General features: G+C 38.7%; 58 protein-coding genes (1 of these 58 running past the window's edge). 39 read left to right on the top strand and 19 right to left on the bottom strand.

Annotation, left to right across the window (positions count from 1 at the left end; all coding sequences use genetic code 11):
* The 5 genes in view from rnc to CH361_RS14805 are tightly spaced (at most 1 nt apart) and all read left to right on the top strand, a layout consistent with a single transcriptional unit that may run on beyond the window.
* Positions 1-478, top strand: the 3' portion of a protein-coding gene (gene rnc / locus CH361_RS14825) for a ribonuclease III (protein WP_100791597.1). Its footprint begins 251 nt before the window's first position; only the last 478 of its 729 coding nucleotides appear in the window; its start codon lies off the left edge, out of view; it ends in the stop codon at positions 476-478.
* Positions 475-939 carry an NUDIX domain-containing protein gene (locus tag CH361_RS14820; protein WP_100791596.1) on the top strand — a complete coding sequence of 155 codons (465 nt, stop codon included), beginning with the start codon at positions 475-477 and terminating at the stop codon, positions 937-939. Before rnc ends, CH361_RS14820 begins: the two co-directional genes overlap by 4 nt.
* Positions 936-2,027, top strand: coding sequence for a 3-dehydroquinate synthase (gene aroB / locus CH361_RS14815; RefSeq protein WP_100791595.1), 1,092 nt, complete (start codon positions 936-938; stop codon positions 2,025-2,027). The genes CH361_RS14820 and aroB overlap by 4 nt, the downstream gene beginning before the upstream one ends.
* 1 nt (position 2,028) lies before the next feature.
* Positions 2,029-2,925 (top strand): mechanosensitive ion channel family protein, encoded by an 897-nt coding sequence (locus CH361_RS14810; protein WP_100791594.1) that lies wholly within the window; start codon positions 2,029-2,031, stop codon positions 2,923-2,925.
* Positions 2,900-3,640, top strand: a complete 741-nt coding sequence (locus CH361_RS14805; RefSeq protein ID WP_208861453.1) for a toxin-antitoxin system YwqK family antitoxin — start codon at positions 2,900-2,902, stop codon at positions 3,638-3,640. Before CH361_RS14810 ends, CH361_RS14805 begins: the two co-directional genes overlap by 26 nt.
* 42 nt (positions 3,641-3,682) lie before the next feature.
* Here CH361_RS14805 and CH361_RS14800 read toward each other — a convergent pair whose 3' ends face one another.
* Both CH361_RS14800 and CH361_RS14795 read right to left on the bottom strand, forming a co-directional pair.
* The gene (locus CH361_RS14800; RefSeq protein ID WP_100791592.1) at positions 3,683-4,702 is read right to left on the bottom strand and encodes an LIC_10230 family protein; all 1,020 of its coding nucleotides are present in this window, start codon (positions 4,700-4,702) and stop codon (positions 3,683-3,685) included.
* 5 nt (positions 4,703-4,707) lie between these two features.
* On the bottom strand, positions 4,708-5,694 hold the full coding sequence (locus CH361_RS14795; protein WP_100791591.1) for a hypothetical protein: 987 nt from the start codon (positions 5,692-5,694) through the stop codon (positions 4,708-4,710).
* Between the two features lie 60 nt (positions 5,695-5,754).
* Between CH361_RS14795 and CH361_RS14790 the strand changes: the two genes are divergently transcribed.
* From CH361_RS14790 to CH361_RS14740, 11 genes are all read left to right on the top strand, one after another.
* Positions 5,755-7,107 carry an ABC transporter permease gene (locus CH361_RS14790; RefSeq protein ID WP_208861449.1) on the top strand — a complete coding sequence of 451 codons (1,353 nt, stop codon included), beginning with the start codon at positions 5,755-5,757 and terminating at the stop codon, positions 7,105-7,107.
* Between the two features lie 10 nt (positions 7,108-7,117).
* Complete coding sequence (locus CH361_RS14785) at positions 7,118-7,795, top strand: ABC transporter ATP-binding protein (RefSeq protein WP_208861452.1); 678 nt, start codon at positions 7,118-7,120, stop codon at positions 7,793-7,795.
* Positions 7,796-8,578, top strand: a complete 783-nt coding sequence (locus CH361_RS14780) for an ATP--guanido phosphotransferase (protein WP_100791589.1) — start codon at positions 7,796-7,798, stop codon at positions 8,576-8,578.
* Positions 8,579-8,639: 61 nt separating this feature from the next.
* Entirely contained in the window at positions 8,640-11,192 is a 2,553-nt protein-coding gene (locus CH361_RS14775; RefSeq protein ID WP_100791588.1) for an ATP-dependent Clp protease ATP-binding subunit, read from the top strand.
* Positions 11,193-11,218: 26 nt separating this feature from the next.
* On the top strand, positions 11,219-11,653 hold the full coding sequence (locus CH361_RS14770) for a hypothetical protein (RefSeq protein WP_100791587.1): 435 nt from the start codon (positions 11,219-11,221) through the stop codon (positions 11,651-11,653).
* Entirely contained in the window at positions 11,650-12,429 is a 780-nt protein-coding gene (locus CH361_RS14765) for a tetratricopeptide repeat protein (protein ID WP_100791586.1), read from the top strand. The genes CH361_RS14770 and CH361_RS14765 overlap by 4 nt, the downstream gene beginning before the upstream one ends.
* Positions 12,426-13,715, top strand: coding sequence for a tRNA (N(6)-L-threonylcarbamoyladenosine(37)-C(2))-methylthiotransferase MtaB (gene mtaB, locus CH361_RS14760; RefSeq protein WP_100791585.1), 1,290 nt, complete (start codon positions 12,426-12,428; stop codon positions 13,713-13,715). The genes CH361_RS14765 and mtaB overlap by 4 nt, the downstream gene beginning before the upstream one ends.
* Before the next feature lie 55 nt (positions 13,716-13,770).
* A complete protein-coding gene (locus CH361_RS14755) occupies positions 13,771-14,541 on the top strand; it encodes an efflux RND transporter periplasmic adaptor subunit (RefSeq protein WP_100791584.1) in 771 nt (256 codons plus the stop codon).
* Between the two features lies 1 nt (position 14,542).
* Complete coding sequence (locus CH361_RS14750) at positions 14,543-15,796, top strand: ABC transporter permease (RefSeq protein ID WP_100791583.1); 1,254 nt, start codon at positions 14,543-14,545, stop codon at positions 15,794-15,796.
* On the top strand, positions 15,797-16,465 hold the full coding sequence (locus CH361_RS14745) for an ABC transporter ATP-binding protein (protein WP_100791582.1): 669 nt from the start codon (positions 15,797-15,799) through the stop codon (positions 16,463-16,465).
* A gap of 96 nt (positions 16,466-16,561) precedes the next feature.
* The gene (locus CH361_RS14740; protein ID WP_100791581.1) at positions 16,562-17,734 is read left to right on the top strand and encodes a trans-sulfuration enzyme family protein; all 1,173 of its coding nucleotides are present in this window, start codon (positions 16,562-16,564) and stop codon (positions 17,732-17,734) included.
* Here the strand turns inward: CH361_RS14740 and CH361_RS14735 are convergent.
* The 8 genes from CH361_RS14735 to CH361_RS14700 form a co-directional block, all read right to left on the bottom strand.
* Positions 17,694-18,908: a multiheme c-type cytochrome gene (locus CH361_RS14735; protein ID WP_244279902.1), complete on the bottom strand. Its 1,215-nt coding sequence runs from the start codon at positions 18,906-18,908 to the stop codon at positions 17,694-17,696. The genes CH361_RS14740 and CH361_RS14735 overlap by 41 nt on opposite strands.
* Positions 18,909-18,932: 24 nt before the next feature.
* Complete coding sequence (locus CH361_RS14730; protein ID WP_100791579.1) at positions 18,933-20,381, bottom strand: rhodanese-like domain-containing protein; 1,449 nt, start codon at positions 20,379-20,381, stop codon at positions 18,933-18,935.
* A 10-nt stretch (positions 20,382-20,391) separates the two neighbouring features.
* Positions 20,392-21,348, bottom strand: a complete 957-nt coding sequence (locus CH361_RS14725) for a hypothetical protein (RefSeq protein ID WP_100791578.1) — start codon at positions 21,346-21,348, stop codon at positions 20,392-20,394.
* Positions 21,349-21,351: 3 nt separating this feature from the next.
* Positions 21,352-21,711, bottom strand: a complete 360-nt coding sequence (locus CH361_RS14720) for a hypothetical protein (protein WP_100791577.1) — start codon at positions 21,709-21,711, stop codon at positions 21,352-21,354.
* A 73-nt stretch (positions 21,712-21,784) separates the two neighbouring features.
* Positions 21,785-23,137 carry a rhodanese gene (locus tag CH361_RS14715; RefSeq protein WP_100791576.1) on the bottom strand — a complete coding sequence of 451 codons (1,353 nt, stop codon included), beginning with the start codon at positions 23,135-23,137 and terminating at the stop codon, positions 21,785-21,787.
* A 225-nt stretch (positions 23,138-23,362) separates the two neighbouring features.
* Entirely contained in the window at positions 23,363-23,974 is a 612-nt protein-coding gene (locus CH361_RS14710; protein WP_100791575.1) for an XRE family transcriptional regulator, read from the bottom strand.
* Complete coding sequence (locus CH361_RS14705) at positions 23,958-25,274, bottom strand: hypothetical protein (RefSeq protein ID WP_100791574.1); 1,317 nt, start codon at positions 25,272-25,274, stop codon at positions 23,958-23,960. The genes CH361_RS14710 and CH361_RS14705 overlap by 17 nt, the downstream gene beginning before the upstream one ends.
* Positions 25,275-25,288: 14 nt before the next feature.
* Complete coding sequence (locus CH361_RS14700; RefSeq protein ID WP_100791573.1) at positions 25,289-25,765, bottom strand: DUF4395 domain-containing protein; 477 nt, start codon at positions 25,763-25,765, stop codon at positions 25,289-25,291.
* 139 nt (positions 25,766-25,904) lie between these two features.
* Here CH361_RS14700 and CH361_RS14695 point away from each other — a divergent pair, with 139 nt between their 5' ends.
* Genes CH361_RS14695 through CH361_RS14675 form a run of 5 tightly spaced genes read left to right on the top strand, consistent with a single transcriptional unit; the run spans position 25,905 to position 30,676 of the window.
* Complete coding sequence (locus CH361_RS14695; protein WP_100791572.1) at positions 25,905-26,825, top strand: sulfurtransferase; 921 nt, start codon at positions 25,905-25,907, stop codon at positions 26,823-26,825.
* A complete protein-coding gene (locus CH361_RS14690; protein WP_100791571.1) occupies positions 26,822-28,138 on the top strand; it encodes a multiheme c-type cytochrome in 1,317 nt (438 codons plus the stop codon). The genes CH361_RS14695 and CH361_RS14690 overlap by 4 nt, the downstream gene beginning before the upstream one ends.
* Positions 28,131-28,850 carry a glycosyltransferase family 2 protein gene (locus tag CH361_RS14685; protein WP_100791570.1) on the top strand — a complete coding sequence of 240 codons (720 nt, stop codon included), beginning with the start codon at positions 28,131-28,133 and terminating at the stop codon, positions 28,848-28,850. The genes CH361_RS14690 and CH361_RS14685 overlap by 8 nt, the downstream gene beginning before the upstream one ends.
* The gene (locus tag CH361_RS14680; protein WP_100791569.1) at positions 28,840-30,117 is read left to right on the top strand and encodes an MptA/MptB family glycosyltransferase; all 1,278 of its coding nucleotides are present in this window, start codon (positions 28,840-28,842) and stop codon (positions 30,115-30,117) included. Before CH361_RS14685 ends, CH361_RS14680 begins: the two co-directional genes overlap by 11 nt.
* The gene (locus tag CH361_RS14675) at positions 30,077-30,676 is read left to right on the top strand and encodes a TIGR04282 family arsenosugar biosynthesis glycosyltransferase (RefSeq protein ID WP_100791568.1); all 600 of its coding nucleotides are present in this window, start codon (positions 30,077-30,079) and stop codon (positions 30,674-30,676) included. Before CH361_RS14680 ends, CH361_RS14675 begins: the two co-directional genes overlap by 41 nt.
* On the opposite strand, the gene CH361_RS14670 is transcribed toward CH361_RS14675, so the two are convergent.
* Positions 30,670-31,146, bottom strand: coding sequence for an OmpA family protein (locus CH361_RS14670; RefSeq protein ID WP_100791567.1), 477 nt, complete (start codon positions 31,144-31,146; stop codon positions 30,670-30,672). The genes CH361_RS14675 and CH361_RS14670 overlap by 7 nt on opposite strands.
* Before the next feature lie 102 nt (positions 31,147-31,248).
* On the opposite strand from CH361_RS14670, the gene lpxD reads away from it, so the two are divergent.
* A complete protein-coding gene (gene lpxD / locus CH361_RS14665) occupies positions 31,249-32,268 on the top strand; it encodes a UDP-3-O-(3-hydroxymyristoyl)glucosamine N-acyltransferase (RefSeq protein WP_100791566.1) in 1,020 nt (339 codons plus the stop codon).
* A gap of 76 nt (positions 32,269-32,344) precedes the next feature.
* On the opposite strand, the gene CH361_RS14660 is transcribed toward lpxD, so the two are convergent.
* Genes CH361_RS14660 through CH361_RS14650 form a run of 3 tightly spaced genes read right to left on the bottom strand, consistent with a single transcriptional unit; the run spans position 32,345 to position 33,792 of the window.
* Complete coding sequence (locus CH361_RS14660) at positions 32,345-32,692, bottom strand: arsenate reductase family protein (protein ID WP_100791565.1); 348 nt, start codon at positions 32,690-32,692, stop codon at positions 32,345-32,347.
* A complete protein-coding gene (locus CH361_RS14655; protein ID WP_100791794.1) occupies positions 32,689-32,928 on the bottom strand; it encodes a hypothetical protein in 240 nt (79 codons plus the stop codon). The genes CH361_RS14660 and CH361_RS14655 overlap by 4 nt, the downstream gene beginning before the upstream one ends.
* A 39-nt stretch (positions 32,929-32,967) precedes the next feature.
* Positions 32,968-33,792 carry an LIC_11366 family protein gene (locus CH361_RS14650; protein ID WP_100791793.1) on the bottom strand — a complete coding sequence of 275 codons (825 nt, stop codon included), beginning with the start codon at positions 33,790-33,792 and terminating at the stop codon, positions 32,968-32,970.
* A 35-nt stretch (positions 33,793-33,827) separates the two neighbouring features.
* On the opposite strand from CH361_RS14650, the gene asd reads away from it, so the two are divergent.
* The 15 genes from asd to CH361_RS14575 all read left to right on the top strand — a co-directional run bounded on the left by asd (position 33,828) and on the right by CH361_RS14575 (position 50,785).
* Entirely contained in the window at positions 33,828-36,074 is a 2,247-nt protein-coding gene (gene asd / locus CH361_RS14645) for an archaetidylserine decarboxylase (RefSeq protein ID WP_100791564.1), read from the top strand.
* Positions 36,075-36,076: 2 nt separating this feature from the next.
* Positions 36,077-36,400 (top strand): DUF971 domain-containing protein, encoded by a 324-nt coding sequence (locus tag CH361_RS14640; protein WP_100791563.1) that lies wholly within the window; start codon positions 36,077-36,079, stop codon positions 36,398-36,400.
* Positions 36,401-36,494: 94 nt separating this feature from the next.
* Positions 36,495-37,565 (top strand): flagellar motor switch protein FliN, encoded by a 1,071-nt coding sequence (fliN, locus tag CH361_RS14635; protein WP_100791562.1) that lies wholly within the window; start codon positions 36,495-36,497, stop codon positions 37,563-37,565.
* A gap of 41 nt (positions 37,566-37,606) precedes the next feature.
* On the top strand, positions 37,607-38,350 hold the full coding sequence (locus CH361_RS14630) for a FliO/MopB family protein (protein ID WP_100791561.1): 744 nt from the start codon (positions 37,607-37,609) through the stop codon (positions 38,348-38,350).
* On the top strand, positions 38,347-39,156 hold the full coding sequence (gene fliP, locus CH361_RS14625) for a flagellar type III secretion system pore protein FliP (protein ID WP_100791560.1): 810 nt from the start codon (positions 38,347-38,349) through the stop codon (positions 39,154-39,156). The genes CH361_RS14630 and fliP overlap by 4 nt, the downstream gene beginning before the upstream one ends.
* Positions 39,153-39,416 (top strand): flagellar biosynthesis protein FliQ, encoded by a 264-nt coding sequence (fliQ, locus tag CH361_RS14620; protein ID WP_004786411.1) that lies wholly within the window; start codon positions 39,153-39,155, stop codon positions 39,414-39,416. Before fliP ends, fliQ begins: the two co-directional genes overlap by 4 nt.
* 1 nt (position 39,417) lies before the next feature.
* The gene (gene fliR / locus CH361_RS14615; protein WP_100791559.1) at positions 39,418-40,200 is read left to right on the top strand and encodes a flagellar biosynthetic protein FliR; all 783 of its coding nucleotides are present in this window, start codon (positions 39,418-39,420) and stop codon (positions 40,198-40,200) included.
* Entirely contained in the window at positions 40,197-41,477 is a 1,281-nt protein-coding gene (locus tag CH361_RS14610; RefSeq protein ID WP_100791558.1) for an EscU/YscU/HrcU family type III secretion system export apparatus switch protein, read from the top strand. The genes fliR and CH361_RS14610 overlap by 4 nt, the downstream gene beginning before the upstream one ends.
* 4 nt (positions 41,478-41,481) lie before the next feature.
* Positions 41,482-43,596, top strand: coding sequence for a flagellar biosynthesis protein FlhA (locus tag CH361_RS14605; protein WP_100791557.1), 2,115 nt, complete (start codon positions 41,482-41,484; stop codon positions 43,594-43,596).
* 10 nt (positions 43,597-43,606) lie between these two features.
* Complete coding sequence (dusA, locus tag CH361_RS14600) at positions 43,607-44,578, top strand: tRNA dihydrouridine(20/20a) synthase DusA (RefSeq protein ID WP_100791556.1); 972 nt, start codon at positions 43,607-43,609, stop codon at positions 44,576-44,578.
* Positions 44,579-44,911: 333 nt separating this feature from the next.
* A complete protein-coding gene (locus CH361_RS14595) occupies positions 44,912-46,609 on the top strand; it encodes a DNA repair helicase XPB (RefSeq protein WP_004787372.1) in 1,698 nt (565 codons plus the stop codon).
* 8 nt (positions 46,610-46,617) lie between these two features.
* Entirely contained in the window at positions 46,618-47,835 is a 1,218-nt protein-coding gene (locus tag CH361_RS14590) for a pyridoxal phosphate-dependent aminotransferase (protein ID WP_100791555.1), read from the top strand.
* Between the two features lies 1 nt (position 47,836).
* On the top strand, positions 47,837-48,946 hold the full coding sequence (locus tag CH361_RS14585) for an SH3 domain-containing protein (RefSeq protein WP_244279900.1): 1,110 nt from the start codon (positions 47,837-47,839) through the stop codon (positions 48,944-48,946).
* A gap of 10 nt (positions 48,947-48,956) precedes the next feature.
* Entirely contained in the window at positions 48,957-49,751 is a 795-nt protein-coding gene (locus CH361_RS14580; RefSeq protein ID WP_100791554.1) for an alpha/beta fold hydrolase, read from the top strand.
* A gap of 32 nt (positions 49,752-49,783) precedes the next feature.
* Positions 49,784-50,785, top strand: a complete 1,002-nt coding sequence (locus CH361_RS14575; protein WP_100791553.1) for a S1C family serine protease — start codon at positions 49,784-49,786, stop codon at positions 50,783-50,785.
* Positions 50,786-50,799: 14 nt separating this feature from the next.
* On the opposite strand, the gene CH361_RS14570 is transcribed toward CH361_RS14575, so the two are convergent.
* From CH361_RS14570 to CH361_RS14560, 3 genes are all read right to left on the bottom strand, one after another.
* Positions 50,800-51,849 carry a hypothetical protein gene (locus CH361_RS14570; protein ID WP_100791552.1) on the bottom strand — a complete coding sequence of 350 codons (1,050 nt, stop codon included), beginning with the start codon at positions 51,847-51,849 and terminating at the stop codon, positions 50,800-50,802.
* A gap of 191 nt (positions 51,850-52,040) precedes the next feature.
* Positions 52,041-52,511 carry a Dps family protein gene (locus CH361_RS14565; protein ID WP_100791551.1) on the bottom strand — a complete coding sequence of 157 codons (471 nt, stop codon included), beginning with the start codon at positions 52,509-52,511 and terminating at the stop codon, positions 52,041-52,043.
* Positions 52,512-52,536: 25 nt separating this feature from the next.
* The gene (locus tag CH361_RS14560) at positions 52,537-53,154 is read right to left on the bottom strand and encodes a CsgG/HfaB family protein (protein WP_244279899.1); all 618 of its coding nucleotides are present in this window, start codon (positions 53,152-53,154) and stop codon (positions 52,537-52,539) included.
* A 129-nt stretch (positions 53,155-53,283) separates the two neighbouring features.
* On the opposite strand from CH361_RS14560, the gene CH361_RS14555 reads away from it, so the two are divergent.
* Positions 53,284-54,198 carry an alpha/beta hydrolase gene (locus tag CH361_RS14555; RefSeq protein ID WP_100791549.1) on the top strand — a complete coding sequence of 305 codons (915 nt, stop codon included), beginning with the start codon at positions 53,284-53,286 and terminating at the stop codon, positions 54,196-54,198.
* A 65-nt stretch (positions 54,199-54,263) separates the two neighbouring features.
* Here CH361_RS14555 and CH361_RS14550 read toward each other — a convergent pair whose 3' ends face one another.
* Both CH361_RS14550 and CH361_RS14545 read right to left on the bottom strand, forming a co-directional pair.
* Positions 54,264-55,979, bottom strand: coding sequence for a hypothetical protein (locus CH361_RS14550; RefSeq protein WP_100791791.1), 1,716 nt, complete (start codon positions 55,977-55,979; stop codon positions 54,264-54,266).
* Positions 55,980-55,989: 10 nt separating this feature from the next.
* Positions 55,990-57,018: an LA_0442/LA_0875 N-terminal domain-containing protein gene (locus CH361_RS14545; RefSeq protein ID WP_100791548.1), complete on the bottom strand. Its 1,029-nt coding sequence runs from the start codon at positions 57,016-57,018 to the stop codon at positions 55,990-55,992.
* A gap of 452 nt (positions 57,019-57,470) precedes the next feature.
* Between CH361_RS14545 and CH361_RS19795 the strand changes: the two genes are divergently transcribed.
* Positions 57,471-57,671 (top strand): hypothetical protein (locus CH361_RS19795; protein WP_208861448.1); only part of this gene is annotated, 201 nt, incomplete at its 3' end.

Genomic DNA, 57,671 nt, shown 5'->3' with positions numbered 1-57,671 from the left:
AAAACTTGCTAAATTAAAAAGTAAGATGGTATCTGCCCCTGCGATTGCTAAACTTGCTAGATCGTATCGATTTCCGGAATTTTTACTTCTTGGTAGAGGGGAGAGAGAAAAGGGTGAATCAAACCTCAATCTCCAAGCAGATTGTTTTGAAGCATTTCTGGGAGCTCTTTATCTCGACCAAGGTTTGCCTAGTTGTCGCCAATTCCTTTTACCACATTTCCAAATGATGGAAAGGGATGTCGATGATGCTGAAGAAACAAAAGATTATAAAACCATTTTGCAGGAATTTTGCCAAAAGAAATGGAAAAAATTACCTGAATATTCTGTTATGAAAGAAGAGGGGCCTGATCACGACAAAGAGTTTCTTGTTTCAGTGGTTTGCGAATCACACTTCCAAACAAGTGGGGAAGGAAAGAACAAACGTCGGGCAGAACAGATGGCAGCCAAAGCTGCCCTCCGCTTTTTAAAAATACTATGATCGAATTTTTATTAAAATCTAAATCAATGCGGGTTCGTGTGGCTGCCCTCATCCAAGATCCTAAAGGCAAAATTTTGCTTGTACAACAGCAAAAAAAACAATCTGGGTATTGGTTACTTCCCGGTGGTGGGATTGAATTTGGGGAGACAGGAGAAGAAGCACTCAAACGGGAACTGAATGAGGAATTGTCTCTGGAAGTAAGTAAAATTGATTTTTTGTTTTTGAATGAATCGATTGATCCAGATAAAAAACGCCACCTCATTCAAATTGTTTTTTTGACTAAGGTAAAAGATCTGTTACCGGTTCTCAATCCCAAAGAAAAAGCAATTTCTGGATTTGGATATTTTACCACAAAAGAAATTTTGTCTATGGACATTCGCCCAGACATAAAACATTACTTCCGAGCCAAAAGCACAAATAAACCTCGATATATTTCTAGCCCATGGGTGAATGAACCATGAAGTTATCGGAAAGGGAAATTATCGGTGAGGGTTTTCGTTACCCCATCGAATTACATGAAGACTTCCAGGGCCTTGCAGAAAAAATAAATTCTCTTTCTAAGGTATCCAAAGTTTATGTTCTCACCAGCCGTGAAATCGCGGGGATCTATGAAAAATATATTTCTAAAGAACTAAAATCCTTAAACGTTCCTTTTTCTTTTATTTATTTAAAATCTGGTGAAAAAAATAAACACATCGACCGGGTAAAAAAAGTTTATAACCAACTCATTGAAACGGATGCAGATCGAAAAGCAGTGGTGGTTGCTTTTGGCGGTGGTGTTGTTGGGGACTTTGCTGGATTCATTGCTGCCACTTACCAAAGAGGAGTGCGGTTTGTCCAAGTGCCTACCACTCTTCTTGCTTGTGTGGATTCCTCTGTGGGAGGTAAAGTCGCTGTCAATGTGGATTCTGGTAAAAATATGGTCGGTGCTTTTTACCAACCAGAATTTGTATTTGCTCCGCTTTTTACTCTTTCTACCTTACCGGACAAAGAATGGAGCTGTGGTCTTGCAGAAATCGCAAAACATGCGTTTCTTGATGGTGGGAGTTTTTTAGATAAGATCGCTAATTCAAAACGTTCCGAATATTCAGAAAAATCACAAATCCTTCGTTATGCGATTGAAGAATCCATACGAGTAAAATCGGGGATTGTTTCTCAGGATGAAAGAGAGTCCGGGCTTCGTGCAGTTTTGAATTTGGGTCATACAACTGGTCATGCCATTGAATCCCTAACTCAATATAAAAAATATTCTCATGGAGAAGCGGTGGCCATTGGTCTTGTCACTGCTTTACTTCTATCTCGAGAATTAGCCGGGTTTTCTGAGTCTAACTTTAAAAAAGCAATCTCTCTAATGAAACAATTGGAACTTCCAACAACACTAGAAGAGAAACCTGATTTAGTACTCAAACATATGGAACACGATAAAAAGAAAGAAGGGAGTTCTTTGAAATTCGTTTTATTGGAAGACTTTGGAAAACCAAAGTTTGGAGTTTCCGTCGAAAGAAAAACCATTTTAGAAATTTTGAAACGCCAAAAAGGAAAGTTATAGAATGGACCGCGGAAGTCTTAAAGAATTCTATTTGGATTTAAATCCACTTACCTTACTCGTTCGCAGCAACCGTGATTTTGCTGAAACTATGATCCTTTTTGGATACATGCTTGTTTTCGCTGTTTTTGTTTATAAAATCACAATGATCCTTGTGGAAAGGATCAAACCTGCTCCCGATGCCGCTCACGAATATAACCGTAGAAAGGTTGCTCGTATCGGTTTTCTTTTAGTTTTTGGGATCGCATACCTTCCCTTTGTTTTTTCTAGTTTATCACTACTACCAACAGTTCTCGGTCTTGCAGGGGCCGGTATTGTCATTTCACTCAAAGAAGTTTGGCTGAATATGGTGGGTTGGTTTATGATTATGGGTTCTAATGGATTTAAGGTGGGGGACCGGATCGAACTGGATAACATCAAAGGGGATGTTGTCAATATTGGTTTTTTTAAGTTTACCTTACTTGAAATTTCTGCTGATCCTAGGTTCGAACAATCTACCAACCGACTCATTCATTTTCCTAATTATAATATTGTTTTGCATCGTTTCTTTATTGTTTCGGAAACCATGGATTTTGTTTGGGATGAGTTTAAAATATATTTAGATATAGATTCCAATTGGGAAAAAGCAGAAAAAATTTGTTCTCAAATTTTACATGAGGAACTTGTATTAGCGCCCGAACTTGTGGAATCTAAAATTAGAGAAATGTCAAAAAACTATTTAGTAAGACTTGGCAAAACCACTCCTATTGTGTATACTTCTTTAGAACCAGAAGGAACCATCCTAATGTGTTTAAGGTATTTGACACCTATCAGGTCTAAACGTCTCAACAGAATTCTTATTTCCAAAGAAATTTTAACTAAGTTCAAAAATGAAAATGACATCCGCATCCACACCCATTAAAGACAGTTCGATTTGGATTTTTGTATCCTTATTACTTTTTGTATTGTTAATTGGTTTAGTTTTGGGCCCGTGTAAGGGTACAGTTGCCAGACCAGGTTCTGTTCCTAAAGAGGCAGAGTATCATAAAAAAACAAACTACTACAAATTAACAGCAAACGGGATCCACCGTGAATGGTATGAAAATGGTAACCTAGTCACAGAAGTGCCTGTGAATGAATTTGGCCAACCAAATGGAATCAGTAAACGTTTCAATTACATCACTGGAATTCCAATTATGGAAGGTCAGTTTTTGAATGGAGATAGGGATGGTCTTTGGAAGTTTACTTTTTCTGATGGAAAACCTTATATTGAACTGGGCTATAAATCAGGATATCGAAAGAAGCAGTTATGGATCCAAACTGCCGAACTGGGAAATGAAACAGGTTCTTACTACAGATATTTTCGGAATGGTCGGTTAAATGAAAAAGGTTTCTTCGATGGTGGATTTCGCACTGGCGATTGGGTGCGTTATTATCCAGATACCAAAGTGGAAGAAAAAGGAAGTTATGAAAACGATAAGAAAGTTGGGGAATGGTTTTACTATTATCCAACCGGAACCAAAGAAGCATCTGAAATTTATTCTTCTGAGGGAGAACTGATCAAACGTTCCACTTATTATCCAAACGGAGAGTTGTGGTGTTTGGTGCAAAAAGGGAAAGAACCAGAGTGCCATTAGGCACTCCTTGTTTTGTGTTAGAACTTACAAAAAAGTTTTTTCTTAGAACTCGGTAGCTTTTCCGAATAAACCCAAATTGTTTTGGATGAGATCGATATTAAATAAAAGAAGGCTGAATAAAAAAGTTACAAAAAGAACAATCAGAATGGTGCTAAACGCAGCCCAAAAACTATTTCTTAAAAATCGAAATTGTAAATAAGCAAAACTGACAGCAAGGTTTTTCCAGTTGCTGCTACTTGGTTCTCCACCTACTTTTTTATAATTGAATATATAAAATAAAGACAATAATCCAATCAAAAAGAAGATAAAGTAACTGAATTCACTTACGTAATGTTTTTGTAAAAGAAATAGTGGAATGTATACAAAGTTTCCAATCAAAATTCCAATAAAGATGATGATGGCTACGTGAAAGACCGGTGAAAGGATAGAACCTGTTTTGGTATTACTTGGAGATCTTCCTTCTTCCTCTAAAGAAGAAGAAAATTTTAAAGATTGGAATCCTTCTGCCAAATCCTTGTTTTTGAGAATGAAACGGTAGGCGATGATACTTGTGATATAAGTAAAAACTAAAAATCCAAAATAAAAATAAGATAGAATTTCATTTTGCATCACAAGATTGAGTTGGAAAAAGATCTTTGGCAAAAGAAGGATGAGAGACACTGGATAAAAAACATTCGCAAGTGACTTATGAAACCAAACTCGGTATACATAAGAGACGGCAGTGGAAAAAGTGAGTAACAAATAAAACAAAGAAAGTCCGAGTAGGAGTTTCTGTCCTACTAATACACGTTTAATGTTGTCTTTTGTTTCTTCTTGTTCTGTATCAACAGGGAGTTCTCTTGATTCCAGTTCTACGAGAAATGCTTCTAAATAAGAAATTCGATTTAGAATACCATTCTCTGCGACAACTTTTGGTTTTAAAGATTCCATCGCCGATTCTGAATTTTCTGCAGAAACGGAATCTGGAAAATGAACCGAATAATCAACAAATAACGAGTGAATGATTACAAGTGCGATGAACACTGCTGAAATGATTGGAAGTTGTTTTTTAATTTTTTCCATAAAGATTAAAGGATCACAAAAATAGTCATCATACCAATGGCAAGGACGACTAACATGATGATGTAAGGCCATAAATGAAAACTTTCGTCTGCAGAAAGTGTTGGATTTTGTTTTGATTTAGAAACTGCTGCTGTGGGTGAGGCAACGGAATTCATAATGTTGGCTGCACCATGTTGGGCATCAGTGGTTTTGATTTTTACAGAGTTTTCTTCCTCAATGATTTTGCCGTAGACTTGTTCATTGATCTTGATGACTACTTCTGAAAAGTTTTTATTGTTGGAAATATTTACGATTTTTGCAGGGATTTGTTTGATGGCTCCCGACTCTTCTTTGAGTTCCAAACCATTAATGATAGAATCGGTAATGGGATCCCCTGGAACCAAACGAATGTAAACATTGTCATTTGCTTTTAGGTCAACGAGAGGAACTCCATTGACAGGTGAAAGTTGGAATTTGAATTGAACAATCTGTTTGTCCGCCGGAATTAAAAATCCAGATGTTTGCGGAACTGGGGTGACGGGAGGGGCTTCTTTTTTTGCAATCTCCTCTTCATCCACGGTCGTTTTGGTCATATCGGCCGGATCAATGAGTTCGAAATGGATTTCTACCTTTGGTTCTGAATTTCCAGCAGTCCTTTTGTGCATTTCGCTAAAAACAAAATCCAGGCGGTCTGTTAGGTTGTGGTCCATGTAATGCAGAATTTCTTCCAAAAAACTTTCTGAACCAAACTTGGTTTTAATCAATTCTTGAAGGGATTTTGTAATGTTTTTCTGTTGTTCCCCCTTGTAAATGACCCTCTGCATCCGGTTGTAAAAGTCCTGAAAGGTGGAGCGAATGGGCAAAAGGGAAAGTGGGCTAGTACACGAGACCCCCTCATACTTCACCGATTTTGTTTCAACCGGGTCTATGACGGCCGTAATCATGGTGTAGACCATGTTGGCTTCGTCTCGAAGGTTTACTTTGACAGAATAGTAGTTTGGTGTCTCGGGCATAAGGTTCTTTTTTGACAGTATCCATCTTTTGAAGAAAGCTGTCAAAAAGATTAGGTCATCATGGGAATTGTCTCTTTAATCACAATCCGTTACATCCGAGGATCCAGAGTATTGGGTTTTCTCTCTATCAAATCCAGACTGTCGTTCATTGTTATGGCAGTGGGAGTCGGACTCCTAGTGGTAGTCCTCTCCATTTTCAACGGATTCCAAAAACAAGTCAAAGAATCTCTCTGGCAAGGGGGGCCTCATATCACCATTGAGAACTCTTATGGTTCTGGGGCGATTTATGATTACGATAAGGTCATTGAACACCTAAAATCAGATCCAAAATTGGCAGAGTCTTTTGTTTCTGTTGAAGGAAATATCACAAGTCACGGTCTCATCCAAACCAATAATAATTTTAATCCAATTATGATTCGTGCCGTCCCCGTCGATTCTATCGAAAAACTGGTGGAAAATGGATTACCCAACTTTCCAAGGATTTTACAATATGATCGAGATAGAATCCAATCCATCAATACACAGAAACTAGTCGTTGTTGGAAAGGAAATGAGTGCCATTTATGGATATGGTCTGGGTCATGAGATCACAATGGCTGTTCCAGGTGGAAGGTTCACTGTCGAACGAGGTGTACAGGTCAATGTTCAGACCTTTCGTTTGACCGGACTTTTTAAAACCGGTTATTATAATTATGATTCTAAATTTGTGTTTTTGTCTCTCCCGCAAGCACAAGAATTTTTTAAGATGGAAGGGGCAGTGAACCAAGTTGCCATTAAGGTTCGTTCTCTTGATGATTTAAAATTAACCAAACATAGAATCTTATCTCGGTTAAACGAAGACAACTGGAATACAAAAATCCAAGATGAGACTTCTTGGTCCGTACGAACCATTGCGGAAGAACAAGAAAACTTTTTAGCGGCTTTAAGACTTGAAAAAACAATCATCTCCATCATTGTTTTTCTTTTTATTGTTCTTGCTGCTTTGGGAATGGTGGCAACCGTCCATTCACTCATTCGTGCGAAACGTAGATCCATTGGAACTTTAAAAGCACTTGGTCTTGCTTCGAATGATATTCTATTAATTTTTACATTGAACGCGATGATTGTTGGGATTTTATCTTCGCTTGTTGGTGGGATGACGGGAATTTTTATTGCGACTCAATTGGAAGTCATCATCAATGCAATTTCTGAAATCATCAACGGAGTGGGTGGTTTACTGAATCCAGGAGATTGGGATCCAGTGGAACTTGTTCCCAAAGATATTTATTACTTTGATCATATCCCTGTAGATATTGATATTTCCTTTATCTTTATGGTCACAACCGCAGCGACCATCCTTTCTGGACTTGCTGGGTATTTTCCTGCACGTATGGCGGCCAATCTTAACCCTGTGGATACAATCCGAAATGACTAATATGAATGTAATACCAACTGTCTCTGTTCGCAAACTAGAAAAATACTACCAAGTTGTAGACAACAGATATCATATCATCGCAGGTCTCGATTTTGAAGTTTTACCCGGTGAAATTGTTTCAGTGGAAGGTGCTTCCGGTGTGGGAAAGTCGACTCTCCTCAATATTCTGGGAGCAATGGACTCGTTTGACGACGGCGAGGTGGATGTTTGCGGAGTCAGTTTAAAAAACCTTAACGAAAAACAAAGAGAGAACTTCCGAGCTGAAAAAATTTCTTTTATTTTCCAACAACATCTTTTGTTACCAGATTTTACCGCCTTAGAAAATGTAATGATGCCACTCTTAATCGCAAGAATGAATCCTAGTCTTGCAAAACAGAGAGCGATTGAAATTTTACAAAAAGTGGGTCTCGGAGAGAGAACCGAAAGTTTTCCTTCTCAACTTTCTGGTGGAGAGAGTGCTCGTGTGGGTGTAGCACGTGCTCTTGTGGGGAGAAGACAATTGATTTTGGCAGATGAACCCACAGGAAATTTAGATCGAGATAACTCGCGGCATCTAATGGATCTGATCAAAGAACTCCAAAATGAATTTAAGTTTTCTTTGATACTTGTGACTCATGACTTGGAACTTGCTTCCATGGCTCATAAAAGAAACCGAATTGTATCGGGGAAACTAACTCCAGTTACATAGATGTTGTATTGCCGTTTTTGCGGAACCAAAGAGATTCAGTTTCGTAAAAGCGGTAAATTTGGTTGTACCCATTGTGTTTCCATTTTCGACTATCCTAAACCAAAAGGAAAAAACAAAATCCCGGAACCTTTCCTCCAAACCTTAGAAATTTTCGTAAAAAAAAATTCTAAGTCCATAACTCTTTTGTCTCTACGGACAAGGATCACGAGAAACCTAAAATCAAATCTTTTTCCTTATTATGATTCTTTGGTTGAAAAGTCAAAACAGCTGTTAGTCGATTTTGGTTTGGAAGAATCTCTTTACCCTGGAGGGATCCCCCCTACAAGGCTCGAAGGGGAAAAATCTGTTTTGGGTATGGGATTTTATTTAGGTTCGGAAGACCATATTCGTTGGGAGAATCTAATATTTACCAAAGAGAAGAATCTTGGCGGATATCCTTCTGCAAAACCCAAAAATTGGATTTCCATATTTCGTTTTTTATTCAAAAAACCACTTTGGGCGAGTGCACCCGAAGTTGGATTTATTTCTTCCTGTCCTACCAATTTAGGGAGGGGAAGGAGGGATTCCCTTCTTGTCGCCGTGGCAGTAGATGTCGTTTCTGAGTTTTTTTCAATTTTACGAACTTTAGTCGATTTTGGTATAGAATTTGCTCCTTCCTCCGATCATAGAATTGGGAACATCGGAAAAGAACGGGTTCTCGTCGTAAAAATCTCGTGGAAGAACGCAAGTGTGGCTCAAAAACGCGACTTTTACAAAATTCTTGGTTTACTAGGCTCCTATTAAACCGGTACGGTCGTGATGGGAACAAAGAACGTTCGTCTAATTAACAAAGGCAGGGTGCGGCATGTTGGAATTCACAAAAAGAGCAAAAAGAGTCATCAACGAAATCGCCCAAGATGAGGCAAAACGTTTAGGTTCCGATTTTATCGGTCCTGAGCACATTCTACTTGGGCTTCTCCGGGAGGAGGACTCTGTCGCGATCAAGATTCTTACGAATCTAAATATCAATTTGAACGAACTCCGTAAAGAAGTCGAAAAAAGGACTCGTGAGGGTTCTGGTGCCTTGTTACTTGATGTAAGCCAAGGACAAGACAAATACCAAAAAATGATCGAAGTTTCTAAAGAGGAAGCAAAACGCCTCAAACATAACTATGTCGGAACAGAACACATTCTTTTGGCACTTCTTCGTGATAATAATAATATCGCAGGTGGATCGTTATCATCTTTCAGCGTAAATTATAATGTAATTAAATCTGAGATTCTACGACTTTTGGGTGCACCACCTTCTGGTGCTGTGGGTGGAGGAGCAGGAACACAAGGTGCGACGCAAGGCCAAACCCAACAACAAGCAGCTCCTAGACAAGAAAAGAGTAAAACTCCTATTTTGGATGAGTTTGCACGGGATCTAACACAACTTGCTCGTGAGAAAAAATTGGATCCAGTCATTGGTCGTTCGAAAGAAATCGAAAGGGTCATTCAAATCCTTTCTCGTAAAACCAAAAACAATCCAGTTCTCGTGGGAGAATCGGGTGTCGGTAAAACTGCCATCGTAGAAGGCTTAGCACAAGCCGTGATTGAAAAATTGGTTCCAGATCTTCTTTTCGATAAACGAGTGTTATCTCTTGATTTGGCGAGTCTCATTGCAGGAACAAAATACCGTGGTGAGTTTGAAGAACGATTGAAAAAAATCATGAAAGAAATCGTAACTTCTCAAAACATCATCATCTTTATTGATGAGTTACACACTCTGATTGGAGCTGGTGCCGCAGAAGGTGCAGTGGATGCAGCAAATATTTTAAAACCTGCCCTTGCTCGTGGAGAATTACAATGTATTGGTGCCACTACCAATAACGAATACCGTAAATACATCGAAAAAGATTCTGCTTTGGAAAGAAGATTCCAAATGGTGAAAGTATTAGAACCTTCTGTAGATGATGCAGTGTTGATCTTAGATGGTTTGAAAAAAGCATACGAAGCACACCATAAGGTTCGTTATACGGAAAAAGCAATCGAACAAGCGGTGAAGTTATCTCACCGTTATATCAATGATCGTTTTTTACCAGACAAAGCCATTGATATCATCGATGAAGCAGGAGCGAAAGCTCGTCTTGCCAACTGCCAACGTCCGAACGAAATCAAAGAAATTGAAGAAGAGATCAAAGGTCTATCTTCCAAAAAAGAAGATTTGGTTCGCAGCCAAGAGTATGAAAAAGCAGCTGCGGTTCGTGACGAAGTGAATCGCAAAAAAGGCCAATTGGAAGAAAAAACCAAACAATGGCAAGAACGTATGGAAGGTTATGCGGTTTCTATCGAAGAAGAAGACATTCTCTCCGTTGTGAGCCTTTGGACAGGAATTCCTTTGAAAAAAATGGAACAGTCCGAAAATGTAAAACTTCTCAATTTGGAAGACGATATCAAAGGAAGAATCGTTGGGCAAACCGATGCTATTGAAAAAGTGGCTCGCGCCGTCAGACGTTCTCGCACTGGACTAAAGAGCGAAAAACGACCTACGGGATCCTTTATTTTCCTTGGACCAACAGGTGTGGGAAAAACAGAACTTGCAAAAGCGCTCGCAGAACAACTGTTTGGATCTGAAGACAATATGCTCCGCATTGATATGTCGGAATATATGGAACCACATGCGGTTTCAAGACTGATTGGGGCTCCTCCAGGTTACGTAGGATATGATGATGGTGGACAACTCACTGAGTTCGTAAGAAGAAAACCATATAGTTTGGTTTTACTCGACGAAATCGAAAAAGCTCATCATGATCTTTTTAATATCTTACTCCAAATCATGGAAGAGGGAAACTTAACTGATACCAAAGGTCGTAAGGTAAACTTCCGCGATACTATCATCATCATGACATCGAACATCGCTGCGAAAGAGATTTCCAAAGGTGGACGATTAGGTTTTGAAGACTTCGCAGAAGAAAGAGAAACTTACAAAGCAGAACAAGCTCGTGAACAGTTGAAAAAACATTTCAACCCAGAGTTCCTCAACCGTGTGGATGAAGTGGTTTACTTTGCACCTCTGAAAAAAGAAGAGATCGTGAGCATTGTGGATATCATGTTAAAAGATTTTAACAAACGATTGACTGAGAAAAAAGTGCTAGTGGATCTTTCGCAAACAGCAAAGGAACATTTTGCAACCATTGGATACGACCAAAACTATGGGGCTCGTCCACTCCGACGAGTGTTCCAAAGAGAATTGGAAGACTATATGGCAATACAATCTTTGAAAGGTGTTTATGATAACCCAACGAAGATCCTTGTTGATTTTGCAGAAGGAAAACTTGTGTATGCGGAAACTCCTTGGACCGACTACAAAGAAGTTCCGAAAAAAGATGACGGCTCTTCTCCAAGTGCCGAGGAAAAAGATTTGGCTCTCGTTTAGAGAGCCTTTCGGAAAGGCGGACGGAAATGGCTATCCTCATTCCTCTCGTCTTTCTGTTTTCTTATTTTTTCATTCGTAAAATTTGGTTCCAACTGCGGAAAATCCGAACTGTTGGAACCATTGAGCGGATCGAACTCGGATACATTCGTCCGAACCTCATTCTCCCTGAAGTCAAAGTTTTTTATAAATACTACTTCCAATCGGGCCTATATTTTGGATCCGGTTACCTCAACCTTTCCGATTTTCTCACCAATCAGGAATTTCACGTCCATATGGGGCCAGGAGAAAACCCGATTTTATACACAGAGGATTTGGAAATCATCACCGAAGAACATATCGAACATTACTTGCTTTCTAAAGGGGGAAGCGTTTTCCTATACCTGGACCCCATCGAACCCTATCATTCCAGGATAGATTCGGTCAATCTGAACTCCATTACAGTCCCTTCGGATCTTTTATGAAACATTTGATTCACATTCTTGCTGTTACTTGTTTACTCGTAACCTCACTACATTCTCAAGAAAAGGAACAAGTTGGTTCCGCTTACTTTCAAGCTGTCGATGAATACAAAGTCAAAAACTATAACAAGTCAATTGAGTTAGTAAAAAGTCTTTTGACTGACGGTAAGTCCTCTTATGAATTTTACGCATTACTTGCATTTAACTATGACAAGTTGAATGATTTCGAAAATTCTTATAAAAATATGTTGGAAGCAAGGAAACGAAAAACAGATGATGAGGATCTTTTACAGGGTAGCCTTGCCATTTTAACTCGTCATAAAAAATGGAAACCGGCCATTGAACTTGCGGAAAAAACAATTCCTTTGTTCCCACAAAATCCAGAAGTTCGTTATTTTTATGCTCTAGCTCTTTCTGAAAGAGGAGCTTCCAAAACAGCACTTTCTCAAATCGAAAAAGCTAAAGCTGGGAGTCCTAGTGATTTTCGAATGTTAGAATTAGAAGGTAAGATATATTATAATTTAAAAAATTATGACAAAGCAGATGTTAGTTTGCGTTGGGCCTCCTCTTTAAATCAAAACTCAGCTGAAATCTGGAATAACTTAGCACTCGTCCAAGAATCACTTTATAAAACGAATAAAAAATTGGGTAAAAAGTCCCAAGCAAACACTTATTTGACGGAAGCTAAGGATTGTATTCAGAAAGCCTCCGATTTGAATGGGGAAAGTAATACAATCAAAGAAAACTCTAAACGGATCGCTGCGCTCAGTAACTTGTGAAAATTAAATTTCATACACTTGGCTGTCGGTTGAATTTTTTTGAAACCGACGGTATGTATTCTGTTTTAAAAGATAAAGGGTTTTCGCTTGCAGAAGCAGAAGAAAAGGCTGAATACATCGTTGTCAATACATGTACAGTGACAAATAAAGCCGATGTAAAAAATCGAAATATCATTCGAAATGCAATCCGCACGAATCCAGGTGCAAAAGTTTATGTAACTGGCTGTTATGCGGAAACCGATAAAGAAATTTTACAGAACATTCCTGGTGTTTTTGGAGTTTTTGGAAATACCGAAAAAAGTTCTCTTCCTTATAAGATCTTAGAAGATTGGGAAGGCAAAAAAATTGAAACAAACCAGTCTTTTGATCGTTTCTCTTATTCTGATGTACTTCCAGAGGGCCATACCCGTGCGTATCTAAAAATCCAAGATGGATGTAATAGAAAATGTTCTTACTGTAAAATTCCTGCTGCTCGAGGTCTTGGTGTTAGTCGAAATTATAATGATGTTTTAGACCAAGTGAGATACCTCCAAGACAATGGAGTTGGTGAGATCCAGCTAACCGGTGTAAATTTGGGATGGTACAGGTTGGAAAATGGTGAAAAAGGTTTTCTAAATCTTTTGGAAGACATTTTAAAAATTTTAGAATATTCCAGAATTCGTCTTTCCTCCATTGAACCTCCCGATGTAGGGTCGGGTTTACTGGATCTAATGAAACATCCCCGGTTTTGTAAGTTTTTACATGTTCCCATCCAAAGTGGAAGCCGTAAGGTTTTAAAGGATATGCGTCGGACTTACCATCCTGATGCTTTTCGCACAAGGATTGAACTTGCAAAAGAAAAACTTCCTAATTTATTCTTAGGGACTGATGTGATTGTTGGGTTTCCTTCTGAAACAGAACTAGAGTTTCAAGAAACAAAACAATTGTTGAATGAGCTTGGGTTTGCAAAATTACATGTTTTCCCTTATTCAGTAAGAAAGGGAACCTCTGCGGAATCATTCGGTGATCCCATTCCTGGTGACGAAAAAAAACGTAGAGTTTTGGATCTCATGTCACTAAGTTCTGAACTTCATACCAAATATGCAGAATCCGTGGTTGGTAAAACATACGAAGCCATTCTTGAAAGTGATGGAAGGTTCGTGACGGACAACTATCTTAAAGGTAGGCTTGCAGATTCCTTTTCTTTTGATACACTTCAAAAAGGTCAATTTGTAGATGTTAGGTGTTTGGAGTACAAACCCGCCAAAGATAAAGAAGGTGAGTTCGTTTTCGGACTTTCACTTTAGTTTCCACTAGAAAAAGAATTTCCAAAAACATTTGATCTGTGATGATTAGGTCATCATGGATCGTAAAAAACTCTATCTTTTTGGTTCCTTATTTGTAATCATTCTAATCCTCTTTTCTTTCTTTTTCCTTCGCAGTGGCAAAGGGAACAGAATAATGATCGAAAAAGGTTCATTAGTCGAAGCTGTGTATGCTTTAGGGACAGTAAAACCTGTAGATAGTTTTAGTTTGAAGTTTGGAATCGCGGCCTCAGTTCGAGAGGTTTTTGTGGAAGAGGGACAAACTGTAACAAAAGGCCAAGCTTTACTTGTGAATGATTCTGGAATTACCTTTCGTTCTCCTCTGAATGGAACTCTTACTAAACTAAATGTAGCAAAAAATGAAACTACAATGCCAGGACTTCCGGTTTTAGAAATTCAAAATTTAAAAGAAGTATTTGTTTCTGTTTCTCTTGACCAAGAATCTGCTCTCCGTGTCAAACCAGGACAATCTGTCCAACTTAGTTTTGAATCCATCCGAGGGAATGTTTATAAGGGAAAGGTTGAGAGAATTTATCCATCTAACGGACAATTTTTAGTTCGTATTGAAGCTCACGAATTTCCACAGGGAATTTTACCGGATATGACAACAGATGTCGCTATTGAGGTTTCTTCAAAAGATAATGTGGTATTAGTCCCGTTAGTCGCTGTAGATAGAGGGAAAGTAACTCGGTTTCGCGATGGAAATAAAGATAAAATTGAAATTCGAATTGGTGCGATCAATTCAGAATTCGGAGAACTCATCCAAGGTGATTTGAAAGAAGGCGACGAAGTATTGGTTAAAAACTAATATGTTGTTCCTCGCGATAAGACAAATTTTTTCTAGACCACAGCAGTCTGTTCTTACTTTGATCGGGATTGTTCTTGGGACTGCAGGTTATATTGTTTTTTCCGGAATCATGTTGGGGTTTCAAGCAGTTATAACCGACCAATTAGTAAACTCAGATGGGCAAATTAAAATTTCTCCAAGAGATGAACTCATCACAGAACGAACCTTCGAAGATGTTTTTTTTCAAGGTAAGTTGGTTCGATGGTTGTCTCCGCCTTCCGGAAGAACTGATAATTCACGGTTAACGAACGTTCTTGGATGGATGGAAAAATTATCCAATGATCATCGGGTTGTTTCTTTTGCCCCTCAACTCAGTAAAGAGGTTATTTTTGTTAATGGAAAAGAAACTGCTCCTGCACGATTTGTTGGTATTGATCCAAACATCCAACCCAAAGTGACTAATCTTGGTGATTACATTGTAGAAGGTAAGTTATCTGATTTATCTCGCGGAACATCACTTGCGATTATGGGTGAGGGTGTATTAAATAAACTTGGTGCGAAAATGGGTGACACTGTTTCCGTTTATATTCCTGGCACTGATTTGATTCCTGTTAAAGTTGTTGGAATTCTCAGTACAGGAAATAGGTTAATTGATGAAGTAACCGTCTATGCATCTCTATCTTCCGTTCAAAGTATCACTAAATCAAGTGGAGAAATTTCTCAGATCATTGTTAAAATTAAAGACATTCGCGCCGCAGCAGAAATAGCCGAGGACTTACGTTACTTTAGCAAAGATAAGGTTGAAAGCTGGGATGAAGTCAATGCAAGTATTTTACAGGTATTTCGCACACAAGACATTGTTAGGAATTCTACAACTTTTACAATCATCCTCGTTGTTGCATTTGGTATTTATAACATACTAAATATGGTTGTGAATCAAAAGAAAAAGGAAGTAGCAATCCTCCGTTCTATTGGTTTTGATGAAAAGGATACAATTCAACTTTTTATTTTTCAAGGTCTGTTTTTGGGAACTTTAGGAGCTTTGATTGGAATTTTTGTTGGGATTCTTGGATGTTATTACATTGATGGAATTCCTATCGGAGATCCCAAACAGAATTCAAAAGCACTTATGAAAAAAATGATGATATCTTGGGATCTAATGATTTATGTAAAAGGATTTTGTATTGCTGTTCTCAGTGCATCTATCGCTAGTTATATACCTGCGCGTATGGCCAGTCGTCTGTCTCCTGTTGATATTATCAGAGGGGCAACCTAAATGTTAGGAATCGAAGCCAAAAATATTTTTAAGTCCTTTGGGACTCCACCGCAAGATATTTTGAAAGATGTATCTTTGGATATTACCGTTGGAGATTTTGTTGCTCTTACGGGTAAGTCGGGTTCTGGTAAATCTACGTTTTTATACATTGTGAGTGGACTAGACAATCCAACGAGCGGAGACGTTAAGTTAAGTGGAACTTCTCTTCTTGGAATGAATAGTGCAGAGATTCACTGTTTGAGAAATACTTCCATTGGTTTTGTCTTTCAATTCCATTATCTACTTCCTGAACTAACTGGACTTGAAAATATAACTATGCCAGCCAGGAAAACCGGTACACATAAAGCGATGGAAGAGTATGCTCTCCATCTAATGGAAAGTTTTTCCGTTTTGCATTGTAAAGATAAGTTTCCAAGTCAGATGTCTGGTGGGGAAGGACAAAGAGTTGCGATTGCAAGGGCTCTCATACAAAAACCTAAATTTCTGTTTGCTGATGAACCAACGGGAAATCTTGATACAATTAACGGTGATAAGGTGATGGAGATCTTTAAACGGATCAACAAAGAAGATGGGACCACCATTCTTTTTGTTACGCATGACCCTGATTATGCGGCCCTTGCCAGTCGCCGTGTTCACATGATTGACGGGAAAATAGCAGAAATTTCTTAAAATATCTGTTATATTGGTTTAAAATCGATTCTATAGCAGATATTTTCCAAAAAAAATGATGAATTGGAGCCTTCATCGCCGACCTTGGTAGAAGATATGTTTGAACACTTTGAAACTGACGCCATCCGCATCCAAACCAAAAGAACCGGAGAAAAGGAACATTCCACTCCACTATTTTTAACTTCTAGTTTTGTTTTTGATGATGCGGAACATGCAAGAGCACTTTTTGCAGAAGAGGTAACAGGGAACCAATACACTCGGTTTTCCAATCCTAATACCACCGAGTTAATTGAAAAAATGTGTTCACTTGAGCATACTGAGGATGGAATTACCACTGCTTCAGGGATGTCTGCTGTGTTTACCTCTGTATTTGGACTTGTCAAGTCAGGAGACCATATCGTATCTGCTCGTGCTATTTTTGGATCCACACATCAAATTTTTGCAAACATATTACCGCGTTTTGGAGTGACTACCACTTATGTAGATATCAACAAACCTGAGTTATGGGAGGCGGCTTTTCAAGAAAACACAAAGATCGTTTATATAGAAACACCTTCCAATCCGGGCCTTGATATTGTTGATTTAGCTTGGGTTTCAGCGCTTTGTAAAAAGAAAAAAGCCATACTGATCGTAGACAATTGTTTTTGTTCTCCTTATATCCAAAGACCTGCTGATTTCGGTGCTGATATTGTGATTCATTCAGCGACTAAATACTTAGATGGCCAAGGAAGGGTAATTGCGGGTATCATTCTTGGTAAAAAAGAACTTATCCAACCCATTCGTTATATGGCTCGTAACACTGGACCGTCTCTATCTCCGATGAATGCTTGGGTTATATCCAAAAGTTTAGAAACTTTAGCAGTAAGGATGGATCGACATTCTGAAAATGCTATCAAGTTGGCTGAATTTTTGGAAGGATCGGCAGATGTGGAATTAGTCCGATATCCATTTTTACCAAATGATCCTGGTTATGCGATTGCAAAAAAACAAATGAAAGCCGGTGGTGGGATTGTTTCTTTTGTGATCAAAGGTGGAGTCGAAAGAGCTAGAAAATTTTTAGATGCACTCAAGTGGTTTTCTCTTACTGCCAATTTGGGTGATACAAGAACCACTGTGACTCATCCAACATCGACAACTCACTCTAAGTTATCGGAAGCAGAAAGATTAGCAGTAGGAATTTTACCTGGTCTCATCCGTGTTTCTGTTGGTTTAGAACACATTGATGACATCATCGCGGAAGTGAAGCAGGCACTTTCCAACTCAAAGTAAATAGTGTATATAGAGAGTTCTTTTTTTCAGCGAGGGACTCTCTTAATAAAATTAGCGACTGTTTAGAAAGTTCATTACCTCGATTGTCTAACTGTTCCTGGAAAGTCCGGACATACTGTTCGTCCGGATCCACTTCAATTTTCCAAAAAAACTCCTGAATTGAATTTTCATTGGGTTTATAATCAAAACGAACTATATGAGAACCTTTTGGTTTGATTCTCGTATCAGCATATTCTTCTGTAAGGTTTGTGTTCACTATCCTTCCTACGACTGATTCTTCCAGTAGTAAAGGTTTTCTTTTATCATTTAAAATAACATAAAAACGTAAGTAAATTTTAGGAACTACGTAAGTTGGAAACTCATGACCAACACCTATTGATTTTAACTCAGCAAAAATTTGGTATTCTCCATTTTTTTCTTTTACTTCCCAGGTTGGTAATAAGGATTTTTGAACAAAGGTTTTGTCATGGATTCCTTTCCAGGAATGTTCTCTGTCAGGCATATGGCAGTTTTGGCATTGGATTCCTTGTTTGGCAAAAGGACTTCGTTCCCATTCAGAATAAACTTCCATAAGTCGTTTCCCATTCAGTTTGACACCTGTTTCTTTACTTTCATGACAAGACTTACAAAATTCTGAGGATTCAAATTCATTTTTCACCACATAACTGTTATGTGGAATGTTCCCAGAGGTTATCTTTTTGTCATTATTTGTTCTGGGTGGAGGACCAAATCGAATTTGATTTCTGATATGACAAGAAGCACAAAGAATGGATGGATTTCCTATTCCGTTGGGGAAGTTGTGCGATTTAGAATTTAGGATCGTTGTTGTATGGTATTCAAGGTCAAGTTCAGATTTGGTTTCTGGAAGAGGTGAGTGGCAATTGAGACAGGATCTGAATTCATTAGCTGATAGAATTTCTTTTTGCCATAAAAAACCGCCGCTCACCGACTTGGAATGCAAACTTCTTTCCCAATTTTGAAATTGATCTTTGTGGCAAGTTGCACAATCTTTTGGGTCTAAACTTTTTTCTAAAGGAGGAAACTGGGAAGGAGGTAATCCTTGTTCTGAAATTGGATGTTTCCAATGAGATGATAGAAAACTAGAATCAGAACAACTTACGAACATGAATAGAATTGTCAGAATGTTCGTAAGTTGGAATTTTTTAAATTTCACGGTAAGTTGATTCTGTTGAATGAATCAACCGCCGCAAGCATTTCCTCCACCGCCACTCGGTGCGCCACCACCACCACTGGAAGCTCCAGCAGAAGAAGAGCCACGTAAAAAAGCCTTATCTTCAGTCCTTAGTTTGTTGGAATTTTTAACATACTGTCTTCCGATATCCAGTTGGTAATTGGGAACATTGGCATCTGCGTTAGAAGTATTCACTTCCGATAAAGTAGCAATATCTGTTCTCCAATAGGAAGCAGGCTGGCTGATTGCACTGGGGCTTGAGCCGGAGGTGGGAGTCCTGAGCCCAAGGGCACCGAACTGTCTCCAGCCACCTTCATATAACCTTGTCGGTTTGCCAAGAACTTGGTGTAGAATGAACCAAACAAGTGAACCTCTGGTTGCATCTTCTCCATAAACATAAATCTGTTTACCTTCTTGGTATCCCGTGTTATTCAGATAGGTTTGTAATTGGCTAAATGATTTAAACTGGAATGTTGTTCCATCGTACAAATCGGTTGGGATCAAATTTGTAGCAGATTTAATCCTTCCTTCATAAGTCACCAAGCACGTATTACTTGCGAATGTTGAGTTTGTTTTTGTTGTACAGTTAGAATACTTGGAACCTGATGCGGTTGATGCAGCAGTTCCCGTGTAAGATGCATTTGGTCTTCCATCGATGATAAAGAAACCTTCGGCCGGAACGGGATCTACTTCATCAAAAATACTATTCCCATTTTTTATGGAATGGATCAGATCTCCAATGGTCAATTGTAATACGGTATGATCTCTGTATAGAGTTTTTGTGCTACCACCACGGTTACTATTTGCGTAAGTGTAAGATGGAGTCGTAAACAGTGCATTGCTCGCAGTTAAATCAGCAATGGATCCATTTAATACCGCTAGTCTTTCCTTTGGATATCCCCAATATAACAGAGAGTAATACGCAAAAGTTGCCGAAGAAAGATTAGCAAGAGATGATGTATCTTGTGCAAATACAACATAGTCGATTGCTGGGTCTATGCCATACAATCCAAAAAAATCAGAAATCTTTTTCCCTTTTGGTGCAAGTCCATCAATAGCCAATACTCCATCATCTCTGGTATCAGTCAAAAGTTCAGGTAAGTTTGCGATTGGGTATGCAAAACTTTGTTTTCCATCAAAGAACAAATAACGTCCACTTGAACCAGATGACTGGACTTGAATCACAACCAAATTTCCTGATACTCCTGCTGGACGGTTGTTCGACCAGTTAGATAGAAATCGCGAAAACTTGGTCGATGTGATCAGTCCACTATCGTTTAAATTGAAATCAGTATTTGACAAAGTTGCTAGTTCCGCAGGTGAATATACCCGGAATAAAAATGGAGTTAAATCAAATTTCATACTTTGTGGTAGAAATAGATACTCCGGTAAACCTTTACAATTGACTATCTGAAAGAATATAAGACTAAATGTGATTAAGTATTTTAGTTTCATTGGTTTAACCTCAGAGATTGTATGGGAGCGTTGCTGCGAATCCCACAGTTTTTAACCTTGCAGTATTATAACCTGCAATTGTTTCTGAATAGAAGAGGGTGTAGAAGTTGCCAAAACTATCCTGGTAACTTAGGCCGACTTCAGCATTATGAAAGTCTTCTCTTCTTCCCCATGCAGGTCGTTCATTTTGTACGTAAACATCATAGGGATTGATACCGTACACCGATGGCTGTGGATATCGAACCATATTCCAGGGTGGTTGTTGTCTTGGGTCAGCGTAAGCATAACCACCTTGACCTACTTGTCCACGAAGACCAACAGTCAAAAACAAGGATTCAAAGAAACGTTTGTAAATTGCTGAGTAATAAAGGATATCATCGGGTACAGGATTTTCTCTTTTTCTATAAGAAAGTTCACCCAAAGTTCCAAGTCCCCAAATCCCAAAATCTTTTGCTAAGTAGAGATTGACCTCTCCACCACTGGCTCCATCACCAAGCGATTGTGGATTTCTATCATAATCTCCACGTTTGATTCCCCCAACACGAAGAGAGATTGTAGGCATCCAACGGTATTTAGAATCAAACTCGTCTACAATTTTATAACGAAGTCCAAATCTTGTATCCATAAACCCATATTTATCCGGAACATCTGGAGTTTGTTGTAAACCAAGATACCTGTTGAAAACTCTATGGCGACCTAACTTTCCAAATCCAATGGTTAAGTCCGCGGTAAGTCTGTCAGTAATCCCATATTCAAGCGCTAGGTTTGCAACCGACAAACGAACGTTATCGTCGTATTTTGCTTTTTGTCCAGCAAGAAAGGCACTATCGTATTCCGAGTGAATGAATACTGGACGCACCCAGAGTTGTCTTTCATAGGGAGCCCATGCTTGTTGCGCATAAAGACCCGGAGCGGCAAAAATAGATAAAAATGAAATATATTTGAATAAATTAAAGAAGGATTTCATTGTTTACTCCTTCTTTTTTTCTGGAAGTTTTACATTGAATCTAACTTGAACAAAGTATTCGAGGGCTTGTAATTGTTCCTCAGTCAGTTTTCCAGCAAAGTCAGGAAGGTTTACTCTTCTTTTTTCCGTGTTTGGTAAACTGCCTTGTAAGTATTCTAATCTTTCTTCTTGTTCCACTAAATTTACATTAGTTTGTTTTTCTAAACTTAGGTCTTGGTTGTAGACTGCTTTTCCTAAGTGATATTTTTCTCTATCTTGTCCTTGTGGAATGTTGGCAATACCACCACCACCAATTCCTCCAGAAGCAAAAGAGGATGAGATCAAAATTAGATTCATCATTAAAAATTTTAATAAGTTCTTCATATAACTTTCCCTGCGTAATCGATCTTTTTATATATTAAGAGAGGAATGTCAGTGCATTCCTCTCTATGTTTTTTTAACGTTTATAAGCTTTGTCTTCGTCTATAATCTTTCTTGAAGTTGTTGCGAACGCATTCAAGTTAGTTGGAAGATTTGGATCTACATCACCAGCCACATTGTATGTGATGACTTCAGATAGTTCTGCAATGTCAGTCCGGTAAGGAGAATCAGCCGGTAGTTTTGGCGCGGGCCCACCACCAGTTAAACTTCCCCATTCAATCCAGCTTCCATCATAGTATGTAGATGGATATCCGAGAATGGCAATGTAAGAAAAACCAGTCACCTGTGATCTGTTATTAGTTCGGCAAAGTTGGATAGCCGTTTGACCTGCTTGGTAACCTTTTCCATCATAATATGCTTTTAGAGTAGCTTTTGGTAAAAAACGAAATTCAGTATCGAGTAGATCTGTCCATTTTAGTTCTTTTGCACCTTTGATTCTACCTTCAAACCCAACGTATTTACCAGCTACTTCAGAAGTTGTGCTTCGAATTACACCATTGTATTCGTTACTAGTTCCTGAGGAAGATCTTGCATCAGAAATAAACACACTGGAAGTAAGTCCTGAAATGGTAACGTTATTCGGATTTTTTACTGCAGTGATCACATCCTCAACAGGTAACATAAGAATTGTATTATCTACTCTTAGTGACTTTACAGAATAACGGTTTGTGTAACTAGGAGGAGTGTTTGTTGTGGAACTGAATGGAACAAAGTTTCCGTCAGTTGTTGCAAGTCTTGGAAGTGTTCCATTTAAGAAAGCAAGGTTTTTGTGATCAAATCCCCAATAACGAAAGGAATAAAATCCACGAAGAGTTCCTTGGACATGGTTATTGGCATTTGCCGAAGAAACAAATACAACCAGGTCATTGACCGGATCAATTCCATAACGATTTAGGATGGCATCAATCTTTGTTCCATTCGCAATGATGGAAACTGTATCACTGAGTCCGCTACTTCGTTTTTGGCTAAAACCATCTCCACCATCAAGGGCACTGGCTCCATCAGCAAAAGTAAAAGAATACACAACTACATCGTTTCCATTACCTGCAATGTATTCTTTACCAACAGTGGCGCTTGCACCGTTTTGTAAGATGACGAGTTTACCGTTAATTCCTGCAGGTTTTGTTCCTGCCCAATTGTTGACCCATTTACCCAAAGTCGATGGAGTGATTAGTCCATACTCATTTAGATTGTAATCGTCGTTAGACTCTTTTGCTAACTCAGCAGCACTATTGACCTTAATTCCAGAGGAAAGGGCAAGTGCTGCAAGAAGCAGATTCTTGGTGTCGTCGTTTTTCGCTCCACCGCAGGCTCCGATGAACCCCGCGGTAATAAGAGCAATCGACTTGTATAGTAGATTGGTTTTCATTTGTTAATCCTTCGATTGTATTCCTGTTTCCCATCTGTAGGGGTTGCACCAGAGGTAAGAAACATGGTAAGGCCAGTCTGAAAAGGAGGGGAAATTCAAAAATCGTAAATCTTATATATTGAACATAAAATCTTATATAACGCACAATATATTGTCGTGATGTGCATTCCTTTGGACTCCCTTCGGTTTGAGGAATGGAGTCGTTTGGGATTCCCAAAAACTCGCTTAGCGTGCCTTTTTGGATGCGATCCAAAGAAATTTAGATTCTTCTCCAAATTCGTTTTCTAGAAATTCGAGTTCCGATACAGGGAAGAAGGCACTATCTGCTGGTTCCAAAATGATCTCTTTGGTTTTTAGTTTGATTTTAATTTTTCCAGAAACTTGATAGATTTTAATATCAAAGGCGGTGGGTAGGTGACTGAATTGTGTGACTTTGCCGGTGCTAAGTTTCCATTCGGTCAGACTCAAACGATCTCTTTCTTCTTGGTAAAAAACCCTTGATTCTGCTATATTTTTGGGAGAAACCCAGCGTTTTCCCTCGCCAGAACCAATAAAACGTGGTGATTGGGCAAAAAGGTCGGGAATCATTTCTCCGATGGGGATTCGAAGTGATTTGGATAATTTCCATAAAATCCCGATACTGGGTGTGGTTTTTCCCGATTCAATGAGTCCTAACATTCCTCGACTAACAGTCGAAAGTTGAGATAACTTTTCCATAGATAGTCCAAGTTCTAACCTTCTGCGTTTTAAGGTTTCACCAAGGACAACCGTCAGCACTTCATCGACATTTCTTTCGTTTTCTGTTGTGGCCGAAAAACTTTCAATTTCTGTTTCCATACCCAATACTTCCCTTAGGGGCTATGTTTGATATATTGGATATTTTGTAAACTAAAATGAATATTTGCCTGAAATGCCAGGTGAGACAGATAAGGGAGATAACCGCCTCTAGAAGGAGGATCGAGTCAGGGATTTCGTAGAAATAATGAAATGTAAGTCCCAAGCGGGCGGAAGTGAGATAGGACAATTGGGGTATCGAGATCAAAATCCAGGGGGAAATTCTAGCGGATTTTGAAATCACTAAAAATGGTAGAAGGATTAAAAAATACCAAGGGTTGTAAACGGGAAGAAGACAAAGGAAAAGATACCCAATCAAAAAAAACAAATCGAGGCGAGTGGATATTACTGAAAATTTTCGCAAACGATTCTTTTTTTCGAAGGAGATGAGAATGTATCCAATCATAATCGCTAGAAGGAAAAAGAATGGAATGGTTTTTAGATCAATGATTCCGAATGTTTTCCAAAATGGTTCGTAAAACTGATTGAATTTGAAAGCAGAACCAAATTTGATCAAGTTGGTAATTCCAAAATCATTTGTATCTGGAAAAAGTAGATAATAGATAAAATAAAAAATAAAAAACCCAAATAAAAAAGACAAACTAGGTAAAACCAGTTTCCTCCAACTTCCTTTCCAAGTTTTGAACGAAATTGTTTTGAAAAGATAAACAAAGTAAAACAATGAAAAGAATTTAATATGGACAACAAGACCAAATAGGAAACTCGAAAAGACTATTTTTTTATATCGAATCGAATCAAACAAAATCCAAAAAAGAGAAAGGATTAATATTTCAAAATGAAAATTGAGATAAACTTCCTTAATCAAAATAGGAAATAACCAATACAATAATTGAGATTTAGAAAATCTGCCTTTTGAGAAAAACAAAAAACTCGAAGTTTCAAGAACTAGGTAACTAAGTTTCAGAAAAAATCCAGAAAAACCTGGAGAAAATAAGGCAAAAAACAATAAAACAAAGGGGCTGTAAATTGTTGTCCAATCAGGGTGATTGATTTGTGATAGAATTTCTGTTTCGGTATCACCTAAATTTGTTTTTTGAAACGAATCAAAAGGAACTTTTTCATAAGGTGATTCTCCTTGCCGAATTAAATTCCCTTCCCATAAATATCTAGACCAATCATCTTCCCAAATAGGAGGAAGAAAAATAAACAGAACTCGAATTCCAAGTCCTATGATGAAAATGATTGTTTTGTATTTTTTAAAAAAAGATTTTGGAAGGGTTACCATCCAGAGAAAGAGAATGGTAACCAAAGAAACACTGATGAATAGAATCCATTGTAACAATGTTTTAACGAAAACTATTTATTGAAATTTAGATTGTTACATCTTTCACAAATTTCTGTTGGGATCACTCCCAGTTTCATTAAGATCCCGAAAGCAAAACATCCAGCACACCATCCCAAAAAAGATTCTAAGGAGGCAAAGAAAACGAGAGTTGCTAAAGTGATTTGGTAGGCAAGTGTTAGGTCCAAAGTGAAGAACAGAATCGCAGCAGCACTGAATAAAAATCCAATGAGTTGTGCAAATCGTTTGGGTGGACCAGCAGTTGCAACAAAGGAAATTCCAAGCCATGGAACTAAGTATCGAGATGTGAAAAAAGCGAAAGGCTCAAACTTCGGGCCATAACTGAGTCTTAATGTAAAACCAGCAAATAAGAATGCTAGGACGTAAGGATTGGGAAATAGAATCGCAAAAACGCCAAGAAATACCACTGTTGAAGCAACAATCCTCGTGACATTTTCGTTGACCACATCTGGATAATAACCAATTTTCATTTTGCCCTCCAATAGCTTCCAAAGTACGGAGAGCTCTTTCTTAAGCAAGGAAAATTCGCTTTATTGGATGAAATATTTATTTTATTGACGATAATCCGTCTTAAAAGAGAAAGACTTTATAAATTCGGAGGGTATCTTCGTGAAAGTACTACACAGTTACGGAATCTATCTATTTTTTTTCTCTCTTATCTTTGCATTTTTTGGGGAACAAAATGCTGGGCCTTCTGTTCCAGTAACCAAACAAGTGGAATCCCCTTGGTTTCTGGGTGCAGAATTAGCACTATCACTTCCGAAATACAAAATCCTCGACACTCGCTCCTCGATTTCTCGGTTGAAAAACAAAATACCAGGAGCTGCGGTCATTTCATGGGAAGATCTAGCGCGTACGGATGCTCCCCATAAAGGAGAGTTGTTAGAACTCAAACTAGTCCGTAAAACAATAAACGATTTAGGTCTTAAACAAGATGAAAATATACTAGTGTTAGGTGATGGTGAATCTGGTTGGGGAGAGGAAGGGCGAATTGTTTGGAGTTTACGAGAGGTCGGATTCAAACAAGTTTATTGGATTGATGGTGGATACCCGGCTTACGAGAAACAGATCCGAAAAAAAATAAATCCTAAAACTGAAAACATATCTTCTAATTCTAACCTTAAGGTAACAAAAGACTTAATATCAGCTGCTGTCTTCAAAGATGATATTTTAAAAGGTTTGTCCACTAAGAAATACCAAATTCTAGATACAAGAGAACCAAGAGAATTTTCGGGAGCTACACCTTACGGCGAATCTAGAGGAGGGCATATACCAGGTGCTAAGTCCTTTTTCTACCAAGAATTATTTGATGCAAAAGGGAACGTAAAATCAAAGGCTGAGGTTGAACTTTATTTGAAAGGTCTAGGCATTCAAAAAGAAAAACCGATTGCAGCATACTGTACGGGAGGTGTTCGTTCTGCTTTTGTGGTTGGAATCCTTCGTACTTATGGGTATAATGCTTATAACTATGCGGGTTCTATGTGGGAATGGTCGTCTGATCCTAAACTACCGTTGGAAACTGGAAATTGAAAAAAAACATATATATATCTTTTTTTACACTGATTGTTTTGGGCGCTGGAACTTATCTTTATATCAACCAAAGAGAAGTCTCCATTGAACAAGTGTTCCCTGGTAAGGTTTGGGCTAAACCTATTGAGAATTTACCAGACCTAAAGGGCGTTGGTGCACCCACTGCAAAAAATTGTGGGAATTGCCATACCGAAATTTATGAGGAGTGGACTCGCTCCACTCATGCTAATGCACTTACCGATATCCAATTTCAGTCTGAGTTGGCAAAACCAAGTTCTCCTAAATGGATTTGTTTGAACTGCCATATTCCTGTTCAAAATCAAAGAGAAACCATCATCACTGGGCTAAAAAATGGGGATTATTTCCGACCCGTTGAGATCCCAAACCCAAATTTTAATCCTGAAATGAAGGCGGAAGGTGTGACTTGTGCTACTTGTCATGTAAGAGTTGATTCAAAAACTAATGAAAGTTATGTGATAGGTGGAACGGGTGGGACTTCTCCCCCTCATCCACTAAAAATTGACCGCGATCAGTTGATGAAACGTTGTTATGATTGCCATAACGAAACTTATACTTTAAATGAATCACTGGTTTGTTCTTTCCAAACTGGGGCAGAGTTACATGCAACTAAATCAAATCAAACTTGTTCATCCTGTCACCAACCGGAAGTTCGCCGGTCCTTTGTGAAGTCATCTCTCGGCAAACCAGTAAGGACTTCACATAAACATGGATTTATTGGTGGTGGTGTTCCCAAAAGATTCGATTTATATCCTGATCAAATTAGATTAGGGTATAAACCTGGTATTGTTCTTTCTGGTATCAAGGTAAGCGATGGATCAATCGAAATACAGATAAAAAATGTTAATGCTGACCATCACGTCACCACTGGCGATCCAGAAAGATTTTACAAATTGAGGTTAGATGGTTTGGATTCCAAAGGAAATTCGATTTTCCAAACAGAAACTACTATTGGCCAAGAATGGTCTTGGTCACCGGCTGCAAAAAAAGTAAATGATACACGGATTCCATCAGGGGAGACTTTTCTTTGGAAGTTGAAACAAACAGATCTTCCTGTCGCTTCTTATGTTTTTCAGGCCATTCATGTACGATTGAAAAATAATACTTCTAATTATATGATTCAATCCTCTGGTTATGTTTCGTCTCCTTATAAGGAGCAGGTAGAAAGTATGAAAGATTTATACCCGCATAGTTCTGTGGTGATTGAATCAATTTACCAGTTAAAAACAAAATCTAGAAAAGACACTTCTCTCAGCGAATTATTTAAAAGGAATGCAGAACGTAAAGGTGAGTAAAGTTCTTTGTATCATTCCGGCGAGAGACGAGGAAGAAGGCATTGAACGTGCTTTGAGTGGCCTTATATTAAACTCTGGATTACCAAAGTCTAATTTTATTGTCGTGAACAATGCATCCAAGGACCAAACGCCTGCCATTGTTAAGAAGATGGGAATCCAATCTTTGGATTGTCCAAAGATTGGTTATGGAAATGCATGCCTTGTGGCATTAGACTGGATTAAAAAATCAGATTTAAAGCCAGACTATATAATGTTTTGCGACGCTGATGGTTCTGACGATCCATTAGACATTAGAAAATTGATTCAAGTGATTGAAGATAGTGGTGCTGATTTAGTGATTGGGTCAAGAACTATCGGAATTGTTGAAAAAGGGGCTCTCTCTCCAATTCAAATCTTCGGAAATGCACTGACATGTTTTTTAATTCTAATTTTTTTCCGACGTAAGTTTACTGATATGGGTCCACTTAGGATTTTAAAATATTCATCTCTCCTCAGATTACAGATGGCGGATCCCACTTGGGGATGGAATATTGAAATGCATATAAAAGCTCTAAAGCAGAAAATGGATATAAGAGAAATATCTGTGAACTATCGGAAAAGATTTGCGGGTGTTTCCAAAATTTCTGGAACCATTTCAATGTCCTTACGTGTTGGGATCAAAATTTTATATACTTTCTTTCGGCTATTAATCTCCCCAGTTCATGAAACGTAAAATTATAAAAGTTTTACTTTTGATCCTTTATCCCGCTTTGCTTTTTGTTTCGACTCATTTTGGGGATCGGAATGATTTGAGTATCATCTTGGTAGTTGCCACTCTGCTACCCTTATACTTCTATTTTTTAAAAGATGTAATTTCTTCGTTTCAAAATCAGTTTTACCTTCTTCTTTCGTATGGAATCATTTTGCGACTTGTTGTCGTTGGTTCTCCTGCCTTATGGAGTGATGATATATATCGTTATCTTTTTGATGCTAAGATTTGTTTAGAAGGAATCTCTCCTTATCGTTACACACCAGAAGGTTTTGTGAAATTGGGGGCGAGTCTCAACTTAGGATTAGAATCGTTTTTATCAAAGATGAATAGTCCCAATTATTATTCTGTATATCCAGTGTTCATCCAATGGTTTTTTTCTTTGGGAACCATTCTGGGAAATGCATTTGGTTCTGTTTTTTTAGGGATTCAGTTTCTGTTTTTTGGGTTAGATATTTTAAATTTACTTCTGATCCGGAAATTATATCCGGAAAGTTCAAATCTATCTTATTGGTTGTATTTTGGAAATCCCGTAGTCATTTTCGAGGGAATTTCTCAAATGCATCCAGAAATTTTGTTGGTAACGGGATGTTTATTATTGTTTTTATCTCGTTCGATCCCTTTCATATTAAGTTCTTTCTTTCTTTTGACTCAGTTGAAATTTAATGCTTTTCTTTTTGTTTTGGGTATTAAGTGGAATCGGAAAACTATTGTTAGTTTGTTTTTGATTTTCATTTTATCTTTGGGTTTATGGAAAGTTACGGTATTTTCTGATTTAGTTTTGCAGGGAAGTGCGGGGTTAGGGTTATTTTTTCATTCATTTCGATTTGCTGGTATTCTAGAACCTATATTTTATTTTCTTTTATCTTTATTTCGTGCTGAGTACTTGTCTGGAGTTATATCTTTTGCCGTAGTTAGCATTCTGTATTTTTTTTGTTTTCAAAAAAAAATCTATTGGAGCTTAAATCTTTCTTCTCGTTTTTTTATTATCTATTCCTTGTTTCTTTTGTTTTCTCCGGTAGTCCATCCTTGGTATTGGATTCCTTGGGTGCTTTTTGTGATGGACATGGAAAAAAGCGAAGGTTTGGTCTCTATCGTTTCCTTTATTGCATTTTTATCTTATGGGTTGTATGTATATAAGGATTTTGTTTATTTTCATTGGGTGGTTTCGGTTTTTGTATTAGGGTTTTATGGGTTCAAACAAATTAATTATCTTCGCAAAACAACCTGAATTAGGGAAAGTCAAAACTCGCCTTTCTGTTAGTATTGGAGAAGAAAATACATTAAAGATTTATTTTGAGTTACTTATGATTACTAAAGCAGTCACCTCTTCGTTAGATGTTGAAAAAATTGTTTATTGGGATCGTTTAACCGAAGTTTCAAAGTTTGAATTTGGTTCTGAATTTAAGAGACAGGTTCAGGCAGTGGGTGATCTGGGAAAAAAGATGGAAGTCGCTTTTCATAATGAATTACAAGAAGGAACTGGAAAAGTTCTTATCATTGGAACTGATTGCCCGTTTGTAACGAAAGAGATTTTGTTAGACGCTTATCAAAGGTTAGATAACTCTGATTTTGTCATTGGCCCTGCGAAAGATGGCGGTTACTATTTGCTTGGAATGAAAAAATTTTCACCTTTCGTTTTCCAGTCCATCCCATGGAGTACTTCTGAGGTTCTTTCATTGACGATGACTTCCATCGAAAAGAACAATCAAACTTTTTCTCTTCTGGCGGAGCTTTGTGATATCGATGATCTGGATGATTTAAAGGTCTGGAAAGGATCCGATTATTGAATTGGTTTGATATTGATTTCCACTCGCCGATTGAGCGTTTGGTGACCTTTGGTTTTGTTTTGTAATTTGGAGTTACCAAAAAAAAGTCTGCGAATTTGGTTTGATTCAACAAAATGAATTAGTAAAAAACGTTCCACTTCTAGAGATCTTTTTTCACTCACTTCAATATCTGAGCTTGCATTTTTCCCTTCATCGGCGTGGGCATGTATCTCAATTTCAAAGTTACGATTTTTGTTCAAAAAATCTGCTGCGGTTTGTAAACGTGCTAGATCTGCATTAGACATCTTTGAGGAATTTTTTGCAAAATAAATTGTAAGTGATTTTTCTTCGGATGAGTTCTCTGTTTTTTTATAGGGATTTTCGAAGACAACTCCCTCTTGTGCTCTTAACCCAGTTGTTAATAAAAAATATTGAACAGTGTAAGTTAACAAAAGCAATCGAAAACTTTTGTTTGAATTGAAGTAGCACATACTAAGAACATCGGTTGTTTAGAAATATTTCAATACGATAGATTTTAAAATTATGATTGAAATATGTCCCTTCGGATTCATTTTCAAGTGTAAGGTGTATAAATGAAACTAAAAGATTTGGCTGAACAATTAGGTGTAAGTTTCACTGGCTCTGGTGATTTAGAGATCAATGGTATTAAAGACTTGGAACATCACACTCCGGTAGATCCAGCCAGCATCTATTATGTTGCTTCTAAAAAATATTTAGCCAAACACAAGAAGTCTTCAGATGTGAAAATAGCACTTACGATTGAATCCTTAGCTTCTTTATTTCCTAATGCCATCATCGTCCCCGAAGAAGGATCAAAAGTAAAATTCATTCAAGTGGTTTCTTTGTTCGAAAAAAAACCAAAACAAATCCCTTTTATTTCTCAGAAAGCAAGTATCCATCCGACTGCTAAACTCGGAAAAGATGTAACCATCATGGATTTTGCCGTAATCCAGGAAAATGTGGTGGTGGGTGATCGGGCCGTGATTTATCCGAATGTTGTATTAGAACCAAATGTTGAAATTGGAGAAGAAACAGTTTTAAAATCAGGAGTCGTAGTCTATTACAACTGTAAGTTGGGGAAAAGAAACTTAATCCATGCGAATACTGTGATTGGTGCTGATGGATTTGGTTTTTATGATTATGCCGGTGTTCGTTATAAAGTTCCTCAAATTGGCAACGTAGTGATTGGAGATGAAGTGGAGATGGGCGCCCATTGTACGGTTGACCGCGCGGCTCTTGAATCCACCACCATTGGAAATTTTACAAAATTTGATGACCATGTACATGTCGGCCATAACTGCCGTGTTGGGAATTACGTATATATTGCTGGAGCTACTGTCCTTGCAGGTTCCGTGACCATTGAAGATGGATGTTTTCTTGCTGGACAATCTGCCGTTGCAGAACACCTAACAATGAAAAAAGGATCGATTCTGATGGGACTGTCCGGGCTCACGGAAGATTCTAAAGAAAAAACGGCTTATTTTGGAATCCCTGCAAGACCTGCTTTAGAGATGCATCGAATCCATAGTTCTTTACCACATTTACCTGAGGTAGTGAAAGACTTTTCCAAACGGAAAAAAGATGGAAATTGATTTTTAGATTTTTCTTCAGAGACCTAGAAACTTGCGGTCTTTGAAAGGAAACACGTAACAGCCAATTGGCGATAGGTTATTTTTTAGACTCTAAGATCCACTGCTTCCAGATTTCAGGGACAAATCCGATTGTAGCGCGTTTGCCATCTCTAACAATGGGTGTTTTGAAAAGAAGGGGATTTGTGAGTAACGCCTCTTCTTTATCGTATAACATGTATTTTAGATTTTTATCTTCGTAAACTTTGGATTCTGTATCAATCAAATCATCCAAACGAACACTACCTAAAATGGATCGGAGTTCTCCTTTACTCATTTCTTTTTCTTGGAGATTGATGAACTGAAAATTCACACGTCGTTCTTGGAAGAACAACTGTGCCTTCTTGGTATCCTTACATTTTTTAGTTCCGAAGATTTGGAGGTTCATCCAAAAATTGACTTTTTGAAATCTTCTAAAAGAGGTTCTGATCCAGACAACATCAATTCAATTTGATCCTTGTCCAAATCATACATCACATGTGCTTGTAAATACTGGGTGAATTCTTCCGCAGAAACCTTTTTAGCATCGAAGTTTTCTTTGAGGAAGTTATACCAAGCGGCAAGGATGACTTTTTGGTGAGCCAATTCTTTAATACCAATGGTAATGATTTTAGAGGATTTCATGTAATTTTCTTCAAGCATGATACTCACGCCAAAGGATCGTCAATCTAAAAACCTCTGGAACACTGAAAAATAAAGATTCCATGATCCCGAATTCATATCCAATCTTCTGAAAGTTTGTGCAGTGCTCACAGTTGCATCGATGATCCTTGTATCATCGATGACTCCAACCTTTCCATCTGCTCGGATATAAAAACTCGACATTTCCCCATTATAGTTACCGCTAAATTTATCGATGGCTACATGGTGGTAACCAAGTCCGATTTGAAGGAATGTATCTTCGTATAACCTTCGATTGATGGCGGTTTCCATACGGTAAGCAAGTCCGCTCCCTCGGAGCCTTCCTCTTTGGTTGAAGTATTGTGTGTCGGGTAGGGGCTCTCCAATGGAGTAACCTCGGATGTTCCAGTCTGCAGAGGTAAATCCAACACCTAGGCCATTTTCCCATTCCCAGTTTCTGTAGATTGGCATAGTAAAATAATACATTCCAAGCACATGATAAGAATATATTTCTGACTGGAGTTTTGTATAATAAAGATCACTTGTAACTTCTGTTAATTGAAGAATTTGCCAATCATTTCTCCCCACCACAAAACCTACTCTCGAGCGCGAATCCAAAAGAAAACGCACGAAACCTTCGTATAAGTTCGTCGATTTTCCTCCAGTCAAACTCACACTTGAAAAAATAAGAGGGTTAAAGGTGGATGAAAACTGCTTTAGGTCTCCGTCAAAGCGTCCAGGAACTCTTTCTCCTGCACCATATCGCATTCCCACCTCGATCCCAGAGGGTTCTGCATTCAAAGGGCCAAAGCCAATAGAGGAAATCATAAAAACCAGAAACAGAAAGGTTACAATACATCTTGACATAACAATTTCATCCAATTTCGTGAGGAAGAACCAATATGGAAACACTCTTTCAAAACGGATCTAAGTTTAATCTGATTTTAGGATCGGACATTCTCAGCCCTTATTTCTATCTCATCCTGATTGCCTCTATTTATCTGAGCTTTCGATTGGGATTTCCGCAAATTCGTTTTCTCTTTTTAGCACTTAAGATCCTTACAGGCAATATGGACTTTAAAGGTTCCAAAGGCCAACTTGTGCACTCACAGGCCTTCTTCGCTGGGATCGGATCTTCGCTCCTTTTGGGTTCTGTCATTGGAACCGCTCTTGCCATTGCCTATGGCGGAATTGGCGTTCTCTTTTGGATTTGGGTGATGAGTTTGTTTGTGATGCCCATCCGGTTTGTTTCTTCCACCCTCGCTGTGAAATTTAGAAACCAACTTCCGAGTGGACGTTATCTTTCTGGTCCAATGTACTTCATTGAAAAAGCATTACGTGCCAAGTGGCTTGCTGTGGCTTTTTCTCTGGCGAGTCTCGTGACTGTGCTTTTGTTCGGTGGAATTTTCCCATTTGTGGGGCTTACCTATATCACAAAAGAAGGTTTGAATCTTTCCGGTCTCTCTGGTCCAATTTCCATTTCTGTTATTTTACTTTTTATCGTGATCGGTGGTGTTAGGCGAGTGGGACGTGCTGCTTCCATTTTAGCACCCATCGGAATCATCCTTTTTATCTTTGGATACGTTTCCCTTTTTTCCAATGGAATGATTTCTTTTTTCGGATTTTTATCTGATGTAACCAAAGAAGCATTTTCTATCAAAGCCTTACAAGGTGGTGGTGCCTTTGGAATTTTGAGAGCCCTTTCTGCTTCCCTTAGTACTTTCTTTTTGTCCACAGAAACGGCCGTTGGCAAATCTTCTGGAATTGCCGGAGTGGTTCGTACTGATTATGCCGCCAAACAAGGGTTAGTGAGTATGCTCGCGTCTTTTTTTGAAGGGTTTGTGATGGCAACCCTTGTGGGGTTTGTATTGTATTCTTATGGTGCTGTTAATTTAGAAACCATTCTTTCTTTCCCTGATCGTATTTTGGAACAAAAGGAATCTTTACCTGCGATTTTATTTTTTATCTCCTTTTTATGTTTTGGGATTCTTAGTTTGGCTGGTTGGTTCTATAGTGGCGAACAAAATGCATTTTATGTTTTTGGGGAAAAATTTTCCAATTTCTTTAGAATGTTATTCATTGGATCCACTCTTGGTTTTGCTTATCTTTACGTAAATTACGGAATTGATGTTTTAAGTGTTGTTATGCATTGGGGCTATATTGCTGCCGTGATCACAAGTATTCCTCTCTTGGTTTCTTTGATGTTGCTTGGAAAATCCGCCAACCTGGAGCTTAAAAAATATCTTTCCGAGTCGGGTGCTCGTTATGAAATTTTCAAAGATATTTATCTTTTATTTTTAACGTTACTTCCGAAAAACTTAATCTCTAAAATATTTGGTTACTTTTCTACTTTGCAGTTACCTCGTTTTATGATGATCCCTATTCTCAAGGCTTTTGCAAAGGTTTATAAAATTAACTTAAGTGAAGCAGAACTGGAAATCAAAGAGTATCCTTCGTTGAATCAGTTTTTTACAAGAGCTCTCAGGGCAGAAGCAAGGATCATTGATTCGGCAACCAATGCGGTTGTTTCCCCTACGGATTCAAAAATTACAAGTTTCGGAAATATCAACCAGTCCACAATCATTCAAGCAAAAGGGATTGATTACTCCGTAAAAGAATTGTTAGGTTCAGAAAAATACTATCAATACTTTACAAATGGGAAATACATTACCTTTTATCTATCACCTCAGGATTACCACCGTATCCACAGTCCGTTTGCTGGACAAATTTTGGGTTACTATTATGAACCTGGAAAACTTTTCCCTGTGAATGATTTAGCGGTTCTCAACATTCGAGGTCTTTTCCCAAAAAACGAAAGGCTCATCACCTTCCTGCAAACGGAATACGGAAAAATTGCCGTCATCAAAGTTGGGGCATCAAACGTTGGAAAAATCCGAGTCACTTACGATAATAAAATTGTGACTAACAATTGGATCCGTTTTGCAAAGGAACATCACTACAAAGACGTATCCATTATGATCGATAAGGGTTCGGAACTCGGCCGGTTCGAAATGGGCTCCACGGTCATCCTCGTTTTTGAAAATGACACCATCGACTTGACAAACATCACCTTAGGTGACAAGATTCAATACGGGATTACCGTTGGGAATTTTCGATCTAAAACGACTAAATTACCGGTAAAAGCATAAACATGCCAAACTCGCAACTAGCCACCTTTCCTAAAGAAATTTCTTTCGATGATGATTCCCTCTACATCGAATGGAAGGATGGCCACGGGTCGAAATACTCGCTTCTAGACCTTCGGAAAAAATGCCCCTGCGCGACTTGCCGGGGTGGGCATGGTGGAAAAGTTGGGGATGCGACGGGCCATATCCAGTCCATCAAGCTTTTGTCTTGGACCAAAGTGGGTCGGTATGCGATTTCCATCGTCTGGAGCGATTATCATAACACGGGGATTTATTCTTACGATAACCTTCGGGCCTATGCCGACGGAATGATGAGTGCTTTTGACTGATTCCTGATACTTTTTGTCAATTGGGAAAAAAACTGAGTGACAAAAAGATTCATATTATGTCTCATTATCCTAAGTTTTCCGGAGATATAAGGGTATGGGTGAAGGTTCACTCTCACAAGACGAGATAGACGCATTACTACAAGGTGCGGATGATACATTCGACCTTTCTTCCTTAAGTGGCGCATCCAGTTCGTCATCGGACAACCTATCTCCTATTGACCGCGACATTATTTCTGATGTGATCGGCTCTGCATTCCAGGTGGCGGGGAACACACTTGGCACGATCTTGGCAAAAAACACTCGTTTTATGAACCCTGCCACGGAATCGAGCTCCTCTGCGGACATTCAAAAGGAACTTGGAAGTAAATCTGTTAGTTTATTTTCAACTATTAGCGGAAGTTTGGCGGGCCGAGTTTGTCTCATCATGGCCCAAGAAAATGCCGCTAAAATTGCAGGCGTTATGATGGGTGGAATGACTCCTCCCGGCCAGTTGGATAATGCCCAACTCCAAACTCTAAAGGACTCCTTGGCTCCCATCCTTGGAACTGTCACAGCTCAGATTGGAATGAAACTTGGTGGTACTATGTCAGGTAGTCCACCAGAAATTGCTCTTGTGAACTCTGGACGTGATTTACAGCTCCCAGATGACAATAGTTTGGTGAAAACATCCCTTAGTTTGAATATAGACGGGGTTGGATCTTTTAAAGTTTATTATGTAATCGCTTTGTCTATGGCAAATTCCATTTTGGATATCCAAAAAGGGGGAGGCCAAAAACAACAACAACAGTCCGGTGGAATGAACGTCAACATGCAACCCAATATGGGGATGGGTGGTGGCCAAGGTTCTGTCGGAATCAAAGGTGTTAATTTTCCTTCTCTTGCTACTGCTGGTGGTGGCCCTGGACAAACAAACCTCAACCTTCTCATGGACGTGCAAATGGCACTGACAGTGGAACTCGGAAGAACTAAAATGTACATCAAAGACATTTTAGGTCTTGGTGAAGGTTCCATCATCGAACTAGATAAGTTAGCTGGTGAACCAGTGGATTTACTTGTGAACGGTAAACTCATCGCAAAAGGTGAGGTTGTGGTGATCGATGAAAACTTTGGGGTTCGTGTTACCGATATCGTAAGTCCTACGGACAGACTCAAAGGCGAAAAATGATCAGACCTAGCATAAAAAGCTTAAAACAAAAGGGGCAAGTTATGTACTTTTGTTTGGCTCTTGTTTTGGTATTTTCTCCAACTTTTGCCCAAAATTCGGAAACCAAGGAACTAGACCAAATTCTTCGCCAAGAGTTAGGTGATTCCAAAGCAAAACCTGCTTCAGGAGTTGGTTCCGATTCCTCTTCTGGTTCTAATGAGTCAGCAAATACGAGTAAGGCGAATGCGGCAGATGTTTCTAAGGATTCCGAAGGGACTAATTTAATCCAAGAAAGATACGCAGAAAACCAAGACGATTCTCCATCGGCAACCTGGATACTGCTAAAGATTTTATTTGTTCTCGCAATTCTTGTGGGAGCAGGATATTACTTAATTTTACAAATGCAAAAAACAAAATCGGCTAAATATCCTGTGAAGGGTTTTATGAAGGTTTTGTCTAGTTTGCCACTGTCCGCCACACAATCGGTTCAGATCGTGGAAGTGGGTGGCCGTACACTTGTGTTAGGTGTTGCCGATGGTTCGGTGAGTTTACTAACTGAAGTGACAGCTCCAGACGAAAAATCGCAAATCCAAAAGATGAAAGAGGAAGCAGATCCTTATGTGCCTAATTTTCTAGAAACGGTTCTGGAAAGTTTACAATCGAAGGCTCAGAGAAAAATTCGCATCAATCCATCGAAAATGGAATCACTCGAATTTGATGGGGCTGCAGAAATCCAAAGAAAGGCCAAGGAAGGTTTGGAAAGACTTCGCAAACACCGTGAATTATTAGAGGGAGGGGAGTCATGAAATTCCGTTTTTTTTCCTTCCTTAAGAGACATAAATCTATTATTTTTCTCATTAGTATCCTCTTTCTCATTTCGGCCGGAGGGTTTACTGGACTTTTGGCGCAAGACAAGGGTTCAAGAATTCCAATCCCAAATTTATCATTTAACGTAAATGAGGCGAGAGGGCCTAAGGAAACAAGTCTTTCTTTGATGATTTTATTTCTTGTGACCATCCTTTCTTTGGCTCCTGCCATCGTGATGAGTGTCACTTCCTTCACTAAGGTTGTCATCGTTTTTGATTTTGTGAGAAGGGCGTTATCTCTCCAAAACTTACCACCAAACCAGGTGATGATGGGCCTTGCTCTTTTTGTTACATTTTTTATTATGGCACCTACGATTGGTAAGGTAAATGATGAGGCCTTACAACCTTATTTAAATGGAAAAATCGATCAGTCCGCGTTTATGGAAGGATCGATGAAACATTTACGTCAATTTATGATTCGCCAACTTGGCCGAGATGGAACAAAAGACGTAGCATTATTTTTAAAAATAGGAAAAGTACAAAATGTAAAATCCTTTGATGATGTGCCTTCTTATGTATTGGTTCCGGCATTTATGTTAAGTGAAATCAAAAAGGCATTTATCATTGGTATTTATATCTTCATTCCATTTATTGTGATCGATTTGATTGTAGCATCGGCCCTCCTTGCTATGGGTTTTATGATGTTACCGCCGGTAATGATTTCCCTTCCATTAAAACTGATTCTTTTTATTTTAATTGATGGGTGGAACCTGCTCGTTCTTGAACTCGTAAGGAGTTACAAATGACAGAAGTTGATGTAGTGAACTTGATGCGAGAAGCTTTTATTGTTACACTTAAAATCTCTAGTCCGATACTCATTACGGCTCTGGTTGTGGGACTCATTGTTGGTATTTTACAAACTACAACTTCCATCCAAGAACCAACCATTGCCTTTGTTCCCAAATTGGTTTCTATTTTTGCGGTGATTGTGTTTTTTTCGGCATGGATGGTGCGGGTGATGACAGACTATACTCGTGAAATTTTTTTTATGATAGAAAAGATATGATATGGAATCATTTGTTTTACACTTTCAATCTTTTCTGTTTGTCTTAGTTCGCCTCCTCGGACTATTTCTTGTTGCGCCTTTTTTCTCATCAGAATCAATCAACTTCTCTTTACGTATGATCTTTTCCTTTATGGTTTCGCTCATTGTTTACCCAGTGGTCGCAACCTATATGCCTCCAGTTCCTGGGCATATGATTAATTTTGGAATCCTTATTATCTCTGAAATGTTGATTGGTATATTTATAGGATTTCTCGTATCACTCGTGTTTGCTGCTTTCCAAATGGCGGGAGAATTTTTTAACAACCAAATTGGTTTTGGATATACGGAAATTTTAGATCCAGTCACACAAAACTCGCTCCCTGCCATTGGAACGATGAAAAACTTAATGGCTACGGCCCTTTTTCTTGTGATTGGAGCTCATAGGTTTCTGATTGAAACACTTGCTTATTCTTTTGAAAAGATTCGAATCATTTCATTTACGGGTAAGGTAAATGCAGGTTTGTACAAACTGATTGAAGACGCCATTGGAGCGATGTTTGTAGTCTCTTTTAAAATCGCTCTTCCTGTGATGGGGATTTTGTTTTTGGTTTCATTGGCAGAAGGCTTAATGGGAAAAGCCGCACAACAAATGAATGTGATGTCCATGTCTTTCCCGCTCAAAGTGTTTATCGGAACACTCACACTCATCGCCACTCTTACCTTCATTGCGACTCAAATGGTCCAAGGAATTCAAATTTCTATGGATAAGGCAAGTTTACTCATCCGGGAGTGGCCAAGTCTATGAAAGCGAAAGGATTTATAGAATTTGAATGGAATGGGGAAATCATTCAAAATGCTATCCTTACTTGGGTCAAATCATTGTTTGGTGGATTTTCTTTTTTCCCTTTATCCGTTCCTTTTTTTGAAAGATTAAATTGTTTTAAGTCAAAAGAACTCACACTAGCTCTATCTGGATTTTCCTCTGGATATTATGAGATAGAACTCCAACTTTTTGCTGCGGCGGATGAAGGTAGAACGGAGCCGCCGAGTGAACGCCGTAGACGAGAAGAAAAAGAAAAAGGGAATGTTCCTAAATCCAATGAAGTTGCCTCAACTCTTGTTTTGTTAGGTGGGACAGGGGTTCTGTTTCTTTTAGGTGATACTTTAATTCGAAATACAGCCGTTTTTATTAAAAAATACCTTCCTATGGGAATGAAACTGGACCGATTTGGGGCGGAAGAGTTTCGGGTCATCCTCTCTGGAGTATCTCGCGATTTTTTCAATTTACTTTGGCCAGTTCTTGCGATTACCCTTGTTTTTGCAATCGTTGGAAATGTGGTTCAAGTTGGGTTTATGTTTTCTCCAAGAGCTTTGGCATTTCGTTTTGATCGCATTGCTCCGAACTTCAAACGTGTTTTACCGAACCGCCAAACATTATTTAATCTCCTTAAATCTTTAGCAAAGGTTGTGATGATTGGAATCATCAGTTATATATTGATTTCTGGTGATTTTCTCAAAGTGCTTTTGACAGGTAATATGGGGATGATGCAGGCCATCACACTCATCACTTATTCTGGATTCAAAATCATGATGGCCGCAGGGCTTTTGTTACTTGGAATTGCGGTTGCTGACTTTTACTTTCAAAAGTTTGAATTTGAAGAATCTTTAAAACAAACTCCTTCCGAAGCCAAACGAGAGATGAAAGAAGATTCAGGAGATCCTGTGATGAAAAACCGCAGGATGCAACTAGCTCGTGACATGATGCAAGGTAATATGCTTCGTGAAGTGCCAAAGGCTGATGTTGTGATTACTAATCCGACTCATTATTCAGTAGCACTTTCTTATGAAATGGGAAGGGATTCTGCACCTCGTGTGATTGCTAAAGGTGAGAATCGCCTAGCACTAGAAATACGAAGAATCGCACGGGACAATGATGTTCCGATTGTCGAAAGCCCAAAACAAGCACGTCTTTTATACGCACAAGTCGAAGTGGGTCAGGAAATTCCGCAAGAGTTCTTTAATGCGGTAGTTCAAATCCTTATCACTCTTGAGAAGTTTAGAAAAAAAGTAGGAATGGGATAAGCGAATGAATTTTAGAGACTTACTCAAACAATCCGATTTAGTTCTCGGGGTGGGGACACTCCTTATTTTAGCAATGTTGATTGTCCCGTTACCGGGATTTATCCTAGACGTGCTCATTGTGGTGAGTATAGGACTTGGACTACTCATTTTAATGACTGCGTTGTCGGTCACAGAACCAAGTGAGTTTTCCATTTTTCCAAGTTTACTTCTTATCACCACCTTGTTTCGGTTAGCGCTTAACGTATCGACTACGAGACAAATTTTATCCAAAGGTCCTGCGATGAATTCCAGTGTGATTGAAGCATTTGGAACCTTTGTTGTGGGGGGGGAATCTGGACTTGGTAAGTATGTTGTGGGACTCATCATCTTTATTATCTTAACGATAGTTCAGGTTGTGGTCATTACAAAGGGTGCCACTCGAATCTCGGAAGTTGCTGCTAGATTTACACTCGATGGATTACCACAAAAACAAATGTCCATTGATATGGAACTGAATAGTGGTGCCATTACGGAAGCAGAAGCTAAAGTAAAACGTAAAAAAGTCCAACGCGAAGTAGATTTTTATGGGGCCATGGATGGAGCTTCGAAATTCGTACAAGGAGATGTGAGAGCAGGACTGATCATCACTGCGATTAACTTACTTGGTGGAATTTTGATTGGATCCACGATTCGTGGAGAATCGTTTCTTGCATCTATTGAAACTTACGGAAAGTTTACCATTGGAGATGGACTTGTATCACAAATTCCAGGTCTACTTTCCACAACGGCAACAGGTATCATTGTCACTCGCTCTAGTTCTGAAAAAAAACTTACGGTGGAGATCAAAGACCAACTTTTTGGAAATGCAAAAACTTTATATGTGGTTGCGGGAGCCTTGGGGTTGGCGAGTCTCATTCCAGGCCTTCCATTTTTCTCTCTTTTGTTTTTAGCAGGTGCGATTGGATATTTGGGTTATTCTATTGAAAAAGTTGCTAAAGAAGAAATCAAAAAAATCGAAACGGTAGCCCAAGATAAAGTCCAAGAGAAAAAACCAGAAAATTATATCAAAGAGATTTCTGTCGAAGCCATTCAAGTGGAGCTTGGACGCGATTTACTACCGTTAGTGGATGCATCTTCTGGTGGACATCTACTGGAACAAATAGCCAACACTCGTAAAAAATTTGCGATTGATTTTGGTCTTGTGATCCCGGCCATTCGGATCATAGACAATTTAGAAATTCCTCATGACAATTATAGCATTCGAATCAATGGAGTGGTTGTGGGTCAATCCGCAGTGAAGGCGGATCGTTTGATGGCGATGAATAATACATCTAGGAATTTAGAAGCCATTGTTGGTGAACCTTTTACGGAACCGGCGTTTGGTCTTAAAGCTACCTGGATTGATCCTAACGATAAAATTGAAGTAGAGAACAAAGGTTATTCCGTGGTAGATCCGTCCACTGTGATCATCACTCATTTAAAAGAGTTAATTTCTAACTATGCATCTCAACTTCTGGGAAGAGAAGAAGTAAAAGCACTTCTCGAGCATCTAAGACAAACACATCCGACACTTGTGGGAGAACTGGATTACGACAAACAAGGAAGACTGGGAATCATCCAACAGACTTTACAAAATCTTTTGGCAGAAGGTTTATCCATTAAAAACCTTCCGAAAATTATGGATGCCATCGCTAACCATTTACCCAGAACGAACAATCCATTTGATTTGGCTGAACATGTAAGACAAGCTCTTTCAAGACAAATCATCAATGATTTCCTTTCACCTGATGGGAAGTTACATGTAGTCACCATTGATCCAAGGATCATTGATCGTATGAACAAAAGTATCACTCTTGATGAAACGGATGGAAGTAAACTCATCATCCTTCCTCATGATGTACGTGTGAGGATTTTGGAATCTGTTTATAATGAACTCCAAAAGGCTTTGGATGAGAACAGGTTCCTGATCTTTGTGGTTTCTAGATACTTAAGACAAGCATTTGCATTCTTTTTGACAAAGGAACTACCCCCCAGGAACTTTGCAGTAATTGCTTCTGAGGAAATCCACCGAGGAGTTCCGACAGAAATTGCTTCGGTTCTCAGCCTTCCATCCAGAGAGGAACACCCGCAAGAAGCATAGGAGAAAATCTTTGCCAAGTCCTGTCCCATCGTACCGCATCTCTGTTGCTCCGATGATGGACTGGACCGACAGACATTTTCGTTTTTTTATCAGACTTCTTTCCAAAAATACATTACTCTATACGGAGATGGTGACTACCGGTGCCATTCTCCGTGGCAAAGATACTCACAGGTATTTAGATTTTTCAGAGGAAGAACATCCCATTTCGTTACAGTTAGGTGGTGATTCACCTCAGGCCTTGGGGGAATGTGCAAAAATTGGAGAGGATTATGGGTATGATGAGATCAACCTCAATGTAGGTTGTCCCTCAGACAGGGTGCAAAGTGGAAGTTTTGGGGCTTGTCTGATGAAAGAACCAGACCTCGTGGCTGAAATGGTTTCTGTTTGTAAGTCGAAAGTAAAAATTCCTGTCACCGTAAAACACCGAATTGGTGTGAATGGGAAAGAAAGTTACGAAGACCTATATCATTTTGTTTCCAAAATTAAATCTGCAGGTGTGGATCATATCATTGTACATGCAAGGATTGCTATTTTAGAAGGTCTTTCACCTAAAGAAAACCGGACCATTCCACCACTTAGATACGAAGATGTATACCGATTAAAAAAGGATTTTCCGGGTTTACCCATTACCATCAATGGGGGAATCAAAACCCATTTGGAAGTGAAGGATCATTTAACAAAGTTAGATGGGGTGATGATAGGACGTGCAGCTTATGATAATCCGTTTTTGTTTCACGAAGTGGATGGTTTGTATTACGGATCGAAAGAAAAATCACCTTCGAGAGAGGAAGTCCTTGGGGAGTTAATTCCTTATATTCGTTCTGTTCTTAAGAAAGAGGGAAAGGTTCATCATATCCTACGACATATTTTAGGTCTCTATTACGGAGAAAATGGAGCCCGTGAATTTAGAAGATTCCTAACAGATCGGATGCATAAAAATGGTGCGGATGAATCTATTGTAGAGGATTATTTAAAGCGTTAAGGATCTGAAGGGCGTAAGGTCAGCGAATCGTCTAACGACGAGAAGCTGACGGGAGCGTAAGCGCACCCCGAAGGAGCCTGACCCGTAAAAGATAGGATTTTGCACTTGGTTGGATTGGGGAACGCCCATAGAAAACTAATCTAAGTCAATCTAATTATTTAATTTAAGAGCGCATAGATTAACTTAGATTAGACGGGTCTTCTCTTCGATTGGTTCGAAAATTTCTGGATTTACCTGAAAAACCGCAAGAAAAGATACCGAAAATCTATTAAAATCAAATGAGTTGACAGGGCGCTTTCTCTTCCCAGCCTGGTTAAATTGAGAGGGAATACCATGACCAAGCCACTCACAGTACAAAGTGACAAAACGATGCTTCTTGAGGTAGATAACCCAGAATTTGAAGCCTGTCGGGACCTCGTTTCCAAGTTTGCCGAGCTTGAAAAAAGCCCGGAATATATGCACACCTATCGCATTTCTCCACTGTCTTTGTGGAATGCCGCATCCATCAAAATGACGGCGGATGAAATCATTGAGGGTTTAACGAAGTTTGCTCGTTATTCCGTTCCGAAGAACGTAATGAATGAAGTGAGAGAACAAATCTCACGTTACGGAAAAGTAAAGTTAGTAAAAGAAGAATCTGGCGAATTATATATCATTTCCAATGAAAAAGGTTTTATCACAGAGATTGCAAACAACCGTGCCGTGCAACCTTTTGTGGATGGAATGGAAGGTGACAAAATTCGAATTAAAAAAGAATACCGTGGTCACATTAAACAAGCGTTAATCAAAATTGGTTTTCCTGTGGAAGATCTTGCTGGTTATGACGAAGGAAATAAATATCCGTTTAACTTACGTCCTACCACAAAAGGTGGGATTAAGTTTGGAATGCGTGATTACCAAAGAGCCTCTGTTGAGGCTTTCCATGCTGGTGGTCGTAATGAAGGGGGATCCGGTGTTGTGGTTCTTCCTTGCGGTGCGGGAAAAACCATCGTAGGTATGGGTGTGATGCAAATTGTCGGAGCAGAAACTCTGATTCTTGTAACGAACACTTTGTCCATCCGTCAGTGGAGAAACGAAATTTTGGACAAAACTGATATCCCTGAATCCGACATTGGGGAATATTCCGGTGAACTCAAAGAAATCAAACCCATTACCATTGCAACTTACAATATCTTAACTCATAGAAAGAAAAAAGGTGGGGACTTCACTCACTTTCATATCTTCAGTGCGAACAATTGGGGACTGATTGTTTATGATGAGGTTCACTTATTACCAGCACCTGTATTCCGTATGACATCCGAACTACAAGCCAAACGTAGATTAGGCCTCACGGCAACTCTAGTTCGTGAAGATGGGTTGGAGGAAGATGTATTCTCACTCATCGGTCCTAAAAAATACGATGTACCTTGGAAAGAACTCGAAGCTAAGTCTTGGATTGCTGAGGCCAACTGTGTGGAGATACGTGTTCCTATGGAAGATGATCTTCGTATGAAGTATTCTGTAGCCGATGACCGTGAAAAGTTCCGATTGGCATCGGAAAATCCAGAGAAACTACGTGCGATTAGTTATATTCTAAAAAAACACTCAACTAACAATATTTTGGTGATTGGGCAGTATATCAATCAGTTAGAGGAAATTTCCAACACTTTCAAAATCCCTTTGATTACTGGAAAAACTCCTCTTCCGGAAAGGCAAGAACTTTACCAAGCTTTCCGTTCTGGACAAATCAAACAACTTGTGGTTTCGAAGGTGGCAAACTTTTCCATCGACTTACCAGATGCAAATATTGCCATCCAGGTATCGGGAACTTTTGGATCTAGACAAGAGGAAGCGCAGCGTTTGGGACGGATCCTTCGTCCGAAGTCGCAGGATAATACGGCAATTTTTTACTCACTGATTTCTCGTGATACAAACGAAGAGCGTTTTGGTCAAAACCGACAACTCTTCCTCACCGAACAGGGGTATGAATACGAAATTTATACTTTGGATCAGTTTAAAGAAACAGTTCCGGAAGAATCACTCACAAAATAGAGGACAAAATGAAACTTGTAGCAAAACGACTGGATGTCGTAGAACCTTCTCCCACTCTCGCGATCACTGCTAAAGCAAATCAGTTGAAAGCGAGTGGACTTGATGTTGTTGGATTTGGCGCAGGAGAACCTGACTTTGATACACCGACACATATCAAAGAAGCTGCCAAAAAGGCAATGGATCAAGGGAAAACCAAATACACTCCTGTGAGTGGAACTGTTTCTTTGAAAGAGGCAATCATTCGTAAATTAGAAACCGAAAACGGTTTAAAATACGAAAAGAACCAAATCATCGTAGGAACAGGTGGGAAACAGGTTCTCTACAATTTTTTTATGGCAACTCTCAATCCAGGTGATGAAGTGATCATTCCTGCACCGTATTGGGTGAGTTATGCGGACATAGTTCGTTTGGCAGAAGGAACACCTGTGATTGTTGCAACTGATATTGCCAGTGGATTTAAAATCACTCCAGAACAATTGGAAAAAGCAATCACAGCCAAAACAAAAGTTTTTATTTTTAATTCTCCGTCCAACCCAACAGGAGCCGCTTACACTCGCGCGGATGTGGAAGCACTGGTAAAGGTATTAGAACCAAAAGACATCATTACTGTTTCTGATGACATTTATGAAAAAATCATTTATGATGGATTGGAGTTTGTGAACCCAGCAATGATCTCTGCAAAAATGAAGGAAAAAACCTTTGTGATCAATGGAGTGTCCAAAGCTTATTCCATGACGGGATGGAGGATTGGATACGGAGCAGGAAACGCTGAGATCGTGAAAAACATGGATACCATGCAAGGCCAATCCACAAGTAATGCTTCTTCTATTTCACAAGCGGCAGCGGAAGCGGCTTTGACGGGAGACCAAACACCTGTCGCAGATATGTTAAAGGCTTTTGACAAACGACGTAAACTCATCGTTGGGCTTTTACGCGAAATTCCAGGTGTGGAATGTCGTATGCCAGAAGGAGCTTTTTATGCTTTCCCTTATATCTCTGGTGTTTATGAAACTCAAGGATTTAAACGACTGCTTGCCGAAAAAAAAGAATCTTCTTATTCGAAACTCTTTTGTGATGTTCTTCTTGATAAATACAACGTGGCAGCAGTGCCAGGAATTGCATTTGGGGATGACCAAGCCATTCGATTGTCTTATGCGTTAGGTGATAAAGACATTGAAAAAGGTGTGGCTCGCATCAAACAAATGGTTGAGGACTTACAAAAATAAAATGAAGTTTATCCCTTTACTGAAAAAAATTCGTAGAGGGATGGCCCTTTTTTCTTTTTTAAATTCATACAGATTTAAATCTGTTACGTACTTTGGATTTTCTCTCTTATTTGCCATTTTAATATTTTTTATGGTTGGTAGTTCTCTTCAGGCAGAGCCAACCATTCAAGAAAAAAATAAACGAACGAAACCATCTGAACTTCTGAAGCGGGATTTGAATTCCGAAATTGTCATTCCTGTGATTGGTCTAAACTTACATTTGTTTGCTGATCCCAAGAGTGATGTATTACGTAAACTGAGATTTGGGGAACCTGTTTCCTATGATAAAGAATCATTAGAAAGTCAAAAAGAAGATTGGATCCCTGTTAAGTTGGAAGATGGACTTTCTGGGTTTATCAAACGGTCTGTAGTCAGATCGGTTCCTCCTAAACAATATCTTTCTACATTACTGTTTGAAGCAGAACGAACTGTTCTTTCGAAAAATATTGATTTTGCTGCCAAACAAGAAATTACTGATACCATCTTTCATATTTCAGGTTCAGGAAAGTTTACTGGTGATGATTTTATTTTTCTTCGGACAAAAGCTGGATATTTTTTAAAGAAAACAGTTGATTTAATGAACGAAAAAGGGATCAAACCTGATAACGATCCCGCGACTCTCGAATTTCTAAAACGGCATCAAACCAAATTATTATATGATTATAATTCTGGTAAATACTACGTTGATTCTAATTTTTTTTGGAAACTTTTAGAGTCTTATCCAAAAACAAAACATTCTGATTATGCAGGTTATTTGGCAACAGAAAGTATGCCAAGTGTTGACTGTGGAACTGAATTAAAATGTAGATTGGAAGAATTACGAAAAGGAAAACTTCGTTATCTTTATTTATTTCCCATGGGAAATTACGTAAATTTATACACCAAGGATTTAGTATCCAGTTTGCAGTCTATGACCAAAGATCCAGATTCTATTCCTTGTTTTTCACCCGTGAGTGAGGGCATTAAGTCTGAAATAAATCAGATGATTGGGTATGCCTCGGAAATTGGGCCTAGAGAAAAAAAACAAATCCTGCCTCATTTGCAAATCCTAAAAAAAGAATGTTTTCGTTAGAGATCGTTTTGTGAAACTAAGTTATAAACTTTACCCATTTCAACCAACTTCGATAGAAAAAAAAACGGTAGGAGATATTATCATCTTGCACGGGTTATTTGGTTCATCTAAGAATTGGGTGACTATCGCTAAATACCTTTCTGGATTTGGTTCTGTATATACAGTGGATGCAAGAAATCACGGTGATTCTCCTCACTCAAAGGAACATTCCATTCGGCTAATGTCGGAAGATTTAGAGGAATTGATTCAAGACCATAATATTCAAAGTCCAATCCTTCTTGGGCACTCTATGGGTGGCCTTGTGGCAATGTATTTTGATTTTACGCATCCCGGTTTTTTGAAAGAACTCATCATCCAAGACATTGCACCGCGCTCTTATCCTTTTGCTTATGACAAAGAGATCCAGTCTATGTCTTTCCCTTTGGATGCATTTAAGTCTCGTACGGAGATTGATGCAGAAATGGCAAAATATTTACCAGACACTTTCATTCGTCAGTTTTTGCAGATGAGTCTGGAAAGAATGGATTCTGGAGAGTATCGTTGGAAGCTGAATGTACAAGGTCTGAATGAGGCAAGGCGACTTTTTGAAGATACTTTTTCAGATGCACAAACTTCCAACACGAAGGTTTTATTTCTGATCGGAGGAATTTCTGAATACATTGATCAGAAAGATTTGCTCTTAATTAAAAATAAGTTTTCTAATCTTCAGGTTAAAACGATTTTAACGGGTGGACATTATATACATTTCACTCATCAAAAAGAATATTTGGAGATTTTGGGAGAAGAGTTCTCTTTAATTTCTTGATATAAAAAATCACATAACGGATATTTGTCGTTATGAAACCTAGCTTTCAAAATTGTTTTTATATTCCGCTAATCATATCACTTTTTTTTTCTTGTAAGACTGAATCCGAAAATCCGAACAAAAGAATTTTTTCAGAAAATGTATCTCGAACCGTTTCCATCTCCATTGAAAATGAAGAACTTCTGGGTAAAAAACGTTGGGTTGGATCTGGATTTTTAATCTCTAAGGATGGTTATCTTCTTACCTGTGCCCACGTGATCGGAAATTATGAAAAGAAAATTGTTGTCCGACTTGGTGGGAATGGAAAACGTTATTTGGGCAAGGTAATTGCTTCTGATCTGCAAAAAGACATTCTTTTGGTTGGTTTAGATACGGATGATAGTTTTGAATACTTTGAATTGAATTCAGATCAAAAAGCGGAAAGAGGAGAAAGTTATTATTCTATTTCTTCTCCCTTGGGATTAGAAGAAAGTTTTACTACTGGCATTGTTTCTGATCCCGAAAGAGTGGGTGTGGATTCTATTTTATCGGAAGTTTCATTTTTGCAAGTGAACCAATCGATTTTACCTGGAAGTTCTGGATCTGCTTTATTTGATGCTAATGGACGTTTGATGGGTATGGCACAGTTCCAATTAAAAAATTCAGAATACAACCAACAAGGTATTGGATTCGCCATTTTGCCAAAATTTTTATCCGAATTTGTAAGTTCCGTCAAATTAACAAAGTTTTCTAAGGAAGAAATTCAAAGGGGAATTGTTGAGGTTCCCACGATCACTGATTTTTTGGTTCAGAATTTGAATTTGCCTTCTAAAGAAGGAATTCTTATCAGTTACTTGGTGGAAAAAAGTTCCGCTGAGGTCTCTGGTTTAAAACGATATGATTTGATTGTTGAAATTAATGGAAAGAAAATTCGTAGTAACGAAGAGATGAATCTATTATTCAAAAATTCATCTCCCGCAGAACGATTACAAATCAAAGTGATTCGCAATCGTTCTGAGAAAGTTCTTTATCTTGATTCTTTTCGTAAAAAATAATTCAAGGACAAACTTTAATAGTTAATTGTTAAAGTTTCAGTTAATGTATCACCGTTGATTTTACCAGTGATTGTTACTTTAATTGTACCTGTATATGTTGTACCTGAAATGGTAACATCAAATTCAGAATCATAAGTCAAACTTTCAATAGTCAAAGCAGGAGTTGTAATAGTGTCTTGTGAAATTACTAGACCATTTGAGTTACTTATTGATTTGGATTTTAATCTTAAGACTGATCCGCTACCGGACAATAAATAAGTTGATTCAAAACTAAGTGGCCCATTGAGAGTCGCGGGTTTTGTAAATCTGTCTTGTCTTTCATATGCCTCTTGGAATCCCGCACATGTCAGTGATGGACTGCTAGCACCATTTTTTCTTATATCTTTGTAATATGCGAAACTATCAGTGTAAATGGAGCCAAAATCGTTGAATACAATACTTGCCTGATTTCTATAATCACCGGAACTGGATTGGCTGATTGAAATTTTCCCGTTGGAGAAAACAGCATTTCCTTTTTCCGGTAATGAATTTTGGTTAGATAAGGCTGCAAAATAGGTAGTAACAGGGCAAGTGGTACTTGCATTTAAATACATATTCATTGTTTTTTTCTCAAAAACGCGTCCTTTCAAAGTGCCGGAATATGTATATTCGTTACGACCATTGACTACAGTGGCACCAGACCAAGCGGTTAAAACCTTTTCCACTTTACCATTTTTTTCTGGAAAATTTGTAGATATGAACTCCGCCATTACTTCTTTCGCAACAACAGGATCTTTTCCGTATTGATATATTTTATGAATGGCCGCAAGTAGCTGTTTGTCTAGCGGTTGTTTCATATTAGGGTTTTTCATAGTGAAACTTCCCGAATTGGAAACCGTAGTCGAGTTTGCCGAAATGGAAGAAACCACATTGGCTGTAGCACTAGCTCGACCCAGAGGAGTGTTTAGATTCATCGTATCTGTTGGGTCACCAGATAACAGATAGAGTGCGAGTAGATTGTTTGTTGTATTGTCTTTTTTCTCGTGACACCCTGTTAGGAAAACACTAAGAAAAAGAAGAGTCAAGATGGTTGCTTTGATTGTATTTTTTTTGAATTTAGATCCTCGTTTAACGTAAGGTTAAAGTATCAGAAGAGAAACCTGCAAGAAAAAAAATGTAAAAAAAAAACGTGTTAGTGGGGATGGTGTAATAGAATTAGAATGATTTAAAAAGGGTAACGAACAGTAGTCTGTATTTGACTACTGTTCAAAATTGTTTACTCTTCCAATAACGAGCGTAACATCCAAGCGGTTTTTTCATGAATGTCTAACCTTTGTGTGAGTAAGTCCAAAGTTGCTTGGTCATTGCCTTTTTCAGCAGGTTCATAGGCGGCACGTGCTGTACGAATGACTGCTTCGTTTCCTTCTACCAATCGTTTAATCATATCTTGCGCTTTGGGAACTTCTTTGTCTTCTGTGATGCTAGAATATTTTGCAAATTCCCATCCGCCCATAGGTGCGTAGTATCCGAGAGATCTAATTCGTTCGGCAATAGGGTCGATCGCATTCCAAAGTTCTGTGTATTGAGTCATAAACAGAATATGTAGAGTTTGAAACATAGGTCCTGTTACGTTCCAATGGTAACTATGTGTTTTTTGGTACAGAGTGTACGTATCTGCTAAGAGTTTTTTTAATGACTCAGAGATGGCACTCCTTTCTGCTTCTGGGATACCAATATTGATTTTCATTCTTTTTCCTTTAATTTTAGATTGATTATTTCTTTAGTTCGGAAACGATTCGTTCCACTAAACTCTCTGCTACGAAATCATATTCACTGGTGGAAAGTAAAATATCGTCACGACTCCAAATGAATCCAAACCCTAAACTATATTGAAGTAAACGGCCTAAAGTCCAATCGGCTCCTGGTTTTTTCCGAGCATTGACAATGACATGTCCTGACTCGATATGAACTATTTTTAAAGAGACTGTATCCACTAAATTGGGAATGAGTTTTCCTTTTTCGTCGTATTTTTTAAGAGCAGAACCTCTGCCAAAGATGAGTGCATCCACTCCTAACACTTTTCCTAAGCGAACAGCTGTTTGTGTGTCAATGATTCCTGTTTTTGAAAAACTTTGTTCATTTACAACTTTGGAAAGTTGTTCTCTCTCGATGACTTTTATCGGGAGGCGTTTTGCAATTTGCAAAGATACCGCATCTGTGAATTCATCTCCCCATTTTGCTTCCTCAATATCAAACATAAGTACAGCAACCTTGGTAATTCCCAAATCTGTTTTTCCTGGATCGGGGTATTGGATGGCGGCATCCATTGTGCGGCAGTTTATGAACGAAAGGCTTAGGAGGAAGGAGAGGCACGCTAAATATGGTTTCATAGATTTCCTTTAGAAATGAGGTCAGAATCACTGGCCGGCAATTCTTTTTCGTACCAAAAACGGACATTTTGTAAAATTCGCTTTTCCGATTGTGGTCTCTCCTAGATTTTTCCAACTAGGCTTCCTTTAATGAAAAAGATTCTCAGTTTATCCGTCATTTTTCTCACCTTTTTTTTGCTAGGTGTAGGTTATTATTTTTCATCCTCTATCATTTCCTTTCCGGTCACAAGTTTAGAAGAAGATAAGGCAAGATTAAAAATCCAATCCGTTTCTGAATTTGGACTTCCCGAACCTGAATCAATTCGATTTCAAAATGGAAGTTTACGGCTTCGTGGTTGGTATTTTAAGAACCCTCAAAAGAAAAAATGTGGAGTGGTGTTGCTGCACGGACATACCAGAACTCGGTATGGTATTTTGAAATACGCCCCTGTGTTTTGGAAGCGGGGTTGTAGTTTGTTTGCTTATGATGCCCGTCGTCATGGGGAAAGTGCGGGAGAATACGGAACGTACGGTTATTTTGAAAAAAATGATTTAGAACGTGCGATAGAATTTTTTTCCGAGATCAGCACTGTTCCCGAAGAACAAATTGGTATCTTTGGAGCTTCTTTTGGGGCGGCGACTGCTTTGCAGTATGCAGAAGGCCGAAATGATTTTGCCTTTGTGATTGCAGATTCTCCTTATATGGATATGCGTTCGATTGTGGAAAAAAGAGCTGTAGATTTTTATTCTCCCTTGATTCTATTTCTTTCGCCCATTGCACTTTCCATTGCAGAGATTAGAGCAGACTTTTTAGTGAACGAAGTCTCTCCTAAAGAAGCAGCAAAATATATCTCTTTGCCCGTTTTACTCATTCATTCCAAAACGGATGAGGTCACTCCCGTTTCTCATTCAGAAGAGATTTTTCAAAATTTAAAATCGAAACGAAAACAACTTTTGGTTACAGATTGGGGAGCTAGCCACTGTAAGTCTATTGATGTTCGACCTGAGGAATATGAATCGATTGTGAATTCTTTTTTAAAGGAAAATACCTCTTTTCGTAAGTGAGATTTACTTCAGTCGATCAAACAGTGGAGTAAGTTACCACCTACGAAAAGATAGGTGGCGTTTCTTTAGCGAATTTTAATTAACCTAGGGAGAGCTTCCCAGGTTCCATCATCGTTTGTGAAATAAGTTAAATAAACAGGGAAGGATCCAATTCCAGTATTTGCTGTTGTGTAATAACTATAATTTAATTTTCCATTTGCGGATTGGAATTGTTCAGCGTTGGTCGCTATAGAGCTATTATAGGCGGTTGGCACGGTTGCTAGGAGGCTAGCGCTAGTGAGTCCATCGGTGCTTCTATAGATTTCGATGGTGGGAGATACTGAAAAATCAGGTACGTTGGATAGCAAAAAGTAATGGATTGAGTTTGAGCTTTTAATCGTCCTTAGACGAGAAGAATTTCCAGGAATTGTACTTGCGAATCCTGGAATTGGGGATGCGTTTTTTGTGATGGTAGGATTGGAAAAGCTATAGGAGCCATTGGGAAAAGTATAACCATAATAGGTTGGTGCAGAGTATAAAAGTGCAACCAATTGGTCTTGAACTGGAAATATAGGTGATTCAAAACTCATAGGTGAGACTGCATCGAAAGTTATTTGATTACTAACTAAATCAGGTATTCGAATGCTTTTGGAAACGAATGTATTCCCGAACGTAATTGTTGGGCATTGTAAATAATTAAAACCAGAATGAGCAATCACTTGATAGGCTACAGAGGATATACCAGTAAGTACTGAGGTTGAACAGCCAAAATCATTGACCAAATCAACTGTATTAACCAAGTCGAGTTGCACTATTAAAGGGCGAGGTGTAGTCGAAAGCATCGGAGTGATCAAATATTTGTCGCTCCCTAGGTAACGAGATGGATAATACCACGGGGGGGTGTAAACATCGGAAAACAAGCGATAGTTAGTTGGCAGGGCTATTGATTGTGCCGTCACCGAATATGGAGGGGAAAATGCAGGGATTCGAATGAATAGGTTTTTGTTATCTTGAAAAACCAGAGCAGGATAACTCCATCTCTCTTCAGAAAGAAAAAAAACATATTCTGATCCATTGAAGGTAGGTGTAGATATCTTTAAACGATATTCTTCTGTTGTGATTTGAATGTTTACGCCCTCGATTTTGGTTACCTGGTCATAATTTTCTCCATCCGCACTGGAAGCAATATAACCAACGGAATAGCTATTTGGTGGGGATGCTGTTTGCACCTGTAAATAGATAAACTGTCTGCCATTGGCAGAGCCAAGAGGAGTGAACGAAAAATAAGAGGCCATCCGATTGCGATAGTTTGCAAGATCCTCTAATGTAAACTGCGTGGCTCCACTTTGGCTTAAAAGAGAAAAGGATTGTTTGGTGATTCCATTATAGATTCGAAAACTGGCATTGCCTACAATAATGTCGGCAGGAGTTTTAACAGTAAGCGTTGCAATGCCTCTTTCACTAAAGGATAAAAATCCTCTACCATTTGCATCTAATGTGAGCGTATAGGTCTGAATGTTTCCTGTTTCACCGTAAGGTGAAGTGGGAGTGCCATTTTCATCCGCTTCATTGAAAACAGAATACTCAACTTTGTAAGCGTTATAAGGATTTCCATTGGAATCGGTAAATTTCATAAACGCTACAGTTTGGCTATATGTATTGAATGCATCTGCCAAAGCGAGATAACGCAGTAAGGTTTGTAAAGTCCCCAAATCTTGAGAAGGGTCAAGATCAGAAGGTTTAAAAATTTTACATTGGAAAGAAAATATCAGTATTAGGATGGTTAGGAATGACTTTTTCATCGGAGGCTCCTTAAAATAGAATGGAATATCGAACTTCAGCATATACTGAATTTGTTTGGGGGCGTATGCCTGTTATGGAATAAGGTTTATCCCAGCCTGAATCGAAGTCCAAACCTTCTCTGAATTGTTTTCCTCCGGTCGTCACAGTCGGTCGGTCTGGGTAACGGTCGCGTCCAATCATATAGGCATGAACAAGGTTGGTGATGTATATAATTCCGGCTGTACCAAGTCCCGCCAAGTATTTGGTATTTGTTTCCTTTGCATTATTTTTACTTTTTGTGATAAAATCTTCCGCGATTGAAGTTTCTAGAAAGCCCGTAACAAACTCAGATGGCAAACTTATGTTTTGAGCATTGAACCGAGTCCCTGGTCCTCCGATTTGGTTGAATAATATCATCTTATCATAATGAGACTGTGCATTTTTTTCTTCTGTATGCAGTGGTCCGAGAGTGTATATGAGAGTTCCCAAAAATAATGTACTAAACGATCCGGCCGACACATAGTATCCTCCGCAAAGTTGTCCCCATCCTGGTAAAACGGCAGATCGCCAAAGGATTGCTAAGCGACCGCCACATTGGTTAACAGCAGGGGAGGGACCCAGTTTTCGATTGGCTAACCATTCTGCTTCTGCTTTGGCTTCTCTTTCTGCTAGTGTTTCTTTGTTTTTTTCATCTGCGAGTCTTGTTTGTTCTGATAATTTAGCTTCTTCTTCCAGACGTTTTTGTTCTTTGGCTTCTGCGATGAGTCGTTCTTTTTCGAGTTTTGCTTTTTCCTTTTCTTCTTTCTCTTTTAATTTCTTTTCTTCGGCGATGCGTACTTTTTCAGCTTCTTGTTCGCTGATGTCTTTATAGACAACTTTTAAGATTTGGGATTTGGAAATGGTTTGTGGTCCTTCTGCCGTTTGCACCGTGAGTCCACGTTCATTTTGATCGGTGACTTTTCCTTTTAGGGTCTTTCCATTTTTAAGAATGACGGTATTGATGGCAAGTATTGGGAAAGAGAATAAGATGATTAAAAGTAAAGAGAGGTTTTTTTTCATAAATAGGAATCCATTTCTGGCTCATGAAATTTTCGCATTCGTTCAAGAAATTGCAAGAGAATTTTGGGGGTGAATTATTAGTATAAATGATGTAAACGGCCAGAACTCGCGGGAGGGTTATGGGTATATGCAGTTTAACGTGCGGTATTGAAGAGGGTATAATCACCCCGCCCTGATGAGGGAGGGGAACTAGACCCGCCACCCAATGAGATCCTTCTATCACAAACCTGTCCACCCATCAAACAGAAAGCCCTTCCTTAAAAATATTTTCCGAATAAGTTCGCATTTACGTTGTAATACGATAAAATCTAGTTAGAGACTAGAAGTATAACCAAAACAAATACGAGAGTTGCCACATATAACGTAATCCACAAACAAAGCTGACCCAGAAAACACAGAAGAAACTATCGCTACAATATTCATATTACTTTAGCTTCAGGTAAATCTTTGCTATGCGAATAACCACCAAATCATACTTGTTAGTTGCTGTGTGCAAAGCCGCCATCTCAGTGTTAGCTCATTTCCTCGCCAACCAAATTCTGGTTAGCCGAAATATCTCTTTCCCCAAACTCTTCCCCGAATTATGTCACATTACCTTGCTCTTTCTTCCCTCAATCCTTCAAAATAAACGTATTGAACTGCGAACTTTTTTA

Origin of the sequence: Leptospira brenneri, assembly GCF_002812125.1 — a bacterium.
In the GTDB taxonomy this organism is placed as follows: domain Bacteria; phylum Spirochaetota; class Leptospiria; order Leptospirales; family Leptospiraceae; genus Leptospira_A; species Leptospira_A brenneri.
The sequence above is the reverse complement of the archived record's forward strand: the minus strand, read 5'-3'. Positions and strand labels throughout refer to the sequence as shown.

Excerpts from the sequence above, each read along its gene's own strand:
- CH361_RS14555 (WP_100791549.1), top strand. The coding sequence starts at position 53,284 with ATGAAAAAGATTCTCAGTTTATCCGTCATTTTTCTCACCTTTTTTTTG.
- CH361_RS14545 (WP_100791548.1), bottom strand. The coding sequence starts at position 57,018 with ATGAAAAAAAACCTCTCTTTACTTTTAATCATCTTATTCTCTTTCCCA.
- asd (WP_100791564.1), top strand. The coding sequence starts at position 33,828 with ATGGAAACACTCTTTCAAAACGGATCTAAGTTTAATCTGATTTTAGGA.
- CH361_RS14630 (WP_100791561.1), top strand. The coding sequence starts at position 37,607 with ATGTACTTTTGTTTGGCTCTTGTTTTGGTATTTTCTCCAACTTTTGCC.
- CH361_RS14795 (WP_100791591.1), bottom strand. The coding sequence starts at position 5,694 with ATGCCCGAGACACCAAACTACTATTCTGTCAAAGTAAACCTTCGAGAC.
- CH361_RS14810 (WP_100791594.1), top strand. The coding sequence starts at position 2,029 with ATGGACCGCGGAAGTCTTAAAGAATTCTATTTGGATTTAAATCCACTT.
- CH361_RS14745 (WP_100791582.1), top strand. The coding sequence starts at position 15,797 with ATGTTAGGAATCGAAGCCAAAAATATTTTTAAGTCCTTTGGGACTCCA.
- CH361_RS14595 (WP_004787372.1), top strand. The coding sequence starts at position 44,912 with ATGACCAAGCCACTCACAGTACAAAGTGACAAAACGATGCTTCTTGAG.
- CH361_RS14730 (WP_100791579.1), bottom strand. The coding sequence starts at position 20,381 with ATGAAACTAAAATACTTAATCACATTTAGTCTTATATTCTTTCAGATA.
- CH361_RS14670 (WP_100791567.1), bottom strand. The coding sequence starts at position 31,146 with ATGTGCTACTTCAATTCAAACAAAAGTTTTCGATTGCTTTTGTTAACT.
- CH361_RS14710 (WP_100791575.1), bottom strand. The coding sequence starts at position 23,974 with ATGGAAACAGAAATTGAAAGTTTTTCGGCCACAACAGAAAACGAAAGA.
- CH361_RS14820 (WP_100791596.1), top strand. The coding sequence starts at position 475 with ATGATCGAATTTTTATTAAAATCTAAATCAATGCGGGTTCGTGTGGCT.
- fliQ (WP_004786411.1), top strand. The coding sequence starts at position 39,153 with ATGACAGAAGTTGATGTAGTGAACTTGATGCGAGAAGCTTTTATTGTT.
- CH361_RS14790 (WP_208861449.1), top strand. The coding sequence starts at position 5,755 with ATGGGAATTGTCTCTTTAATCACAATCCGTTACATCCGAGGATCCAGA.
- CH361_RS14640 (WP_100791563.1), top strand. The coding sequence starts at position 36,077 with ATGCCAAACTCGCAACTAGCCACCTTTCCTAAAGAAATTTCTTTCGAT.
- CH361_RS14660 (WP_100791565.1), bottom strand. The coding sequence starts at position 32,692 with ATGAACCTCCAAATCTTCGGAACTAAAAAATGTAAGGATACCAAGAAG.
- CH361_RS14775 (WP_100791588.1), top strand. The coding sequence starts at position 8,640 with ATGTTGGAATTCACAAAAAGAGCAAAAAGAGTCATCAACGAAATCGCC.
- CH361_RS14770 (WP_100791587.1), top strand. The coding sequence starts at position 11,219 with ATGGCTATCCTCATTCCTCTCGTCTTTCTGTTTTCTTATTTTTTCATT.
- CH361_RS14590 (WP_100791555.1), top strand. The coding sequence starts at position 46,618 with ATGAAACTTGTAGCAAAACGACTGGATGTCGTAGAACCTTCTCCCACT.
- CH361_RS14715 (WP_100791576.1), bottom strand. The coding sequence starts at position 23,137 with ATGAAAACCAATCTACTATACAAGTCGATTGCTCTTATTACCGCGGGG.
- CH361_RS14605 (WP_100791557.1), top strand. The coding sequence starts at position 41,482 with ATGAATTTTAGAGACTTACTCAAACAATCCGATTTAGTTCTCGGGGTG.
- aroB (WP_100791595.1), top strand. The coding sequence starts at position 936 with ATGAAGTTATCGGAAAGGGAAATTATCGGTGAGGGTTTTCGTTACCCC.
- CH361_RS14610 (WP_100791558.1), top strand. The coding sequence starts at position 40,197 with ATGAAAGCGAAAGGATTTATAGAATTTGAATGGAATGGGGAAATCATT.
- CH361_RS14740 (WP_100791581.1), top strand. The coding sequence starts at position 16,562 with ATGTTTGAACACTTTGAAACTGACGCCATCCGCATCCAAACCAAAAGA.
- CH361_RS14755 (WP_100791584.1), top strand. The coding sequence starts at position 13,771 with ATGGATCGTAAAAAACTCTATCTTTTTGGTTCCTTATTTGTAATCATT.
- CH361_RS14725 (WP_100791578.1), bottom strand. The coding sequence starts at position 21,348 with ATGAAATCCTTCTTTAATTTATTCAAATATATTTCATTTTTATCTATT.
- fliP (WP_100791560.1), top strand. The coding sequence starts at position 38,347 with ATGAAATTCCGTTTTTTTTCCTTCCTTAAGAGACATAAATCTATTATT.
- CH361_RS14550 (WP_100791791.1), bottom strand. The coding sequence starts at position 55,979 with ATGAAAAAGTCATTCCTAACCATCCTAATACTGATATTTTCTTTCCAA.
- CH361_RS14750 (WP_100791583.1), top strand. The coding sequence starts at position 14,543 with ATGTTGTTCCTCGCGATAAGACAAATTTTTTCTAGACCACAGCAGTCT.
- CH361_RS14560 (WP_244279899.1), bottom strand. The coding sequence starts at position 53,154 with ATGAAACCATATTTAGCGTGCCTCTCCTTCCTCCTAAGCCTTTCGTTC.
- CH361_RS14720 (WP_100791577.1), bottom strand. The coding sequence starts at position 21,711 with ATGAAGAACTTATTAAAATTTTTAATGATGAATCTAATTTTGATCTCA.
- lpxD (WP_100791566.1), top strand. The coding sequence starts at position 31,249 with ATGAAACTAAAAGATTTGGCTGAACAATTAGGTGTAAGTTTCACTGGC.
- CH361_RS14700 (WP_100791573.1), bottom strand. The coding sequence starts at position 25,765 with ATGAAAATTGGTTATTATCCAGATGTGGTCAACGAAAATGTCACGAGG.
- fliR (WP_100791559.1), top strand. The coding sequence starts at position 39,418 with ATGGAATCATTTGTTTTACACTTTCAATCTTTTCTGTTTGTCTTAGTT.
- CH361_RS14680 (WP_100791569.1), top strand. The coding sequence starts at position 28,840 with ATGAAACGTAAAATTATAAAAGTTTTACTTTTGATCCTTTATCCCGCT.
- CH361_RS14805 (WP_208861453.1), top strand. The coding sequence starts at position 2,900 with ATGACATCCGCATCCACACCCATTAAAGACAGTTCGATTTGGATTTTT.
- CH361_RS14565 (WP_100791551.1), bottom strand. The coding sequence starts at position 52,511 with ATGAAAATCAATATTGGTATCCCAGAAGCAGAAAGGAGTGCCATCTCT.
- CH361_RS14655 (WP_100791794.1), bottom strand. The coding sequence starts at position 32,928 with ATGAAATCCTCTAAAATCATTACCATTGGTATTAAAGAATTGGCTCAC.
- CH361_RS14780 (WP_100791589.1), top strand. The coding sequence starts at position 7,796 with ATGTTGTATTGCCGTTTTTGCGGAACCAAAGAGATTCAGTTTCGTAAA.
- CH361_RS14585 (WP_244279900.1), top strand. The coding sequence starts at position 47,837 with ATGAAGTTTATCCCTTTACTGAAAAAAATTCGTAGAGGGATGGCCCTT.
- CH361_RS14675 (WP_100791568.1), top strand. The coding sequence starts at position 30,077 with ATGGGTTCAAACAAATTAATTATCTTCGCAAAACAACCTGAATTAGGG.
- fliN (WP_100791562.1), top strand. The coding sequence starts at position 36,495 with ATGGGTGAAGGTTCACTCTCACAAGACGAGATAGACGCATTACTACAA.
- CH361_RS14650 (WP_100791793.1), bottom strand. The coding sequence starts at position 33,792 with ATGTCAAGATGTATTGTAACCTTTCTGTTTCTGGTTTTTATGATTTCC.
- CH361_RS14575 (WP_100791553.1), top strand. The coding sequence starts at position 49,784 with ATGAAACCTAGCTTTCAAAATTGTTTTTATATTCCGCTAATCATATCA.
- CH361_RS14765 (WP_100791586.1), top strand. The coding sequence starts at position 11,650 with ATGAAACATTTGATTCACATTCTTGCTGTTACTTGTTTACTCGTAACC.
- CH361_RS14800 (WP_100791592.1), bottom strand. The coding sequence starts at position 4,702 with ATGGAAAAAATTAAAAAACAACTTCCAATCATTTCAGCAGTGTTCATC.